The organism is Pseudoalteromonas sp. MSK9-3 (assembly GCF_003590335.1).
Lineage (GTDB): Bacteria > Pseudomonadota > Gammaproteobacteria > Enterobacterales > Alteromonadaceae > Pseudoalteromonas.
Genome location: NZ_MIET01000024.1, coordinates 1 through 57,671 on the forward strand (window position 1 = coordinate 1; position 57,671 = coordinate 57,671).

49 protein-coding genes and 8 tRNA genes (1 of these 57 running past the window's edge) are annotated in these 57,671 nt (G+C 42.1%); 42 read left to right on the top strand and 15 right to left on the bottom strand.

What is annotated here, in order from left to right:
- Nucleotides 1–457 precede the first annotated feature (457 nt).
- The gene (locus BGP78_RS08645) at nt 458–1,432 is read left to right on the top strand and encodes a hypothetical protein (protein WP_119861027.1); all 975 of its coding nucleotides are present in this window, start codon (nt 458–460) and stop codon (nt 1,430–1,432) included.
- Nucleotides 1,433–1,558: 126 nt separating this feature from the next.
- On the top strand, nt 1,559–1,963 hold the full coding sequence (locus tag BGP78_RS08650) for a hypothetical protein (RefSeq protein WP_119861028.1): 405 nt from the start codon (nt 1,559–1,561) through the stop codon (nt 1,961–1,963).
- Between the two features lie 96 nt (nt 1,964–2,059).
- Here the strand turns inward: BGP78_RS08650 and BGP78_RS08655 are convergent, their stop codons facing one another.
- The gene (locus BGP78_RS08655; protein ID WP_010362861.1) at nt 2,060–2,251 is read right to left on the bottom strand and encodes a DUF3545 family protein; all 192 of its coding nucleotides are present in this window, start codon (nt 2,249–2,251) and stop codon (nt 2,060–2,062) included.
- Between the two features lie 230 nt (nt 2,252–2,481).
- Nucleotides 2,482–3,432, bottom strand: coding sequence for a transaldolase (gene tal, locus BGP78_RS08660; protein WP_119861029.1), 951 nt, complete (start codon nt 3,430–3,432; stop codon nt 2,482–2,484).
- A gap of 255 nt (nt 3,433–3,687) precedes the next feature.
- On the opposite strand from tal, the gene yaaA reads away from it, so the two are divergent.
- From yaaA to BGP78_RS08675, 3 genes are all read left to right on the top strand, one after another.
- A complete protein-coding gene (gene yaaA, locus BGP78_RS08665; protein WP_119861030.1) occupies nt 3,688–4,467 on the top strand; it encodes a peroxide stress protein YaaA in 780 nt (259 codons plus the stop codon).
- Between the two features lie 133 nt (nt 4,468–4,600).
- Nucleotides 4,601–4,858, top strand: coding sequence for a hypothetical protein (locus BGP78_RS22550; protein WP_147386072.1), 258 nt, complete (start codon nt 4,601–4,603; stop codon nt 4,856–4,858).
- Nucleotides 4,859–4,898: 40 nt separating this feature from the next.
- Nucleotides 4,899–6,080 (top strand): MFS transporter, encoded by a 1,182-nt coding sequence (locus BGP78_RS08675; RefSeq protein WP_119861032.1) that lies wholly within the window; start codon nt 4,899–4,901, stop codon nt 6,078–6,080.
- Here BGP78_RS08675 and BGP78_RS08680 read toward each other — a convergent pair.
- A complete protein-coding gene (locus BGP78_RS08680) occupies nt 6,059–6,844 on the bottom strand; it encodes a hypothetical protein (RefSeq protein ID WP_119861033.1) in 786 nt (261 codons plus the stop codon). The genes BGP78_RS08675 and BGP78_RS08680 overlap by 22 nt on opposite strands.
- Nucleotides 6,845–7,056: 212 nt before the next feature.
- On the opposite strand from BGP78_RS08680, the gene BGP78_RS08685 reads away from it, so the two are divergent.
- Genes BGP78_RS08685 through BGP78_RS08695 form a run of 3 tightly spaced genes read left to right on the top strand, consistent with a single transcriptional unit; the run spans nt 7,057 to nt 9,970 of the window.
- Entirely contained in the window at nt 7,057–7,371 is a 315-nt protein-coding gene (locus tag BGP78_RS08685) for a 2Fe-2S iron-sulfur cluster-binding protein (RefSeq protein ID WP_119861034.1), read from the top strand.
- Nucleotides 7,368–8,756, top strand: coding sequence for an NAD(P)/FAD-dependent oxidoreductase (locus tag BGP78_RS08690; RefSeq protein ID WP_119861035.1), 1,389 nt, complete (start codon nt 7,368–7,370; stop codon nt 8,754–8,756). The genes BGP78_RS08685 and BGP78_RS08690 overlap by 4 nt, the downstream gene beginning before the upstream one ends.
- Nucleotides 8,756–9,970, top strand: coding sequence for an FAD-binding oxidoreductase (locus BGP78_RS08695; protein WP_119861036.1), 1,215 nt, complete (start codon nt 8,756–8,758; stop codon nt 9,968–9,970). The genes BGP78_RS08690 and BGP78_RS08695 overlap by 1 nt, the downstream gene beginning before the upstream one ends.
- A gap of 36 nt (nt 9,971–10,006) precedes the next feature.
- Here the strand turns inward: BGP78_RS08695 and srmB are convergent, their stop codons facing one another.
- Nucleotides 10,007–11,239 (bottom strand): ATP-dependent RNA helicase SrmB, encoded by a 1,233-nt coding sequence (srmB, locus tag BGP78_RS08700; RefSeq protein WP_119861037.1) that lies wholly within the window; start codon nt 11,237–11,239, stop codon nt 10,007–10,009.
- Between the two features lie 68 nt (nt 11,240–11,307).
- Here srmB and BGP78_RS08705 point away from each other — a divergent pair, with 68 nt between their 5' ends.
- Nucleotides 11,308–12,009 carry a tRNA1(Val) (adenine(37)-N6)-methyltransferase gene (locus tag BGP78_RS08705; protein ID WP_119861038.1) on the top strand — a complete coding sequence of 234 codons (702 nt, stop codon included), beginning with the start codon at nt 11,308–11,310 and terminating at the stop codon, nt 12,007–12,009.
- Nucleotides 12,010–12,158: 149 nt separating this feature from the next.
- Nucleotides 12,159–12,665, top strand: coding sequence for a hypothetical protein (locus tag BGP78_RS08710; protein ID WP_119861039.1), 507 nt, complete (start codon nt 12,159–12,161; stop codon nt 12,663–12,665).
- A gap of 69 nt (nt 12,666–12,734) precedes the next feature.
- Here BGP78_RS08710 and fldB read toward each other — a convergent pair whose 3' ends face one another.
- Nucleotides 12,735–13,256 carry a flavodoxin FldB gene (gene fldB, locus BGP78_RS08715; protein ID WP_119861040.1) on the bottom strand — a complete coding sequence of 174 codons (522 nt, stop codon included), beginning with the start codon at nt 13,254–13,256 and terminating at the stop codon, nt 12,735–12,737.
- Nucleotides 13,257–13,336: 80 nt separating this feature from the next.
- Between fldB and xerD the strand changes: the two genes are divergently transcribed.
- From xerD to BGP78_RS08755, 8 genes are all read left to right on the top strand, one after another.
- Nucleotides 13,337–14,263 (top strand): site-specific tyrosine recombinase XerD, encoded by a 927-nt coding sequence (gene xerD, locus BGP78_RS08720; protein WP_119861041.1) that lies wholly within the window; start codon nt 13,337–13,339, stop codon nt 14,261–14,263.
- 62 nt (nt 14,264–14,325) lie between these two features.
- Entirely contained in the window at nt 14,326–15,066 is a 741-nt protein-coding gene (gene dsbC, locus BGP78_RS08725; protein WP_119861042.1) for a bifunctional protein-disulfide isomerase/oxidoreductase DsbC, read from the top strand.
- A 74-nt stretch (nt 15,067–15,140) separates the two neighbouring features.
- The gene (recJ, locus tag BGP78_RS08730; protein ID WP_119861043.1) at nt 15,141–16,865 is read left to right on the top strand and encodes a single-stranded-DNA-specific exonuclease RecJ; all 1,725 of its coding nucleotides are present in this window, start codon (nt 15,141–15,143) and stop codon (nt 16,863–16,865) included.
- 120 nt (nt 16,866–16,985) lie between these two features.
- A protein-coding gene (gene prfB / locus BGP78_RS08735; RefSeq protein WP_119861044.1) for a peptide chain release factor 2 occupies nt 16,986–18,084 on the top strand; the annotation gives its coding sequence in 2 pieces (ribosomal slippage) (nt 16,986–17,060 and nt 17,062–18,084; 1,098 coding nt in all).
- A 27-nt stretch (nt 18,085–18,111) separates the two neighbouring features.
- Entirely contained in the window at nt 18,112–19,653 is a 1,542-nt protein-coding gene (lysS, locus tag BGP78_RS08740) for a lysine--tRNA ligase (RefSeq protein WP_010362878.1), read from the top strand.
- A 235-nt stretch (nt 19,654–19,888) separates the two neighbouring features.
- The gene (locus tag BGP78_RS08745) at nt 19,889–20,077 is read left to right on the top strand and encodes a hypothetical protein (RefSeq protein ID WP_119861045.1); all 189 of its coding nucleotides are present in this window, start codon (nt 19,889–19,891) and stop codon (nt 20,075–20,077) included.
- A 121-nt stretch (nt 20,078–20,198) separates the two neighbouring features.
- Nucleotides 20,199–20,291 (top strand) — tRNA-Ser (locus BGP78_RS08750).
- 300 nt (nt 20,292–20,591) lie between these two features.
- Entirely contained in the window at nt 20,592–21,743 is a 1,152-nt protein-coding gene (locus tag BGP78_RS08755; RefSeq protein ID WP_119861046.1) for an exo-beta-N-acetylmuramidase NamZ domain-containing protein, read from the top strand.
- Here the strand turns inward: BGP78_RS08755 and BGP78_RS08760 are convergent.
- The gene (locus BGP78_RS08760; protein ID WP_119861047.1) at nt 21,740–22,588 is read right to left on the bottom strand and encodes a MurR/RpiR family transcriptional regulator; all 849 of its coding nucleotides are present in this window, start codon (nt 22,586–22,588) and stop codon (nt 21,740–21,742) included. The two genes, BGP78_RS08755 and BGP78_RS08760, sit on opposite strands and share 4 nt — an antisense overlap.
- Before the next feature lie 244 nt (nt 22,589–22,832).
- Here BGP78_RS08760 and BGP78_RS08765 point away from each other — a divergent pair, with 244 nt between their 5' ends.
- Nucleotides 22,833–24,209, top strand: coding sequence for a Na+/H+ antiporter NhaC family protein (locus tag BGP78_RS08765; protein ID WP_119861048.1), 1,377 nt, complete (start codon nt 22,833–22,835; stop codon nt 24,207–24,209).
- A 77-nt stretch (nt 24,210–24,286) separates the two neighbouring features.
- Here BGP78_RS08765 and BGP78_RS08770 read toward each other — a convergent pair whose 3' ends face one another.
- The 3 genes from BGP78_RS08770 to BGP78_RS08780 are packed head-to-tail and all read right to left on the bottom strand — an operon-like array spanning nt 24,287 to nt 26,107.
- Nucleotides 24,287–24,892 (bottom strand): hypothetical protein, encoded by a 606-nt coding sequence (locus BGP78_RS08770; RefSeq protein ID WP_119861049.1) that lies wholly within the window; start codon nt 24,890–24,892, stop codon nt 24,287–24,289.
- On the bottom strand, nt 24,885–25,427 hold the full coding sequence (locus BGP78_RS08775; protein ID WP_119861050.1) for an RNA polymerase sigma factor: 543 nt from the start codon (nt 25,425–25,427) through the stop codon (nt 24,885–24,887). Before BGP78_RS08775 ends, BGP78_RS08770 begins: the two co-directional genes overlap by 8 nt.
- A gap of 53 nt (nt 25,428–25,480) precedes the next feature.
- Nucleotides 25,481–26,107 carry an energy transducer TonB gene (locus BGP78_RS08780; protein ID WP_119861051.1) on the bottom strand — a complete coding sequence of 209 codons (627 nt, stop codon included), beginning with the start codon at nt 26,105–26,107 and terminating at the stop codon, nt 25,481–25,483.
- A 126-nt stretch (nt 26,108–26,233) separates the two neighbouring features.
- Between BGP78_RS08780 and BGP78_RS08785 the strand changes: the two genes are divergently transcribed.
- Entirely contained in the window at nt 26,234–26,740 is a 507-nt protein-coding gene (locus BGP78_RS08785) for a DUF3087 domain-containing protein (protein ID WP_119861052.1), read from the top strand.
- Nucleotides 26,741–26,746: 6 nt separating this feature from the next.
- Here the strand turns inward: BGP78_RS08785 and BGP78_RS08790 are convergent, their stop codons facing one another.
- From BGP78_RS08790 to BGP78_RS08800, 3 genes are read right to left on the bottom strand one after another with little or no spacing between them, the layout of a single operon-like run.
- The gene (locus BGP78_RS08790) at nt 26,747–28,306 is read right to left on the bottom strand and encodes a GGDEF domain-containing protein (protein WP_119861053.1); all 1,560 of its coding nucleotides are present in this window, start codon (nt 28,304–28,306) and stop codon (nt 26,747–26,749) included.
- Entirely contained in the window at nt 28,296–28,718 is a 423-nt protein-coding gene (locus tag BGP78_RS08795) for a hypothetical protein (RefSeq protein WP_119861054.1), read from the bottom strand. The genes BGP78_RS08790 and BGP78_RS08795 overlap by 11 nt, the downstream gene beginning before the upstream one ends.
- The gene (locus tag BGP78_RS08800; RefSeq protein WP_119861055.1) at nt 28,718–29,929 is read right to left on the bottom strand and encodes a hypothetical protein; all 1,212 of its coding nucleotides are present in this window, start codon (nt 29,927–29,929) and stop codon (nt 28,718–28,720) included. The genes BGP78_RS08795 and BGP78_RS08800 overlap by 1 nt, the downstream gene beginning before the upstream one ends.
- Nucleotides 29,930–30,172: 243 nt before the next feature.
- On the opposite strand from BGP78_RS08800, the gene ribA reads away from it, so the two are divergent.
- The 6 genes from ribA (at nt 30,173) to csrA (ending at nt 36,313) form a co-directional block, all read left to right on the top strand.
- Nucleotides 30,173–30,790, top strand: coding sequence for a GTP cyclohydrolase II (gene ribA, locus BGP78_RS08805; RefSeq protein WP_119861056.1), 618 nt, complete (start codon nt 30,173–30,175; stop codon nt 30,788–30,790).
- 137 nt (nt 30,791–30,927) lie between these two features.
- Nucleotides 30,928–31,734 carry a BPSS1780 family membrane protein gene (locus BGP78_RS08810; RefSeq protein WP_119861057.1) on the top strand — a complete coding sequence of 269 codons (807 nt, stop codon included), beginning with the start codon at nt 30,928–30,930 and terminating at the stop codon, nt 31,732–31,734.
- Nucleotides 31,735–32,199 carry a regulatory protein RecX gene (locus BGP78_RS08815; protein WP_119861058.1) on the top strand — a complete coding sequence of 155 codons (465 nt, stop codon included), beginning with the start codon at nt 31,735–31,737 and terminating at the stop codon, nt 32,197–32,199. It abuts the gene before it with no gap.
- Nucleotides 32,200–32,203: 4 nt separating this feature from the next.
- Nucleotides 32,204–34,807, top strand: a complete 2,604-nt coding sequence (gene alaS / locus BGP78_RS08820) for an alanine--tRNA ligase (RefSeq protein WP_119861264.1) — start codon at nt 32,204–32,206, stop codon at nt 34,805–34,807.
- A 3-nt stretch (nt 34,808–34,810) separates the two neighbouring features.
- Nucleotides 34,811–36,031: an aspartate kinase gene (locus tag BGP78_RS08825; RefSeq protein ID WP_119861059.1), complete on the top strand. Its 1,221-nt coding sequence runs from the start codon at nt 34,811–34,813 to the stop codon at nt 36,029–36,031.
- A gap of 90 nt (nt 36,032–36,121) precedes the next feature.
- Complete coding sequence (gene csrA, locus BGP78_RS08830) at nt 36,122–36,313, top strand: carbon storage regulator CsrA (protein WP_010362895.1); 192 nt, start codon at nt 36,122–36,124, stop codon at nt 36,311–36,313.
- 38 nt (nt 36,314–36,351) lie between these two features.
- Here csrA and BGP78_RS08835 read toward each other — a convergent pair whose 3' ends face one another.
- Nucleotides 36,352–36,816 (bottom strand): YcxB family protein, encoded by a 465-nt coding sequence (locus BGP78_RS08835; protein ID WP_119861060.1) that lies wholly within the window; start codon nt 36,814–36,816, stop codon nt 36,352–36,354.
- A gap of 422 nt (nt 36,817–37,238) precedes the next feature.
- Here BGP78_RS08835 and BGP78_RS08840 point away from each other — a divergent pair, with 422 nt between their 5' ends.
- The 4 genes from BGP78_RS08840 (at nt 37,239) to BGP78_RS08855 (ending at nt 40,697) form a co-directional block, all read left to right on the top strand.
- A complete protein-coding gene (locus BGP78_RS08840) occupies nt 37,239–37,475 on the top strand; it encodes an OadG family transporter subunit (protein ID WP_119861061.1) in 237 nt (78 codons plus the stop codon).
- Nucleotides 37,476–37,487: 12 nt separating this feature from the next.
- Complete coding sequence (gene oadA / locus BGP78_RS08845; RefSeq protein ID WP_119861062.1) at nt 37,488–39,266, top strand: sodium-extruding oxaloacetate decarboxylase subunit alpha; 1,779 nt, start codon at nt 37,488–37,490, stop codon at nt 39,264–39,266.
- Between the two features lie 8 nt (nt 39,267–39,274).
- Nucleotides 39,275–40,405, top strand: coding sequence for a sodium ion-translocating decarboxylase subunit beta (locus tag BGP78_RS08850; RefSeq protein ID WP_010362899.1), 1,131 nt, complete (start codon nt 39,275–39,277; stop codon nt 40,403–40,405).
- A gap of 112 nt (nt 40,406–40,517) precedes the next feature.
- Nucleotides 40,518–40,697: a hypothetical protein gene (locus BGP78_RS08855; protein ID WP_119861063.1), complete on the top strand. Its 180-nt coding sequence runs from the start codon at nt 40,518–40,520 to the stop codon at nt 40,695–40,697.
- A 220-nt stretch (nt 40,698–40,917) separates the two neighbouring features.
- On the opposite strand, the gene BGP78_RS08860 is transcribed toward BGP78_RS08855, so the two are convergent.
- Nucleotides 40,918–43,758, bottom strand: a complete 2,841-nt coding sequence (locus BGP78_RS08860; protein ID WP_119861064.1) for an ATP-binding protein — start codon at nt 43,756–43,758, stop codon at nt 40,918–40,920.
- Between the two features lie 285 nt (nt 43,759–44,043).
- Between BGP78_RS08860 and BGP78_RS08865 the strand changes: the two genes are divergently transcribed.
- The 8 genes from BGP78_RS08865 (at nt 44,044) to BGP78_RS08900 (ending at nt 46,056) form a co-directional block, all read left to right on the top strand.
- Nucleotides 44,044–44,119, top strand: a tRNA-Phe gene (locus BGP78_RS08865).
- A gap of 11 nt (nt 44,120–44,130) precedes the next feature.
- Nucleotides 44,131–44,206: transfer RNA gene (locus BGP78_RS08870), tRNA-Thr, on the top strand.
- Between the two features lie 38 nt (nt 44,207–44,244).
- A tRNA-Phe gene (locus BGP78_RS08875) sits at nt 44,245–44,320 on the top strand.
- Nucleotides 44,321–44,330: 10 nt separating this feature from the next.
- Nucleotides 44,331–44,406: transfer RNA gene (locus tag BGP78_RS08880), tRNA-Thr, on the top strand.
- Nucleotides 44,407–44,445: 39 nt separating this feature from the next.
- Nucleotides 44,446–44,521 (top strand) — tRNA-Phe (locus BGP78_RS08885).
- Between the two features lie 11 nt (nt 44,522–44,532).
- Nucleotides 44,533–44,608, top strand: a tRNA-Thr gene (locus tag BGP78_RS08890).
- A gap of 27 nt (nt 44,609–44,635) precedes the next feature.
- Nucleotides 44,636–44,711 (top strand) — tRNA-Phe (locus BGP78_RS08895).
- 583 nt (nt 44,712–45,294) lie between these two features.
- Entirely contained in the window at nt 45,295–46,056 is a 762-nt protein-coding gene (locus BGP78_RS08900; RefSeq protein ID WP_259386249.1) for a hypothetical protein, read from the top strand.
- A gap of 173 nt (nt 46,057–46,229) precedes the next feature.
- On the opposite strand, the gene BGP78_RS08905 is transcribed toward BGP78_RS08900, so the two are convergent.
- Entirely contained in the window at nt 46,230–47,756 is a 1,527-nt protein-coding gene (locus tag BGP78_RS08905; protein ID WP_119861066.1) for a response regulator, read from the bottom strand.
- A 300-nt stretch (nt 47,757–48,056) separates the two neighbouring features.
- On the opposite strand from BGP78_RS08905, the gene BGP78_RS08910 reads away from it, so the two are divergent.
- The 4 genes from BGP78_RS08910 to pdxH form a co-directional block, all read left to right on the top strand.
- Nucleotides 48,057–53,639, top strand: coding sequence for a two-component regulator propeller domain-containing protein (locus BGP78_RS08910; RefSeq protein WP_119861067.1), 5,583 nt, complete (start codon nt 48,057–48,059; stop codon nt 53,637–53,639).
- 208 nt (nt 53,640–53,847) lie between these two features.
- On the top strand, nt 53,848–55,437 hold the full coding sequence (gene prfC, locus BGP78_RS08915; protein ID WP_119861068.1) for a peptide chain release factor 3: 1,590 nt from the start codon (nt 53,848–53,850) through the stop codon (nt 55,435–55,437).
- A gap of 123 nt (nt 55,438–55,560) precedes the next feature.
- The gene (gene argS, locus BGP78_RS08920) at nt 55,561–57,303 is read left to right on the top strand and encodes an arginine--tRNA ligase (protein WP_119861069.1); all 1,743 of its coding nucleotides are present in this window, start codon (nt 55,561–55,563) and stop codon (nt 57,301–57,303) included.
- Between the two features lie 92 nt (nt 57,304–57,395).
- A protein-coding gene (gene pdxH / locus BGP78_RS08925; protein WP_119861070.1) for a pyridoxamine 5'-phosphate oxidase crosses the window boundary here: on the top strand, nt 57,396–57,671 show its beginning. 363 nt of this gene lie beyond the right edge of the window; only the first 276 of its 639 coding nucleotides appear in the window; the start codon lies at nt 57,396–57,398; its stop codon lies off the right edge, out of view.

Consider the following 57,671-nt stretch of genomic DNA (forward strand, 5'->3'; position numbering starts at 1 on the left):
GTTTTTCGGTATTCTGCCACTTTGAGATGGCACTATCACTTAGCCAAATATTGATGTTACCGCGTTGAACCAAAGCACGGTTGTACTGTGACCAATTCCTAATTTTCTTCTTCATTTCGCATCATGGGTTAAGGCATTTAATGATCTGATCGCACCAAACCAAAGAAGTTCAACTATTTAGGAAACAACGCCCTTTGGTGGTAACAATGAATTGCGGCAACTTTTACTATTAATTCTTTTTTATGATTTATTTTATAATAAAACTCATGACCTTATGATTTTATTATAATTATAATGACTTTTCATTTATAAAATTATAGTATCACTTTTCGCAATTAAACTACTTGAGAAATGGACTTTAAAAGTAGTAAATAACGGTGCTTAAATAGGCACTCGTTGTTCTCATCTTTAAAGCCCACCTCTGTGTAATACTCATATAAAATAATAAGGATTATTAATGAGAAGAGCTCTTGGCTTAGCCCTACTTTGTTCGTTACCCACTTTATCTTTTGCCAATTCAGATGAGTCTGGCCTAATGGAAGAGGTTGCAGCGGCATGTTATAAAATGCGCGCAACAGATTGGTTTGATGAACCGTCAATGGGCTCCGATAACAAGCTGGCGCAGCAAACCGTCTTGTCTAATGAATATGAACAGCTGCGCTTACAACTCGAAGCGTTAAATCCGAACTATGCCCAAAATACACAAAAAGTTGATATTTCAGGACGCGCAGCCAAGCCGTTTAATGACGTTATCACTTATTGCTCTGATAAAATGGCAGCACTAAAGCGCTACACCCGAGAATTAGCGGAACTGAAAGTCACGAGAGCTGAAGCTGAACGTATACGGCTAGAAGAAGAAGCACAGGCGAAAGCAGATAAAGAATATGCTGCGCAGATGGCTGCCCAAGACTTGGATGTGAAACTAACGGATATTGCTGCTGAGCATGGTTATGATGCATATATTGGGAGTATTCGAGCGTTCTATCAAAAGCATTATGCTGGGGCAAGTATTGATGAGCTGGCAGAGTACGCCATGGTGCCAGCAGAAGATGCTGAGCGTTATACGATGCAACGTGTGATAGGTGATTATGCGATTTATCAAGGGACAGATGATGCCTCGCCACATACACGTTTAATTGCATTAGAAAAAACCTCTGACGGCTCGTATGGTCAATATGCCAGGCTGCCTTTAGAAGCCTATGTAGTATTAGAGAAAAAGACGTTCAAAACTTGGCGTGGTGGCGAAAAAGAGATCCTTGTTTTTGGTCGTGCTGAAGACCACCCGGCGGGAGGGTCGTTTCTAGTCTGGCTTTTCTTGCTTATTATCGCTGGTGGGGCTGGGTATCATTTCCGTGAGCAGTTATTACCGCATTTAGAGCCATTATTGAATAAAGCAAAGCAAGCTAAAGATGACTTAGAAACACGTAAATAGACCTATCCAATTGTAATGTTACATAAGGCCCTATAAGGGCCTTATTTTATTCTATTAATAAAAATATATACCAATCAAATAGGTAAGCTTATTTTTTAAATGGGCAGTCAAGAAGGAATAATCACCATGAGAGACTCATTAGAAGCTTCAACTATTGCCAAAGAGCATGGCTTTAATCAGCATGTCACCTGTCTCAGTGAGATCTATACAAAGCTTCGTGCAGGAGCAACAGTACAGAGTATGAAAAGCTATGCCATTTTTATGGAGGGGGAGGTTTTTTACGCGTTGAAGTGTGTGGTGGGTGAATATGCAATTTATGAAGGCAGTTCTGGCACTGAACGGAAAAAAAGGCTGATTGCGCAAAAGATGAATCCTGAACTTTTGTATGCCAAATATGCCGCTTTTCCCAAAGGTATGTATGTGATTAAAGACAAGCGCCGTTTTGCTATTAGAGTTGAATCAAGTAGTGATTTTGAGTTGCTCGATGCAGAGCAAGAGGTATTGGTGTTCAGTAAGCTTAGTGACTTATAGACAAAAAATTAATGCGTTTTTATTCAATGCTAAGTTGTATTAGCTAAGTACTATTTTTGGTTTTAAAAAGGCTCCTAAGGAGCCTTTTTTACTGACTTAAACAAGATCCAAATCATCTAAGTCTAGGTTGTCTGCGAAGTAGTCTAGTTCCTGTAGTTCTTTGCGAAGACGCTGTTTATCTTTGAGCGCTTCAATTTCACGCCATTTTCTCTTTTTACTTTTTTGAGAGGCTCGTTTTTTTGTTTCAGGACCTTCTAGTATTTCAATTATATCGTCTAGGCTATCCATGAATATCTCCTAATTGATTATTAACCTCAATAACGCTTTCGCGCCAGCTTTGTGTGCGTGCCCTAGCACTACAAGCAACTTTGGTATACCACAACTCGGCTAAAAATAAAACAATATTGTGTCAGATAGGTTAAAACAAAGTGACAGTTTGATGAAGGTCAAAAAGAACCTGGCATAAAAAAAACGCCGTATAAAACGGCGTTTTTAAATAAAGTAAGCTGGCTAGTGGGTTATAGCGCTTTAAAGCGTGCTTCCAGTGTTTCTTGCGCGTCTGCAAAAGACCGAATACCTTCAGCTAGCTTTTCTGTTGCCATAGCATCTTGATTATGTAACCAACGAAATTGTGCTTCTGTTAAAGGAGCTGGTTTTGCTTCCAGTGGGTAGTTGCTTTCAAGCAGGTACTCTTGTGCATCCGTTAATTTACCTAGCTCTTCAAGTAACCCTGGGCTAATAGTTAGTTTGTCACAGCCTGTTAGGGCAATGATCTCACCCGTGTTACGGAAACTTGCACCCATAACAACAGTATTATAGCCATGGCGTTTGTAAAATTCATAAATACTGCACACAGACTGTACACCAGGGTCATTAAGTGGGTCAGTTGGCTTTTCTAGGCCATTGGCCACATGCCAATCTAAGATACGACCAACAAACGGTGAGATGAGAAATACGTTAGCATCGGCACAAGCTCTGGCTTGTGCTTGGCTAAATAGTAAAGTCAAATTACACTTTACCCCTTCCTTTTCAAGTTGCTCAGCGGCTTTAATACCTTCCCACGTTGATGCAATCTTGATCAGGATTTTGTCTTTACTTACACCTTCTTGCTCATACAGTTTCAATAAGGTGTTGGCTTTATTGATCATGGCTTGTGCGTCAAAAGACAAACGAGCATCAACTTCGGTAGAAATGTAGCCAGGGACAATCTCCGCAATTTCTTTACCGATAAGTACTGCGAAGTAATCGCAAGCAAGCTCTAGCTGTTGTTGTGCATCTGATTCATTTGCTTTGGCAAAGTCCCATGCTTTTTGTAAATAAGCTTGGTATGCAGGCATTTCACTTGCTTTAAGCAATAGCGATGGGTTTGTTGTGGCATCTTCTGGTTGATGCTTACGAATGGCTTCAATATCGCCGGTGTCGGCAACAATCGATGAATGTTGTTTTAGCCTATCTAGTGCTGATGTCATTAGCTGTCCTCATTCCTATTTGCAGCAAATTTAAAGTGTAATTACGCTATGTTGCAGTACTGTGATTTGCTTTAATAGGTCAATTGTCCGTATCTAAAAAGACTCAAGGTAGGTAAGCACAACCAGAAGGAACATTTAGGTAATTACACGAATTAGGGCTATCCCATACTGATTCAAAGGTTATTCTAAGCTTGAAGTCAAACAGGGATAGTGTTGAAATTGACATTAAATAATTTTCAAGTCAATAGGCTAGCCATGATCACGGTAATATCTCCTGCAAAAAATTTGGATTACGACACTCCTGCACATATTTCACGCCATACACAAGGGCAATTGCTTGATCATAGCGAGGAGTTGATGACGGTTTGTCGTGAACTCTCTCCCCAGCAAATCGGCAGTTTGATGAAAATTAGTGATAAATTGTCAGGGTTAAATGCTGCACGATTTAGTGAGTGGTCTCAGCCGTTTACGCCAGGGAATGCCAAGCAAGCGGTACTTGCATTTAATGGTGACGTATACACCGGCTTAGATGCTGCAAGTTTAGATGACGCGACACTAGATTATGCGCAAAATAATCTCCGTATTTTATCTGGGCTTTATGGTGTGTTGAGGCCGCTCGATCTGATGCAAGCTTATCGCTTAGAGATGGGAACTAAATTAGAAAACAGCCGTGGTAAAAATTTGTATGAATTTTGGGGCTCGGTTATTGCTGAAAATTTAAATGAAACGTTGGCTGAACAACATGCAACGCACATAGTTAATTTGGCATCAAATGAATACTTTAAAGCGGTTAATAAAAAGGCATTAAGCGCCGACATTATTACACCGATATTTAAAGATTGTAAAAATGGGCAGTTTAAAGTGATCAGCTTTTACGCTAAAAAAGCGCGTGGCATGATGGCGCGTTTTATTATGGAGCATAAAATAACAAGTCTTGATACGCTTAAAACATTTGATGTTGCAGGCTATTATTTTAGTGAAGAAGCAACGATTAAAGCCAACGAACCAGTGTTTTTACGTGCTGAACAAGGTTAACTAAGCTACATATTCTTACAAAATACGATAAGTACTAAAGTGTTAAAAGCGTTTATGATGCCTATATGGGTACCTTTCCATAAACTTAGGTTTATAGATCTGAGTGATATCGTATTTATAAGGAGCAGTCGATATGGTAAAAAGCGCGATATTAATAACATCATTTGTGTGTTTAATAACTGGGTGTGGCAGCGTCAGTACATCGGTCACGAGCAAAGGGTTGAGTTGCGAGCAAGCAAATTCACAATGTCAATCCTCTTGTTATGACGACACGTCGTTGCCCGGTGCTCAGCAACAAACGTGTTTAGATAGATGTTATGAAACACTCAATAGTTGCCGAGTGTCGCCCGATGACCCATTTGTGATCCCCAAACCGACTGTGGGATGGTAACGTCCATGCGACCGAGCTTTTTGGAGTTAAGCTACCCGATATGAACAAAAACGTATTGATATTAGCAATGTGCCAAGGGTTAATTACGACGGGCAACATTTTACTTGTTACCATTGCGGCATTGGTGGGCCAAGCCTTGAGCCCTTCAGCCGCATTCACGACCTTACCTGTAGCGACTCAAATGTTTGGCTTACTTATCGCAACGATCCCAGCTTCATTGGTGATGGCAAAAATAGGGCGTCGGCGAGGGTTCAGTTTAGGTAATGTTGTGGGGTTAAGTGGGACACTTTTAGGTTACTTTGCGTTACATGAAAGTGCGTTCTTGTTGTTTTGTATTGCTACCCTTTTGATAGGTATTGGTATCGGCTTTGCGACTCTTTATCGCTTTGCAGCGATAGAAGCCAGTGATAACCCTGCCACAGCGATATCTATAATCATGGCAAGTGGAGTGGTTGCAGCCATACTGGGGCCAAATTTAGCGGTATGGGTAACAAGCTATTTCCCTAGTATTAATTATGCGAATGTTTTTATTTCACTGAGCGGTTTGTACTTACTGGCGCTATTTTTACTACAAGCAGTCAAGTTTAATGAAGTAAGTGAGACATCGAATTCACATAAGGCGAGAGGGTTACGAGAAATTGTGATGCAGCCGCAGTTTAAAGCGGCAGTCTTAATTGCGATGTTAAGCTACACAATAATGAATCTATTGATGACGGCAACCCCTCTGGCCATGCATCGTCATGGTTTTGACTTAGCTGACTCGGCACTGGTTATTGAATGGCATGTATTGGGTATGTTTGTCCCTTCCTTTTTCACCGGAAAGTTGATTCAGCGCTTTGGACAAACACCCATTATGGCGTCAGGTGCACTCCTTATTATCGGGTGCTGCGTCATCAATTTACTGGGGATGAGTCATTGGCATTTTTTATTTGCACTGTGCATTTTAGGCGTTGGTTGGAACTTTATGTTTATTTCAGCGACTCATATGGTGAGTGAAACGTATCACCCAAGTGAGAGAGCAAAAGCACAAGCCAGTAACGAATTTTCTGTATTTAGCATGGTTGCGATATCCTCTTTAGGTGCTGGTTGGTTAGAGGCCATTGCTGGCTGGCGTTTTTTGAATATGATGAGTATTCCTATCATGCTGATAGCGCTTGGTGTGATCTACTGGTTTGCGTCACAAAAAGAGGCGTCATTAACTCAGATACCTTTAGGTAGATGAGAGTAGGCGATCACGATTTCATCTCTAAACGCACTGTCTAAATGTCGCTGTTCGATACGATATTGTTGGCAAAATGCCTGTGCGGATCCCGTTTGTGTGAGTAGGCTAATTTGAGCATGTTTGTCTAATACTGTTTGCCATTTATGTATTATATGTGCCGGTGGGCTAGGCAAGGTATCAATAATTTCTAGCGGACTTTTAAACTCACTGTGCATGGCAACTTTTAACATTTCGTCATTGGCGGCAGCTAGCCAACTGGTTTGGTTTTTACCGACGCATATAATAGGTAAAAAGGGCGCCAGTGCAGGGCATACTGTATTTCTATATAACTCTACTTGCCAATAAGGGCGTGCGATATGAGCAAATTGCTTGAAGCTCGTAATTTGACTAAACCCAGACTGTGCAAAAGGCATGATTTCTACCCGGGGTTTATTTGCATCAACGGTGTCATTGGCTACATCAATGTACCATTGATCAATTACCATGGCATTTTGGAAAAATTCATCCCTTAATGAGCCCCATACTTTTCGTAATTCAGGCTGTTGTTGTGTGGTTTTCAGTATATTCAATATCGGAAACTCAGTGTCGCTCTGAGGCTGCATTAATAGACGATATACTTCATCCCTGATCTCTTTGCAGCGCCCTAGAGGGTATGGCTTACCTGCAAAGTGTGGATATTTCGGCGCTAATATTAAGTCTGCTTTTAGGCGTAGTTGAGCCAACGCACTGCATAATGCTCCTTGTTGTTCCTTGGAAATATTCATTATTTGCTCCTTTAATATTACCTCGTTATTTGCTCAATATACCGCGAGTAACGGTTCTGTGGGTAGCAAATCAAGATCTAGATCAAAAAAAACACAAAAAGTTAACCTTATGTAACGTTGTTGTTTGTTTTTTATCCCTGTTGAATTTAACCTGCGCAAAGCAGGGTAAGTTTAAATTTCTTCAAGTGAGATATAAAAAATAGAGGCAAGTTATGAAGTGTTTAAGGCGAACAAAGGACATTGTGCCCATTGCATCACCGTCATTTGAAATAACCGTCAATCAGCGGCAGGTTACAGCGAGTGAAGGGGAGACTATTTTATCCGTACTCTTGGCAACAGAGCATAAGGCGTTGATGGTGAATGACCATCAAGGTATATCTGGTGCATATTGTGGTATGGGCGTCTGTCATTGCTGTCATGTCAAGGTGAATAAGCGCTATAAAAAACGCGCATGTCAAACGGTTGTAAAGCCGCAAATGGTTGTTGAAACGTTAACGAATCGTTTTTTAGAAGAGGGCATAAAATGACACATTCATGTCCTGTGGTGATTGTAGGGGGAGGCCCTGCTGGCACAGCCGCGGCGGCCCAATTAGGAAAGTTGGGTATTACGAGCAAAATCATCGAAGAGGCGTCAAAAATTGGTGGGGTGATTTACCGTGGTCCTTTGCGTAACACCCACAGCTTGCCCCATTTAGATGATAATTTAAAACGTGCAATGGCAGCACTGCAAACGCGCTATCATGCTAACCGACGTCACATTGAGTTATTAGAGAATACTAGGGTATTGGGACCTGAAGGCGCGCATTCTTTGCTCTTAAATAAAGATGAAACGCTAAGCAACATTGAATACCAAGAGCTTATTTTAGCAACGGGTTGCCACGAGAGAAGTATACCTTTTGAAGGTTGGCAATTACCTGGTGTGATGCTTATGGGCGGGGTTCAATTGCAAATTAAAAGTGGATTAGTACAGCCTGGACGTAAAATGGCTTTAGTGGGTACAGGTCCGTTACTCCCCTTAGTTGCTTGTCAGCTGCACAAATCAGGTATTGATGTTGTTGGGGTATATGAAGCAAGTCAGTTTAGTAAATTAGCGAAAGAAGCCGTCGCATTATTGAATAAGCCAAAGCTAACTTTGTCAGGCTTGAGCATGATGGGGTATTTAAAAAAGCACAATATCCCTTTTCATTATGGTTGGGGGATTGTCAGTGCTCAAGGTGAGAATGCGTTAAAGTCTATTACTGTGGCGCCTTATAACGAGCATTGGCAAGCCGATACTCATAATGCGCAAACACTGGAAGTTGATGCGCTTGGTGTCGGGTATGGTTTTGTCGCACGTAGTCAGCTGGCTATGCTAATGGGTTTAGACCATCAATATAGCACTGTGAGTGGCAGTATTCCGACGTTAGATCAGTGGCAACATAGTAGCGTAAATAATGTATATGTCGCTGGGGACAGCAGTGGTTTATTAGGCGCTGATGCGGCAATGTGTGAGGGGCAAATTGCCGCCATTAGGATTGCGCAAAGTCGAGGCGTTTTGACTGGCAAAGAAGCCGCGCAGCATGCTGGAAAAGTGATGAGAAAACTAGATCGACTTAAACGTTTTAGATTTGGTTTTGATCGATTTTCAGCAAGACAGGTTGGTTTAATGGAGTTAGCAAAACCAGAAACGGTGGTCTGTCGATGCGAAAAAACCACACGGGCGCAAGTTGATATCGCATTAGCGCAAGGTGTAAAAGATATTACGAGCTTAAAGATGCGAACTCGATTAGGTATGGGCGACTGCCAAGGAAAGACATGTGCAAGTTATGCGATTGACAGGCTTCATCAATCGGGTTGTACAGACAATATAGGCGCCATAAAACCTCGCTTTCCGTTAGATCCTATCCCTTTTACTTTTTTGGAAGAGCAGTAATGAAAAAATTTGACGTTGTTATTGCCGGCGGCGGTGTTATTGGTGCCGCCTGTGCTTATTTCTTGAGTCGAGATACACAGCTCAAAGTGGCTTTAATTGATATAAAAAAGCCGGGTAATGCCTCACGTGCTTCTGCTGGTGGATTATGGGCGATTGGCGAATCTGTTGGCTTAGGGTGTGGCGTTATCTTCTTTAAAACACTTTCTAAATTACAAAGTGAATCTAAAGGAAAAGATATTCCTGTTATGCGGCCACATCAACTACCAGATTGTTTTTTTGAATTTGCGTTAGCTTCTAATGCGATGTATCCAGCGTTACATAAAGAACTACTTGAACAACATGGTGTTGATTTTAAATTTGAACGGACCGGTCTTAAGTTCATTATGTATAACCAAGACGATCGTATTTATGCCGATCAGATCACCAGTGGTATTCCACACTTGGCAGATCAAGTACGTTGGTTAGATGCGCAGCAGCTCAAAGAAGAGGAACCTTACATTACAGATGATGCCATTGGTGCCATAGATTTTATCTGTGATCATCAAGTTAACCCTTATCGATTAGTTGATGCTTACTTAGAAGGTGCACGGCAAAATGGTGTGGAGCTGGTGCTCAATAGTGAAGTGAGTAAAGTATTACGAGAAGGCAATAGGGTTACGGGGGTTGCAACTCAAGAAGACACATACTACTGTGATACGCTGATAAATGCGGCAGGGGCATGGGCTGATACTTTATTTAATAAAGCAACGGGTTTGAATATGCCTGTTTATCCGGTGAAAGGCCAAATTGTGCTATCTGAACGTTTACCCAAAGTGCTTAATGGGTGTGTCAGTACCAGTGATTGTTATATCGCTCAAAAAGACAATGGTGAAATTTTAATTGGGTCTTCTACCGAAGAAAAAGGGTTCGATACAACGAATAGCTTAGATAAAATTACCGAGCTTTCTCAGGGGGCATTAAAGTGTCTACCTATTTTAAAAGACAGTAATATCAAACGTTGTTGGGCAGGGCTCAGACCAGGTACACCTGATGAATTGCCTATCTTAGGCCATGTGCCCGGTATTAAAGGCTACATTAATGCGTGTGGGCACTTTCGTACCGGAATAGTTACATCGGCGATTACAGGGAAATTGATCACGGAGTTAGTTACAGGGCAAGAAACGAGCTTAGATTTAACCCCGTTCAGTGTAACGCGCTTTTTTACACAAGAGTAAAAATAAAATGGCCTCATTGAGGCCATTTTATTTAGATTATTTCTTTTTCTTCACTTTCGCTTTGGCTTTTTTCTTCGCTTTCATTTTAACGGGGTCTTTTTTCTTCTTAGGTGGTCGCGCTTCTTTATTTTGCGGCTCTAGCCCCTTAATAACACGTCGTTTTAAACCTAAGTCAATGTACCGTTCAATTTTTGCCAAAATAGCGACGTCATGTGCTTCGACAAATGAAATAGCGGTGCCTTTTTTACCTGCTCTGGCAGTACGACCAATACGGTGTACATAGACATCAGCTGTGCGCGGCAAGTCAAAGTTTATCACATGCGTGATGTCAGCAACGTCAATACCACGGGCCGCAACATCGGTGGCAATTAAAATGCGCGTACGGCCACTTTGGAAATTAGCCATGGCAGTCATACGCTTGTCTTGTGGCATTTCACCGCGTAGCCAAGTCGTTTTTACACCATGCGTATAAAGCTCACCGACTAATTGCTCTAGACGTTCGCGTGTTTTGACGAACACAATAGCTTTTTGTACTTCTTCTTCGCTTTGTAATAAATGCAGCAGTAATTCTAACTTGTGCGTGTAGTTGTCAGCCAAATGAACCCATTGGTGAATTTTGGCTTTTTCTTTACGTGATGACTCAGCTTCAAGCAGTGCAGGGTCATTTAAAATGCGCTCAGCGAACAATTCAACGCTGTCACCTTCTAGTGTGGCTGAAAACAAGAAACATTGACGACGATTTTTGGCTTCTTCGCATATGCGAAGCATTTCTTTTTTAAAACCTAAATCGAGCATGCGGTCTGCTTCATCAAGAATGAGCAGTTCTACGTTTTCTGCGTGAAAGTTTTCAGTTTCAAGGTATTCCATCAACCGACCAGGGGTTGAAATTAAAATATCGTTATTTTTTTCAAAGATCTCTTTGTGAGTACCATAGTTAATGCCCCCAGTAACCACACCAATTTTCAAGTGTGTATTTGCAGCAAGTAATTGGCACTGCTCGTGAATTTGGTACGCAAGCTCACGGGTTGGTGTCATAATTAATACCCGAGCAAAGCCCGGTTCTTTGCGCGGAAAGTCTAGCAAATGCTGAATCGCAGGGATCAAAAACGCAGCAGTTTTACCGGTACCCGTTGGGGCTGACGCTAGAATATCGCGTCCAATCAACGCTTCAGGAATTGCCAACTGTTGAATACTGGTGGCGGTTTGGTAACCCATTTTGTCAATAGCGGTCAACACTTTGGCATCAAGATCAAATTCAGAAAATTGCATAGCACATCATAAATAAAGGACAATGGTGACAATTATACGCGTGATGGCGATTTTCGAAAAGGTGAATAATGGCTGGCTTTGCATTTAAACAGTTTAAGGTACAACAAAATAATACCGCAATGAAGGTATCAACCGATGGGATCTTGTTAGGTGCTTGGGCAAATATTGGTGATGCGAGCAGCTTATTAGACATAGGAACTGGTACGGGGTTATTGGCGTTAATGTGTAAACAGCGTAATCAAAGCTTGGCGATCGATGCGGTAGAAATTGACGAACAGGCAGTGAAAGATGCGCGTACTAATATCAAAAATAGTCCTTGGTCTGATATTACTGTTCATCAATGTGCAATTCAGGATTTTTCTAGTGAAACAAAGTTTGATACTGTGATTAGTAACCCGCCATATTTTAATCACAGTTTACATAGCCCTGATAGTGCGCGAACTAAAGCACGTCACACTGCAGGGTTAAGCTTTAGTGAATTACTTAGTGCCTTTATTAGAGTCAGTCATTCCCACAGTACACTGACGGTCATTTTACCTTGTGTTGAAGCTGAAATGTTTACCGAGCATGCCAATGTGATGGGCTTGCACTTGCACAGAGTGTGTCATGTGCAGATGACACCAACAAAGCCGGTAAGTCGCCGGCTTATGGCGTTTTCATTGATACCAAATAAATCAATGTGTGCAAGCGCATTATGTGTTCGTAATAGTGATAATACGTATACGCCAGAGTATATTACCTTATGTCAGGATTTTTACTTAAAGATGTAATGGCGTTGTAGCGAGGTATAGATGAGTCATTTATGTAAAAAATTACACTGCATTACAGCGACTTTATTTATGCAATAAAACGATTCAAAATAGCATAGAGCACCCGCTTTGGGGGCGCTTTTAGCGTGATAACTTGCAGGGAAGTATATATGGATCCAACAGTACGTAAGATTTTGGCATTTTTAAAGCAGATTGAAGTACCCTTTCAGCTAAGCCATTTCACGCATGACACATTTTTGCCCGGCTTGAGACTGCAACAAGGTGTATTACATATTGATGTGGATAAGTTACTCTATGCAGGTGATATATTACACGAGGCAGGGCATATAGCTGTGTGTGAGCCGACTGAACGGCATTTATTAAGTGATGATGTCTATAAATGCCGCAGCAATAAAAGTTGGATGAAAGGAGAGGAAATTGCCGCAATAGCATGGTCTGTGGCAGCTATTCAGCATATTGGTTTACCAACCAGTGTGGTATTACACCCTGATGGATACAAGGGTTCCAGCGAGAATCTGATCATGGTGTTTGAAAATAATGAATTGTATGGTCAACCCTTGCTAGCTGCATGGGATATGATTGATTCAATTGAAGATTTTCCGAACGTCAGAACTTGGATCCGCCAGGTATCATGGGCAGAGCCCGTTGTGGTTTAATCGGGTAAGTGCCAATTAAACCACCTTGTTTTAGTGCTTTTACAATGTGAGAAAGCGGTATTTTTTGCTTTATAGCGAGTCACTATACTGGGTCATAATAAGTTCTATCCAGCCAGCGATACGCTCATCGCTTTTTTCATATTGGCTATCCTCATCAAGTGCAAGACCGACAAAGTGAGTACCCTCTTCGGTGAGTGCTTTGGATGCTTCAAATTCGTAGTCCGCAGTATTTGGCCAATAACCGAGGAAATTAACGCCTTGTGGCTTGATTTTGTCGTGTAACATACCAAGTGCATCTTGAAACCACTGACCATAACCTTGCTGATCGCCCATACCAAATAAGGCAATGGTTTTACCCGCTAGGTTTACATGCTCTATGTCATCCCAGCACGATTCCCAGTCTTCTTGTAATTCACCAAAGTCCCATGTTGAGATCCCAAGGATCAAAAAGTCATATTGCTCTGCATTTTTTAATGGTTCATCTTTGATATTGTGTAATGAAACCGTTTCTTCACCTATAATTTCTCTGATTTTCTCAGCTGCCATTTCGGTGTAGCAGGTTGTTGAACCATAAAATAACGCTATCTGCATTGTGTTTATCACTTTCTAATTGACTGTTATGATAGGCGCGAAGTCTACCCTATGACGTTAAAAATTGATACAGGAAGCCTGTGAGCGAATACCTCAATGACAGTGACAGCATCAAGAGTAATGCTGACTATATAGAAGCATTTTTAGACTCTTTATTTTTAGAGCAAGGATTGAGCGATAATACCTTATCGGCTTATCGTTCAGACTTGGATAAATTCTGCCAATACTTAATAAAATCGAGCCGGGATATTTCATTGATGGAGGTTGAAAGTCACGATATTGAAGCTTATTTGGCTTATCGGGTTGATTCGGGCCTTAAATCTCGTAGTACAGCACGTTCAATTAGTGCGTTAAAAAGGTTTTTTTTATATTGGGTTAAAGAAAAGGCAATTGCTGTGACGCCATTGCTGAGTATTGCACAACCTAAAATAGTACAGTCTTTGCCTAAAACACTGACTGAGCAGGAAGTCGAAGCCTTGCTTGATGCCCCTGACACCGATGATGCGCTGGGCTTACGTGACAAAGCCATGCTCGAGCTCTTATATGCAACAGGTTTGCGGGTAACAGAGCTGGTTGGTATGCGTATTGAGCAAATTAACTTGCGTCAAGCGGTTGTGTTAGTCAAAGGCAAAGGTGGCAAAGAGCGTTTGGTTCCGATGGGTGAAGAAGCATTGCATTGGATCGAACAATTTTTAAAGGTTGGTCGCTCACAATTGATTAAGCATGCCACTGATTTTGTGTTTCCGTCAAAGCGTGGAGTCGGTATGACGCGGCAAACTTTTTGGCATCGAATTAAACACTATGCTATTTTGGCTAATGTAACGTCGCCTTTATCACCACATACGTTGCGTCATGCTTTTGCAACACATTTGCTTAATCATGGTGCTGACTTACGAGTCGTCCAAATGATGTTGGGTCACAGTGATTTGTCGACGACACAGATTTATACGCATGTTGCAAGTGAACGATTAAAATCGCTACACCAACAGCATCATCCACGAGCATAAGGGAATTTTTTTGAGATTTTCCGGTCTTAGTGGGTAACCGAAGAATAATTAACGAGCAGAATATGAAAAAACTATTTTTAGCTGCTGCCTTGGCATGTAGCTTTTCAACACTGGCAACCAGTGAACCAGACTTGGTAGTACCTAGCCCGATGGTGGCAGATCCGATCACAGAACAGTTCTCTAATTTAGGGGTGATTGTTAAGAGTATTTCAGATAGCCCAATCGCGAATCTGAAAACCGTGATCACCGATAAAGGCGTATTGTATGCCAGTGCAGACGGTAAGTATCTTGTACAGGGTACGGTGATTGACCTTGAGAATCGTGAAAATATTACGGAAGGCGCGTTAAGTGGTCTGCGTAAAGAAGGTGTTGCCGATTACCAAGAATCCACGATTGTTTATAAAGCAGAAAATGAAAAGCACCAGATCACGGTCTTTACAGATATCACATGTGGTTATTGCCGCAAGCTTCATCGCGAGTTAGATGATTACTTAGCCGCTGGGATCACGGTAAAATATATGGCATTTCCACGTGGTGGATTGCGTGGCTCAGGGTATGAAGATTTAAGAAACGTGTGGTGTGCAAAAGATGCAGCGCAAGCCATGACCGATGCGAAAGCTGGCCAAGCGGTAGCTAAGGTAGAAAATTGTAATGCGCCCGTTGCTGAACATTATGAGTTGGGCCAGAGCTTTGGTATCACAGGTACGCCAGCCATTATTTTGGAAGATGGCACATTGATCCCGGGTTACCAACCAGCTGCGTCGTTATCTAAAGCATTGGATGAAAACAGCAAAAAATCGTAATTTTGATATACTAATATCATGACTAAAAAAGGCCTTAAGGCCTTTTTTATTGCCTAAAATACGTGAGATGTTGAATGAACACAGAGATACGCACGCGTGGGTTTGTTGATGACAGTCACTTACCCGCCCATTTACACCCTGTCATCAAACAGATTTATGCAACCCGAGGCGTACTAGATGCCAGTGAATTAGATAATAGTGCTAAAACGCTGTTGGATTTCAAGTTATTTAAAGATATAGATAAAGCCAGTGATATCTTAATCGATATGCTCGGTAAAAAAGCAAATGTATTAATCGTCGGAGACTTTGATGCGGATGGGGCAACTAGTACGGCTGTCCTTATGGAAGGGCTTCCGCAGTTTGGCTTTACACAGGTCGACTATTTAGTCCCTGATCGTTTTAGTCTGGGCTATGGGTTAAGCCCCGCGTTGGCTGAGCAAATAGTGCAACTTAAACCAGATTTAGTTATTACGGTTGATAATGGCATCTCCTGTGTGGCTGGAATAGATATTGTGAAACAAGCTGGTATTACGGTGATTGTGACAGATCACCACTTGCAAGGCTCACAGCTTCCGAATGCCGATGCGATTGTTAATCCAAATCGTCATGATTGTACTTTTCCGTCAAAATCTATTGCAGGGGTAGGGGTTGCGTTCTACTTATTAATTGCATTACGTAATGCGTTAAGAGAAAAAGGGCACTTTACGACACATCCACAACCCAATTTAGCGGCGTTATTAGATATTGTTGCATTGGGTACTGTGGCCGACGTGGTTGCGCTTGATGCAAACAACCGCACCTTAGTGCATCAAGGGTTAGCACGGATCAGAAGTGGTAATACACGCCCTGGTATACAGGCATTGATAGAGGTAGCAAATCGTAATGCTGCACGTTTGAGTGCCAGTGATTTTGGGTTTTCATTGGCTCCGCGCTTGAATGCTGCTGGGCGACTAGATGATATGAGTTTGGGTATAGCCTGTTTATTGGCAAAAGATACGAATCAAGCTCGGCGGATTGCTGGTGAATTGGATGGCTTGAATCATGAACGACGAGAAATAGAGCAAGGTATGCAGCAAGAAGCTCAAGCAGTGCTTGAGCGATTGGTATTAAATAGTAAAAGCGTGCCTGATGCGGTGTGTTTGTATCAAGATGATTGGCACCAAGGGGTGATAGGTATTTTAGCGGGCAGGTTAAAAGAAAAATATCATCGACCTGCGGTGATTTTTGCACAAGGTGATAATGGTGAGATAAAAGGGTCATGCCGCTCAATAGAAGGTCTACATATGCGAGACTTATTAGAGCAGCTTAATACCCAGCAACCAGATCTTATTTTAAAGTTTGGTGGTCATGCGATGGCTGCTGGTTTAACCATTCTCGAAGCCAACTTTGCGCAATTCAAACAGGCGTTTGAATATGGCGTCAGTGAACTGTTATCAGAGGAACATAAACAGAGTGTTTTATTAACTGATGGCGCGTTACCGGCAGAGTGTTTTTCGATGGACTTCGCTCAACTTTTGCAACAAGCTGGCCCATGGGGGCAACACTTTGCTGAACCTATATTTTGTGGTGAGTTTGAGTTGGTTCAGCAGCGCATCGTGGGCGAAAAGCATCTAAAATTGGTATTAAAACACCCTAGTGGCAAGTTAGTCGATGCGATTGCATTCAATGTTGATGTTAGGGCATGGCCGAATAATCAAGCACAGTTAGCGCAAGTTGCCTATCAACTCGATATTAACGAGTTTCGAGGGAAATTTTCATTGCAGTTAATAGTGCGAGAAATCAGCGCAATTACTGCATAAAGAGATTTATAGCAGGGACAAATTTTGTTAATATGGCGCGTTTAACAATTGGGTTATTGCAGATCGTCGTTGCGTTAATGTGGTAGCCCATTACTGTAGTAAAATTTTGGAGTAATGTGCATGTTTGAAGTGAATCCTGTGATTAATCAAATCAAGGACATTCGCGAACGTACTGAGCTGCTTCGGGGGTACCTTTGACTACGCTCTTAAACAAGAGCGCTTAGAAGAAGTTAACGCTGAACTTGAAGACTCGGCAGTATGGAATGAACCAGAAAGAGCGCAAGCACTAGGCCGTGAAAAATCCGCATTAGAAATTGTTGTTGAAACGATAGATAACCTTGTTGCTGGTGCAGATGATGTTGAAGGGCTGGTGGAGCTTGCTGTTGAAGCTGAAGATCAAGACACGTTTGATGAAGCTGAGCAAGAGTTAGCAGGGCTCGTTGCGAGCCTTGAAAAGCTCGAATTCCGTAGAATGTTCTCAGGCCCACATGATGACAATGACGCATACTTAGATTTACAATCAGGCTCTGGCGGCACAGAAGCGCAAGACTGGTGTAACATGTTGCTGCGTATGTATTTACGCTGGGGCGAAGCAAAAGGCTTTAAAGTTGAGCTGGTTGAAGCTACTGATGGTGATGTGGCCGGTATTAAAGGCGCTACGGTACGTTTCAGTGGTGAATATGCCTACGGTTGGCTACGCACAGAAACAGGCGTACACCGTTTGGTGCGTAAAAGCCCATTTGACTCAAGCGGCCGCCGCCACACTTCATTTGCGTCAGCGTTTGTTTATCCAGAAGTTGATGACAACATTGAAATAGACATTAACCCAGCTGAGTTACGCATTGATGTATATCGTGCCTCTGGCGCGGGTGGTCAGCACGTAAACACCACAGAGTCAGCAGTACGTATTACCCACTTACCCACCAATACCGTGGTACAGTGTCAGAACGAACGTTCACAGCATAAAAACAAAGCACAAGCGATGAAGCAATTAAAGGCCAAGTTGTTTGAGCTTGAAATGCAAGCACAGAACGCTGAAAAACAGTCACAAGAAGATGCCAAATCAGACATTGGTTGGGGTAGTCAAATACGTTCTTACGTATTAGATGACTCGCGAATCAAAGATTTGCGTACAGGTGTCGAAAATCGAAATACACAGGTTGTACTCGATGGTGACCTAGACAAATTTATCGAAGCTAGCCTGAAATCAGGCCTTTAATCAACAAGCTAAACTAAGAGCTAAAAAATGACAGATCAAATCCAAGACGAAAATAAACTCATTGCTGAGCGTCGTACTAAGTTGGATGCGATTCGCGAGAATTGCAGTGCCAACGGCCACCCTAACAGCTTCCGCCGCGAAGATTACACGGCAGATCTACAAGCTAAGTTTGGTGATAAATCGAAAGAAGAGCTTGTTGAATTAAACCAGCAGGCGTCAGTAGCTGGACGTGTCTTAGCAAAACGCGGTCCTTTTTTAGTACTGCAAGACATGAAAGGCCGCATTCAGGCTTACGCATCTAAAGATGTACAAAAAGATTTAAAAGCAAAATATGGCCAGCTTGATATTGGCGATATTATTGGTGTAACTGGACCTGTACACAAGTCAGGCAAAGGTGATTTATACGTTGATATGGTTCAATATGAATTGTTGACTAAATCATTGCGTCCGCTACCTGAGAAGTTTCATGGTTTAACAGACCAAGAAGCCAAATACCGTCAGCGCTATGTTGATTTGATCACCAACACAGATACGCGTGAAACATTCCGTATCCGCTCTAAAGTGATTGAAGGTATTCGTCGTTTCCTTGCTGAACGTGAGTTCATGGAAGTTGAAACACCTATGCTACAGGTTATTCCTGGTGGTGCGACTGCTCGCCCGTTTGCGACACACCATAATGCCCTAGACATTGATATGTACCTGCGTATTGCACCTGAACTTTACTTAAAGCGTTTAGTGGTAGGTGGCTTTGACCGTGTATTTGAAATAAACCGAAACTTCCGTAACGAAGGTTTATCGACACGTCATAACCCTGAGTTCACTATGATTGAATTCTATCAAGCGTATGCAGATTACAATGACTTGATGAACTTAACTGAAGATATGTTACGCACTGTGGCACAAGACGTGTTGGGTACGACGACCATTGTTAATACGACTAAAAATGCGGAAGGTGAAGTTACTGACAGCGTTGAGTATGACTTTGGCCAGCCGTTTGTACGTTTAACCATGGCTGATGCAATCATTGAGCACAGCGAAGAGGCGGCTAAGCAAGCTGAGATTTTCCAAGATCCTGAAAATCATTTTGAGGCGCTTAAAGCGTTTGCTAAACAAGTTCACGTTAAAATTCCTGAAAAGTGTGTGTGGGGACCTGGTAAGTTCTTATGTGAAATCTTTGAAGAAGTGGCTGAACATAAGCTTATTCAACCAACTTTCATTACTGCATATCCATGGGAAGTGTCTCCGCTTGCACGTCGTAACGACGACAATGCATTTATCACAGACCGCTTTGAATTCTTTGTTGGTGGACGTGAATTGGCGAACGGTTTCTCTGAATTAAATGATGCTGAAGATCAAGCCGCACGCTTTGCACGTCAGGTTGAAGAGAAAGATGCGGGTGATGATGAAGCAATGCATTATGATGAAGACTACATTCGCGCATTAGAATATGGATTACCGCCTACGGCTGGTGAAGGTATTGGTATTGACCGTTTAGTGATGCTATTTACTGATTCATCAACGATTAAAGATGTGATCTTGTTTCCTCATATGAGACCTCAAGCAGACTAACGCTGAGACTTTATGTGGGTTCAATGAGAAAAGCGCCTTATGGCGCTTTTCTGCTATTTATGTGCGAAATATCGTAGTTTACGACTTTAGTCTAATGACTTTTTAGAGGGATTACTCAAATAAAACAGTAAGCTAGTTAACTTTCTAAAATGAATTTAAGTGTACTTAGCTAAGTTCACCGCTGGTAACTGTGTGGTTGTTTTCTATACTGCCTAGGCATTATTGAGGGATAATCATGAAAGAACAACAAAAATACCAGGATTTAGAACAGGACAATGATCAGCAAAGGATGGAATATTGCCGGATGTGCATTTGTGAATTTCAACGATTGGGCTATCAAGATGCCTATTTAGCGGAGCTAAAAAGTTCGAAACAGGCGTTGATTGAAAAGTATACGCCTCCTCAATCCTTAGACTCAGATTAATTTGCGACATGAAAAAGTTATAATTTCTACTTAGCTGGTTAATCTATCACCATACGACCTGATTTTACAAGAAAAGTGTTTGACATATTTTTTCTAGCCTATATTATACGCCCCACAAGACGGAGAGGTGGCCGAGTGGCTGAAGGCGCTCCCCTGCTAAGGGAGTATAGGGTTTGTAGCCCTATCGAGGGTTCGAATCCCTCCTTCTCCGCCATTATTTAGCTATAATGGTATTTCTTGTAAATTGGACGCGTAGCTAAACTGGATAGTTTATTTAGTTATGATGGTTACGAACAACCGATATGATTATTTATAATCAATCGGTTTTTTTGTGTTTAAATTTCACGAATGACCTATCAAGTTCTTCCATGTTATTTTTTGCATACCAAAGCGGCTTTGCGACATGTGAGTTTGATATCACTTTTATGATTTCTATTTAAAATCATGTGTCTTGATCTTACTATTGCATCACTTTATCTTCTCAGTCATCATGGCAAAAATTTCTATTCTCATAATGATTATGCGCCTCTTCTTGATAATTCTACTTACTTTATGTTCTCTCAATTCATTCGCATTGCAGGTTGGAGCTGAGCGCTATGAGCAATATCTGCCGTTATTAAAACAGCAGCGTGTGGCGCTAGTGGTTAATCAAAGTGCACAAACCAAAACTGGACATTTGTTGGATAGTTTATTAGCTAAGGGCGTGACAGTAAGTAAGGTATTTGCACCTGAACATGGCTTTCGTGGTGACCATGATGCAGGGGCGCATGTTGCCTCTAATACAGATGTAAAAACAGGCATACCCATCTTATCTCTTTATGGTAAAAATAAGCGCCCTAAAGCTGAGCAGTTACATGATGTTGATGTAATAATTTTTGACATACAAGATGTTGGTGTTCGTTTTTACACTTATATTAGTACTATGCATTACATGATGGAGGCGGCAGCAAAATATCAAAAAAACTTTATTGTACTGGATAGGCCTAACCCCAATATTGCCTATGTTGATGGGCCAATTTTAGAACCCGCGTTTACATCGTTCGTTGGTTTACATCCTATTCCGGTATTACATGGTTTAACCGTAGGTGAGTTAGCCAAGATGATAGTGGGCGAAGGTTGGCTTGAGGAAAGTAAGTCGCTGGATTTAAAAGTGATCCCAGTGGATGGATATAGTGCAAGTATGCGTTATGATTTGCCGATAAAGCCAAGCCCAAATTTACCAAACGCACAAGCGATTGCGTTGTATCCGTCATTGTGTTTTTTTGAGGCAACGTCGATTAGTGTAGGGCGTGGTACGGAGCTACCTTTTCAAGTTTATGGCCACGCAGAGTTACAACTTGGAAAGTTTAGTTTTACACCGCGGTCTATTGTTGGCGCTGCTGCAAACCCTAAATTTAAAGATCAGCGTGTATTGGGAGTTGATTTAACAAAGTATGAGAGTAAAGGATTAGATTTAAAATGGTTGATCAGTGCATATCAGCAACTGTCTTCACAAAAGATCCCATTTTTTACCCATGAAAAATTTATGGATAAGCTGGCAGGTACCGATAAGTTAAGGTTAGCAATTGAAGCCGGCGATTCTCAGCAGGTCATTGAACAGCGGTGGCAGCGGCCGTTGCAACATTATTTGCAGCGCCGCCAACCATATTTGCTGTATCAACGTTAAATATGACGTAGTTCACTCATATGTTCATTGGCGCGTTCTGCACGTTTTTGCCAATGTAAGTTTGATTGAGTTAAGCCAATAAACAGCACATCGATTAAGTAACTTTGCGATGTGCGCGTTAATATTGATGCGTGTTTAATTGGCTCATGATCAATGACGGTAAATAGCTTGATATTCGCTAAATCACTTAATGGATTGTTACCATAGCGAGACATGGTCAAAATTGTACACTCGTTGACAGCAGCTTGTTTGGCAACTTTTAATACGCCTTTACTTTGCCCTGAATCGCTAATGGCAATCAGTAAGTCATCTTTACCCATGGTGGCAACATAACTTGATGCTGATAGTTCATCAACCTGTGCTATTGCCGGCAAACCCAGTTTTTGCAGCTTAAGCGCAAAATCTTGGGCCATAGTATAACTTCCACCAACCGCACATATCATGATTTTTTTGGCTGACTTTATGGTTTGGATCGCACTCTCAAATTGATTTGGGGTATTGAGTTTATGCGTTTCAGACAAAATCGCGTGCTGGTTAGACAGTAATTTATCAGCAATTTGCTCTAGTGGGTCGTTGCTGTTTATGATCCCTGTGGCAGGTCGTGGTTGTTGAACTTGTAAGTTAAGATCATCGACTACCGCCAGTTTAAAAGCTGGAAAGCCTTTATACCCGAGTTTTTGTGCAAACTTTACAACACTAGATTGACTAACACCGGCTGCTCTTGCAAGTTCCACAGATGAGAGCGCTCTAATTTTAGCACTTGAATTTAATGTAAAATCAGCAAGCTTAGCCTCGCTGTTCGACAGACTAGGCCGTAAAGCCTTTATTTTTACGAATGTAGACATGTTTGATACTTCACCTGTAACTAACTTGTAATTGTACTTATTATAGGTGCAATTGGAACGTTGCGATAGTGTTTACAGTTAGGATTATTGCTATTTTTTCACACATTGTACCAGTATGGGTACTAATGTTGCATTTATGACTTTGATTGAACTGAAAAACTTGGTTTTTAGTGCTGAACTGATTAAGCTGTTTGGCTGAATTTATTATTTTCAATTGTTGCTATTGCGACCTGTAAGGGAACTTATGACTTGGTATTCTATATTACCGCCATTGATAGCCATTTTAGTGGTTTTTTGGCGCAAGGAAGTGATTTTAGCGCTGGTATTAGCTCTGTTAAGCTCGGAGTTACTGTTGGCCTTGCAGGGCGATGCAAGTAATATATTTATGACGGTTGTAAATAGCGTTGAGCGTGTTGTTTCAGTTGCAACGTCTGCAGGCAATAGCAGAATACTGATTTTTAGTATCGTGATTGGCGCATTACTGGCTTATATCCGAGAGTCTGGTGGTGTGGCTGCCACTGTGAATGTGTTGATGAATCGAGGGGTTGCCAAGAGCAAACGGCAAGTTGGTTTGTTAACCATGTTTACCGGAACTGCGGTCTTTATTGAATCTAATATGAGTGTACTAACCTCAGGTATCGTGTCACGCGGGCTGTTTGATAAATTTAAAATGAGCCGCGCCAGATTGGCCTATATTATTGACAGTACCAGTGCTCCGGTATGCATTTTGATTTTGCTCAATGGCTGGGGGGCATATGTGCTGGGGCTGTTAAGTAATTATGAGTTAGAGCAATCGGCGGTCAGTATTTTGTGGGGCAGTGTGGCATTTAATTTTTATGCCATTATTGCACTGCTTATTGTGTTATACACCATTGTGTTCGACAAAGTACATGGTCCCATGAAACAAGCAGAGCAGCAGCTGTCTAAGCACTCAGTTGAAATGGATGCGGGGCCAGCAGCTAGTAAAGCACGCTTTATGCTTATTCCATTATTGACCTTGATTGTCAGTATGGTGGGTTTTATGTTTTGGACTGGGGGTGGTGAGCTTGCGCAGGGCAGTGGTTCAAAGTCTGTGTTATACGCAACCGTATTAGCGTGTGCCGTCGCTTATCTATTACTGTTAACCCATAAACGTTTCACACATCATCAGCTTGTTGATGTGGGGTTTAAAGGAATGGGTGAGTTATTACCGCTTGTTTCTATTGTATTGCTTTCATTAACACTCGGTGCGAGTCTCAAAGAGTTAGGAACCGGGGTTTTCGTTGCCTCTTTAGTGGGTGATTATTTACCTATTTACTTTATTGTTCCTGCTCTATTTTTAACGGGCGCGGTGATGTCATTTACCACCGGGACTTCATGGGGCACATTTGCGATTTTGATCCCTATTGGTGTGCCGCTCATTCAAGCTTTGGGGCTGCCCCCTTCGTTGGTTGTTGGGGCAATTTTAAGCGGGGGGATTTTTGGTGATCATTGTTCACCTATCTCTGATACAAGTGCGGTTTCCGCATTGGCATCGGGTTGTGATCTATTAACGCATGTTAAAACCCAATTGCCTTATGCATTGGTGGGGGGCGCTCTTGCACTTGTTGGCTTTTTTGTCGCTAGCATCGTTTTAATTTAAGCGAAACACTTTTTAAAGTACGTACAAACAGAGTCCAAGGCGAAGCTAAGAGTATGCGGCTATAAGCACTGGGTTTACTATGGGCAACTATATATTTGTTGCCCATTTTTAACATCACTTGGCCCCGCAATTTGTAGTCCCGTAATTTGCCCTACATTGTTGTGATTGAGAGCTAAATACCGACCAATATAAGAAGGCTTGCTTTTCCAATCAGGCACTAGCTGCGCTAGCAAGCTTTGCTCAAGGCTTATTAATGTATGCCTTTGACAGTCTGCGATGAGCCAACCGCTCATATTTTGCTCTATCACTTCACCATGGTAAATGGCTGCTTTTCGTATTGCCTGACTGTTGGCTAACTGTGCATCAAGGTTTTGCTTTAATGCCACCATTTCACGTTGGTATTGCCCGTGTGTAACCCGATGTATTTCGACGTTTTGATACTTAACAGCAGCTTGGGTATCTATGGCCTGCTGTTGATGAACAGGTGTTGTAATGAATAACTGTAGGCCTAAGAAAGCGAGTCCTGTGCAGGCCAATAACCACTGTGCTGTTTGCCATGAGAAGTATTTTTTACTTTTCGCACAGGCGTGTTTGTATGTGTGAAGCTGATGCGCACTTAACGGTGTTTTATTTTTTTTGTATGCCTGTTTGAGTGCTTGTTCGAATTGCTTTTCTTTATCCATCAATGGTCTCCATATTCGCCTTTAAGTATTGTTTGGCATATCGCAAACGGGTTTTAATGGTTTCTTGGTTATGATGTGTGATCTGTGAAATCTCTTGCAGTGAGAACCCTTCAAGTTGAAGCATGAGTGCTTCACGCTGCAAAAATGGTAATGTGATCATGGCTTGGCGCAGAGCATCTACGTCTGTGTTATCTGACTGCGCTGCGATTAACGTTGTTTCATCGAGTTGCACAATTCTTTTTGTTTTGCGTAACTCGTCAATTAATGCGTTGCGAGCAATACAAAATAGCCATGCTTTTGGGGTGCTTTGCTGATGATAAGTATGGCGTTTTTCTACGACATTCAGCCACGTTTTTTGGCAAATATCATCAGCCAATACACGGTTACTTTGGCTGCTGATAAAGTGAAATATATCATGGCTATATTCATCAATAGCTTGTTCAAGAAAGTGATCTTGGCCTGTTCTTTTGTATTCATGCAGTGGATCATCAGCTGGCGTATTTAACTTTAACCATGATCTTAAGGCTATTAGCATAGGCTTTCCTCAAAGTTAACGGGTAAACACCGCGTTGTATTTACCCAATAAAGTTACTGACTCAATTTGAACTCTAGCACAACATTTTGATTAGGTTGAGCGATGGCTTGTCCATCGACTATTTTTGGCCTGTATTTCCAGCGTTTGATAGCACGCAAGGCTTCTTTGTTAAAAATACGCTTTGGTTGTGCATTCACGACGGTGGCATGGGTGACCTGACCATTGGGAGCAATGGTAAAATGAAGTTGTACCCATCCTTCTATCCCCTCACGTGCAGCTGTAATTGGGTATTTGGGTTCAGAGCGCACAATGGCGGTTGCCTCAGTATCTTGTGGACTCAATATAGGGGGAGCATGTTTTATGTCACCAATATTAAGGGTCGGTGTAAATGTGAAGGCGGTATCCACGGGGGCCGCAGAAGTACTCTCTATTGGCCTTGGTGGCTGTACTTTTGGCGCTGGCGGCGGTGGTAATACATTTTTGATTTTTACTTCTGAGTCTTCCTTATTTACGAAAAGAGCGAGGTCTATCACCTCTGGTACTGCTGGCGCTTTTATTTGGTCTTGACTGATCAATTGATCCATAAATACAAAAGCCGCAAATGTTACCAGTAAGGCACCTGCCGCAGAGACGACTACTTTAGCAATAGAGGGGATCGGACTATAGACGATTGCTGACATAGCATATTCCTTTTATAGGTTAGTTATTTCATAGAACGAAGTAAGATCAAAAAAGGGGTGAACTTTTATTTTTTTTTCTAAAATTGCGAGTACAATCCGCAGCAGTTGTATTTTAGAGATCCCCCTATGAAGTTAGAGACAATTAATAAAGCCAGATACCGTAAGCACCTCAACTATGTTATTGGTGCGTGTGTTGTTGCATTAACAGCAGGTAGTTTAGGTATCGCACAGTGTTTGATCGCTCTGTTCCCTGACTCGGATGGGAGTCACTTTCATTGGAATCTAACCGGTGTCATTCTTACGAGTGTGGCAATTGGTGTCGTACTGTTGAAAGTGAAACATCATGCATTTATGTATGAAGTGGCCTATGTATGGGATTTAAAGCAAGCGCTTAATAAAATCACTCGAAAAATGGCGAAATTAAAGAAAGCTGCAGAGCAAGGCAATGCCGATGCAATGCTGGCTATTCAGTTTAGCTATACGGGTTCTAAACAGTTGTGGGAGCTTGATGATAATACCATCACGATGGAAGACTTAGCGATGTGGCAAGCGCAATTGGATGCACTCACTACGCGTTATAATATTGAGTTAGATATCACTCATTATCAGTCAAACCTATTAAAGCAATTTTAAGTGCACTTATATTTGATAAAAAGCGAAGTTATTTTTGCTGGTTCTTTTTATCGTATACATTGCTACGTCAGCACATTCGACAAGTGCTTTAAGTGAAGTAGCATGCTCTGGGTAGCAGGCAATACCCAAACTCGCGCTGACGACCAAAGTATGCTCTTGATCTGCTTTGGTGTAGTTAAACGGGGTTGCAATAACCTTGGTCAGGTTGGTTGCAATGTCTTTGGTTTCTTGGTCAGAAATATTGGCCAAAGCAATTAAAAATTCATCTCCACCCCAGCGGCATATTAAATCGTCTGCTCGTACGTTCAGTTTTAATTGTTCTGCAATATGTTGCAGCATAGCATCACCAGCATTGTGACCGTGAATATCATTAATGGGTTTAAATTCATCTAAATCAAGTAATATGAGACTAAATGGGCGTTGTTGATCGAGCCATTCGAGCAAAACTAACTCTGCGCCATACCGGTTATTCAAGCCTGTTAAACGATCATACTGTGCCTTTTGTTTAAGTTGTGAAATCATCACTTTCTTCATGGTAATGTCGCTGATAAATACTTGTAAGTACCATTGGTCATCACTTTCTGTATTGATAATAATAATGTTAAGCCACACTGTTTCCTGCGTTAATTGGTTACTGAACTCAAATTCAGATTGCATGACTTGTTTTTGGTTAACGCTATTACTGGTAAAGGTATAGAGAATATCAGGTGTTTTACATGCTTTACCGAGTGCATCAGGAAAGCGTTCTTCTAAATCTAAGCCTAGCCCGATAAGTAAATCTTGAGCCGCTTCGTTTATAAGCAGGATATCGCCTCGCTCTTTCACCAACAATGTAGGCGAAGAAGACTTTTCAAACATCAGTCTAAATCGCTTTTCAAACAATTCGATGTCTTTTCTGAGGCTACGTTCTTGCTTAAAAAGTGCTTCAGTGCGGTAAAGTAGTTTGTTTATATTATTAGATATTGTACCAATTTCACTGTGCTTGTGCGTTTTTGGAATCGCAATACGCTGGCCTTTACCTGGGGTTATCGCTGCGAGCTGACCACTTAAATAGTTTAGCGGCTGTGTGATGAGAAAGTACACTAGTACGGCAAAAATGAGTAACATAGGCACAATCACAATCATCAGGGTTCGCACACTTGATAGCGCAATGGCTTGTGCATTTTGTTCTATGAAAATGGTGTTAGGCTCAATATAAATCGCCCCGATTTGCTCCCCAATAATAAATGGGTTACTCAAGGAAAATGTCACTGGTAAGTCCGTTTTATAGAGAATGCTTTTTGCCAGCACGCTTTTTAATCCATTGAGCTGGGCACCTAAGATCACGTCATTGCTGACTAAACCATTTAACACTTCATTGGCTAAATCTTTATCTTCTAAATACGCGGCAATTGATGCGGTTGCTGACACTGTTTGGCCTATTTGCATGATGGTGTTATTTGAGCGCTGCATTTCTTTGTCAAAGACATTGCTGTAATGCAACTTGGCATAAATAAGCGCAAACACAATCGCAGCACTGGTAACAATGATCAGTAATCGAGTAATTAAACTATGTTTATTGAGCAATTGTATATACCACCTTCACTTGAGCAGTCACAGTGTGGGCTGGCACATAAGCCACAGCATTGGCAGTGTGTGCTACTTTGTCCAAGACAGTCATGACATCCGGAAATATTTGTGGCGGTGATACCTTGCCACTAAAGCGTACTCGTGACCAATAAGCATTAATTTGATTTATTGAGCGCCCTGTAATTGCACTGAGAAATGTGGAGCGGATCTGGCTGTCTTTTTGGTAATCGTAGGTCTGCGCCATAGAACCATCCGGAAAGGCGAGGTATTTTCCCATAAACATATCGACGACGGCTTTGTGTGAAAGTGCATTGGTTGGGTTTGTTTTGTTGACGATCACCACAATATCTTGTTGTGCTTGCGCCCATGCGGAGAATAACAATAGTAAAAATAGGGAAGCTCTTAACATCAGAACACCCAATTAAGGCTAATGCCTAAGGTATTAAAACGATTGTCGGGGTTGGTACTAGGTTTGTGTAAATAAAAGGCCGATGGTAGCTGCTGGACATTCGTATGGTCAATTTGTACTTTTAATGCTGAGGTATTATTTAATTCCATTCGCCAAGTGAGTGATAGGGTGTTTTGGTCAATTAGGTAAAAATTGGTATGTCGAATAATACTCTGGTACAGGTAGTCGAGCTCAGGGTTTGATACGAGCGGGGGCTCAGGCACTTGATTATTTGATTTGGCAATTGATGCAGTTGCCATTAATGTATGTTGGTTAAAACGTTTGCCAATACTGAAATAGCCACTTCTGAGGTGGTTCAGCACTTCTGAATTGGAATTGATATAAGAAAGCTCTGATTGAATCAGCCAAGTAGCGTTGTCATATCTTACTCCAATTGCACCATAGTTAAATTGTTTACCCACAATATTTAAAGAGTCTTGAAGGTGTGGTTGGCTAGGCCAAATTTGTACTGGCACATGCGCTATGGCGTCTTTAAGTTGCTTCTGTTGCGCATTTTCATTCCCTGATTTAGATTGGGTATAGTTGATTCTATATAACCAGTTATGTCGTTCTAAATCTATGGTTAGTCCCTGAATGTTGGCAAGCTCTGCATTCCAATAAAAGTTGTCATCACTGACAATAGGTGCTGTTGAGCGACCAACAAAGGCATGCAAACCTAATAAACCTAAAGAGGTTGGCGTTTTATAACGCGCGTCTATACCATCGATGTTTTGATGAGGAATAATCGCGTAAAACTCTGTTGGCAAATGTTCATGGGTAAAGGAGTAGCCTATATCGCGGTATTCGGTCATCATGAACAGATCAAGTCCGGTTCTTCCTGCACGTAGTGTCCAATTCGCGGTGGGCATAAAGCGAATAAACGCCAATTGAGTAAGTGTATCTAAATTATGTTTTTCTTGGTCTTTTAAAGCGGCTTGAATAACGGTTTGCCAGCGGGCTGAGTATTGCCACTCTAGTTGCATGCCGATAGATGAATTGTATAGACCCATTTCATTATCGCGTACCCCATGAGGCTGAGAGATCAAGTGCCGTATTTTTGCTGTGTCAGATGAGCTGGTTGTCAGTGATAGATTTGCAAACCCATCAAAATTAAAAGTCGAACACTCAGCTGTTAAATGTGTGAAGAATAATAAGGCAGCCAATAGTCTCATTGTTTAGGTCCGACGGTACAGTGCACGTTGAAGGTGTGATCTTAAGTTAAGATTAGCTGGTGTTATTTGTAATTCAATAATAGAGGGGGGTTAAGGCAGATTATTTGTTGTTAAGTATTGAACTCATGATGATGTGGTTACGTATAACGAACTTGTTTTTTTCTATTTCAACACCATATCTATATTATTGCAGAGAATGACTGTGATAATATCACATTAATTAATTTTATAGGTTCTGAAGTCGTGGCAGAAGTAAGAGCGAGAGTTCAGCTGAATGTGGGGCAGCATAGTCATATCCCCGCGGAAATCGTGTCATTTAGTGGCTTACAAGATGGGCAAGAGCATGTGGCATTGATTTTTAATCAAGCAGAGTCAGAGCAAGAGATCCCGCTGATCCGTATGCACTCAGAGTGCTTAACGGGTGATGTATTTCACTCGTCGCGTTGTGATTGCGGTGAGCAATTAAACGAGTGTATTGAAACAATGCACCAACAAGGTGGCATATTATTGTACCTTCGTCAGGAGGGCAGAGGTATTGGTCTATACAATAAGATAGATGCCTATGTGCTGCAATCTCAAGGTATGAATACCTATGAAGCCAATAACCACCTGGGCTTTGACGACGACTTACGAGACTTTTCAGATGCTGTATTAATGCTAAAGGCGATGGGCTTATCTCATGTCAAACTGATGACCAATAACCCAAAAAAACTCAACGCGCTGCGTAATGCAGGGATAACAGTTGATGAAGTTGTAGGCACGGAAGCACATGTTAAAGCTGGTAACCGAAGCTACCTTGAGACAAAAGTAAAACATGGCGACCACATGTTGAATATTAAGAAAATATCAAAATCAGAATAAGTTGTAATTTGCTTTACTTTTGAATGCGGCTCTTTGTGCCGCATTTTTACTTTCTACGCTAGTCAAATCGAGCGATAAACTCGCAATTTTGTTCCTCTTGGGTATAATCTGCATGTTTTTATAAGCTTTGAGCCGTTATGTCACCAGAATTTAAAGTATTTAAAGCCGCCATGGGTATACAGTGGTTAAAGGCCGGTTGGGTTATTTTTAAAACTCAGCCCATGACGTTTGTTTTCATGTATTTATTTATCGTTATATCAGCGCTTATTCCGCTGATAGCGCCACCACTGCAGATATTAGCTGCTTTTGCATCGCCATTTTTAACCGCGGGGATGTATATGGCGGTGATCAGCAAACAACAGGGAAAAAGTATCAGTCTTGCGGATATCTTGGCACCCTTTAGTGCAAAAGGCCGGCGCTTAAACTTATTTCGCCTAGGTTTGTACCAGATGGGGGTGATTATTTTATTGACCCTGCTGGCTGATCTGCTTTTTTCTGACGCGTTCGCGATTATGCAAGAGGCAACGCCAAACCAGCAGCCAGATGAGCTGTTAAATGCGGTACTGGCCAGTTTATCGATGTCAGATATTATGCTGTTTGCAATCGCACATTGTGTGAACTTAATGGCGTTTGCTTATGCGTTACCACTGGTGTTTTTTAAAGGTGAAACACGTATTTTCAAAGCGATTATGCAATCTCTCACTGTATTTCAAAAAAATATGGCGCCATTGGGTCTTTATGGCCTTATGATTGCTTTATTAATCGTAGCTTCAATACCGCTTAGTATGATCCCATTATTGGTTATTATTCCCTTGTCTTATATTAGCTTTTTCGTCTCATTCCAGGCTATTTTTATGGCAGATGAAACGCCTTCTAAGCCTCAAGACTCAGTGACACAAGACAGTACAAGCGAAGATAATAATACAGGGCGATTTGACGCTTAGATGGATGATAAAAGTAAGCAAAAACTAAAAAATTATGTATTGTGGTTACTGGCTCGCCAAGAATACTCAAAGAAAGAGTTAACCACAAAGCTCAAGGCGAAAGAAGCGTCTGAGAGTTATATTGAAGCGCTTTTAAGTTGGTGTGAAAGGCTAGGATATATCGATGAAGATCGATATTGTGAGAGCTTTTTACGACGACAAATAAATAAGGGCCTTGGCCAAAGAAGAGTGTTGGCTGAGGCAATGAATAAAGGGGTTGATCGAGCCCAGTTGGTGCAACTAATAGAAACCCTTGAAGTTGATTGGTTTCAGTTGGCACAGGCCGCGTATGAAAAAAAATATGCAATAACGCCCCCTAACCTCGATTACAAAGAAAAGGCAAAGCGGGTGCGATACATGATGTATCGTGGCTTTGGCTATGAAGAAATAGATTTTGCAATGCAAGCAGCAACAATGGGTGAATAATCACATGCAGCACATGACTACCGCACAGATCAGGCAAGCGTTTTTAGACTACTTTGCCACTCAACAACACCAAATTGTCCCTTCAAGCTCGCTGATCCCGGGTAATGATGCGACTTTGTTATTTAACAATGCGGGCATGGTGCAGTTTAAAGATGTATTTTTAGGCGCGGAATCTCGCCCTTATACCCGCGCTACAAGCTCTCAACGTTGTGTACGAGCTGGCGGAAAGCATAATGATTTAGAAAATGTCGGTTATACCGCGCGTCACCATACCTTTTTCGAAATGTTGGGTAACTTTAGTTTTGGTGATTACTTCAAGCAAGAAGCCATTACATTTGCGTGGCAATTCTTAACAGATGTGGTGAAGTTACCAAAAGAGAAGCTGTTGGTAACGGTTTACCATACTGATGAAGAAGCGTATGACTTTTGGTCAAAAGAGATAGGCTTAAGTGACGATAAAATTATTCGTATAGATACTGCGGATAATTTTTGGTCAATGGGTGATACTGGCCCGTGTGGTCCGTGCTCTGAAATATTTTATGACCATGGTGAGCATATTTGGGGTGGCCCTCCAGGATCTCCAGAAGAAGACGGCGATCGCTTTATTGAGATCTGGAACTTGGTATTTATGCAATATAACCGTCACGCTGACGGGTCTATGGAGCCTCTGCCGAAGCAATCGGTTGATACGGGAATGGGCCTAGAGCGTATCGCTGCAATTTTGCAAGGCGTGCACTCAAATTATGAAATTGATTTATTCCAAGGGTTAATAAAAGCGGCTGCTGTGGTAACCAATGCCAAAGATTTAGAAGATAAATCTTTACGCGTTGTTGCTGATCATATTCGTTCGTGTGCGTTTTTGGTATCGGATGGCGTTATGCCATCAAACGAAGGTCGTGGCTATGTATTACGTCGGATCATTCGTCGTGCTGTGCGTCATGGTAATAAGTTAGGCGCATCAGGTGCATTCTTTTATAAGTTGGTAGCGGCATTAATTGAACAAATGGGTGACGCTTACCCAGAGCTTGCAAAACAACAAGCAATCATTGAAAAAGTGCTACGCATAGAAGAAGAGCAATTCGGTAAAACGCTAGAGCGTGGTTTGGCTATTTTAGAAGAAAGCTTAGCCAGTATCGAAGGCGATGTTATTCCGGGTGAACTGGTCTTTAAGCTTTATGATACTTATGGTTTCCCAGCCGATTTAACTGCTGATGTGGCGCGTGAACGCTTCATGACGATTGATGAGCGTGGCTTCCAAGAATGTATGGAAGTTCAGCGTAAAAAAGCACAACAAGCTGGTAAGTTTGGTGCAGATTATAATGAACAATTAAAGTCTGAAAAATCAACAGATTTTAAAGGTTATGATGCTGAACACTACACAGGCACCGTCATTGAGCTCTTTTTTGAAGGGCAAGCAGTTAATGTACTAGAAGATGGGCAAGAAGGGATTGTGGTGCTCGACAGAACCCCTTTCTATGCTGAATCTGGTGGTCAGGTTGGTGACTCAGGTACACTGACGGTGACAGGTGGTGAATTTGCGGTTGTTGATACGCGTAAGCTAGGTAATGCATTTGCCCACCATGGCACAGTACAAGGGCGAATTGGTATTAATGACAAAGCCGATGCGCAAATTGACAGCGAGCGTCGTGAACGTATCAAGAAAAACCACACTGGCACACATATACTGCATGAAGCGCTTCGCCAATTGTTAGGCGATCATGTTGCACAAAAAGGCTCACTTGTGATGCCTGATAAGTTACGTTTTGACTTTTCTCACTTTGAAGGTGTAACGAAGGCGCAACTACGTGAACTCGAAGATGCCGTTAATGCCGAGATCCGCAGTAACTTTGCGCTTGATACACAGTTAATGGACATTGATGACGCCAAAGCAAAAGGGGCGATGGCCTTGTTTGGTGAAAAGTATGATGACGAAGTGCGAGTGGTGTCTATTGGTGGTTATTCAATAGAATTATGTGGTGGAACACACGTTCAACGTACGGGTGATATTGGTCTATTTAAGATAGTGTCTGAAGGCGGTATTGCAGCGGGTGTGCGTCGTATTGAAGCCGTTACAGGTGAAGATGCGATTGCTTATGTTGCACAGCAAGAGCAACAGTTAGCTGAGATTGCCGCCCTTGTGAAAGGTGATAGTCATAACGCACTAGAAAAAGTGAGTGCGCTACTTGAAAAAGCCAAAGGCTTAGAAAAGCAGGTTTCTCAGTTAAACGATAAGTTAGCAAGTGCAGCAGGTGCGTCATTATTAGATTCTGCAGTTGACGTTAACGGCATCAAGCTATTGGTTGCTAATGTCGCTGGTACTGAATCAAAAGCACTGCGTGGCATGGTCGATGACCTTAAAAATAAGATGGGCTCGGGGGTGATTGCACTGGGTGTTGCTAACGGCGATAAAGTGAGCTTGATCACCGGTGTGACAAAAGATCTTATCGGCAAACTTAAAGCCGGTGAGTTAGTGAATCACATGGCTGCACAAGTTGGCGGAAAAGGCGGTGGTCGTCCAGATATGGCGCAAGCGGGTGGCTCAGAGCCGCAAAACCTAGATGCGGCACTGGCGAGTGTTAATGCTTGGGTTGCTGAGAAAACTCAGTAACAGGTGGCATTATTTGTACAAAAGTTTGGTGGCACTTCGGTAGGCTCCTTAGAGCGTATCGAAGCGGTTGCTGAATTAGTCGTAAAGACAAGACAGCAAGGTCATCAAGTTGTTGTGGTTCTGTCAGCGATGTCGGGTGAAACGAATCGTTTAATTGATATGGCACGACAACTTGATACACGCCCTAACAGTCGTGAACTCGACGTGCTACTTACGACCGGCGAGCAAGTCAGTGTTGCATTGTTGGCGATGGCAATTATCAAACGCGGCCACTCTGCAATAAGCCTACTGGCTGATCAAGTCGGGATCCAAACTTCCAATCATTTTGGCAAAGCGCAAATTGAGCGCATTCATACTGAACGACTAAAACAAGAGTTAGAGCATAATCGCATTGCAATTATTGCCGGTTTTCAGGGCCGAGATAATGAAGGTAATATCACAACTTTAGGCCGCGGTGGTACAGATACAACTGCGGTTGAATTAGCCGCAGCATTAAAAGCTGATGAATGTCAGATCTTTACGGATGTGGATGGCGTATATACTACTGATCCGCGGATTGACTCTAATGCTCGGCGCTTAGCTTATGTTACTTGTGCTGAAATGCTCGCATTAGCCAGCTTAGGCGCGAAAGTGTTACACCTTCGCTCTGTTGAAGCGGCAGGCAGGCATAAAGTGCCATTAAGAGTACTCTCTAGTTTTTCGCCAGATGCGGGAACATTGATAACCTATGAAGAGAACTCAAGGTTGCAAAGTACGGTGTCAGGGATCGCAGCATCACGGGATGAAGTGCAAGTTAGTGTATTGAGTAGTACGGAGAATACACCTAAGTTAAGGTTAATAGAGGCGCTGTGTACTGAACATAATATTGAAATAGATATGATCACGCAAACTCAGCAACATAGCGAAAAAATAGGCTATGCTTTTACAGTGCATAGTAATGATCACTTACAGGTGATTGAGATATTGCAGTCAAACTTAGGGTACATACGAGCACACCATGTTGAAAGTAACATGGGGGTTGCTAAGGTCTCTGCTGTTGGCTTGGGCATAAAATCAAATTGTGGTGTTACCGAACAATTTTTTAGTGCTTTAGCTCAAGAAGGTATAAAAACACTAATGGACGCTAGTTCTGAGATAAAAGTCTCAGTATTAGTGGAAGAAAAATATCTAGAATTAGCCGTAAGGACATTACACGCTACATTTTTCTCGGAAAGTACTGAGTAAGGACGTTTTTTGCTTACTTTTACTGTAACTTTTCATTAAAATGAAAAAGACGCGGAATCTTTTAATTTTTGGAATAACAGGAGCAAGAGAATGCTAATACTAACTCGTCGAGTAGGTGAAACCCTGATGATTGGTGATGAAGTTACTGTAACTGTACTTGGTGTTAAAGGAAACCAGGTACGTATTGGTGTAAATGCACCTAAAGATGTTTCAGTTCACCGTGAAGAGATCTACATGCGTATTCAGGCTGAAAAGTCTAATCCAACGACCGGCAATATCTGATCAGCACAAGAATTTGTGAAAATAGCCACATAATGTGGCTATTTTTTTGTCTGCGATAAAATAAATGTCCGTGTGTCATCACTGATCGACTGATTGGAAAGGTATTGCATCCTTTTATTACTTTTTAAAATTAACCCTTTCTCTGTTTCAATAATACTGTCAATCTCCTGCCACGTTAACTGATAGTGCTTGTAAGGGTTTTTTGCTTCAATATGTGTTTCATCAATATGCAGCTCAACGGTACTGCCACTCGCGCGGCTTAACATTTGACGTGCTATCCACCATGGCCGACGATAGTAAAAAGCTAAACACTCAACCACCGCAAGTAGGATCAGGAAGTTTCCTAAATAATGCTCTGTCAGCCCATAAATACTAAATAGACCTAGGGCGATGAGTAATACGAGTAAAAAATATTTGGGTTTATTGTGATCGCCAAGTTTAATCGATTCATCAAAGCATTCTTGAAAATACGGCTTATCTAATACAAATTTTTCTGTGTACATATACGCTCCTAACGTTTGGCACATTGTACCGTATTGCTTTGCAGGGCGCATTAGCCGTACTCTAGATCTCTGGTTTAACAGGTATTAATACCATTTATTAATGCAGCAAAATAAATAAAATTTTTGGTATTACCAATTTTTTTGTGGTGTTTTAGTGACAGTTTTATGAGGTTATAAATAAATAACCTTAGATATTCTCACCTTTTATTTTGAATATTTTTCATGTTTATGCTGTTTTAAGTCTTTGCTTCTTGTCCTTTAGTTATTAACCGTATGATTTTTATATGCAATCTGTTTTTGGTATTACCAATTTACAATGTTATTTACATGTGATGATGTTTTGGTATGATGGGTGAATAAATATTTATAAAAAATGATTATTAACGCAGGTTGTATTTGTCGAGAGACTAAAGGGGAGAGTTATGGATATAGGCGCATTGTTAATTCAGGCAGCTAGCCTAATGCTAACGGGCATGATTGGAGTCTTTGTGTTTTTATCTATTTTAATTTTGGCCGTGACGAATTTGTCTAAGCTCGCCAAACCAGACACAGAAGCTCCTACCGTTCCAACCACGCGTCGCCAGCCGTCAGGCGGGGTGCCGAATGCTCATATTGCAGCGATTAGTGCTGCAATTACGCAATACCGAACAAAACAATAATAGGGGTCTTTCATGTCACAATTAAAACTTACAGAGCTAGTTTTACGAGATGCTCACCAGTCTTTGCTTGCAACCCGTATGCGCTTAGAAGATATGTTACCAATCGCAGAAAAGTTAGATAAAGCAGGTTACTGGTCAGTTGAGTCTTGGGGTGGAGCGACCTTTGATTCGTGTATTCGTTATCTAGGTGAAGATCCTTGGGAGCGCATTCGCGCTTTAAAAGAAGCGATGCCAAATACCAAGCAGCAAATGTTATTACGAGGCCAAAACTTATTGGGCTATCGTCATTATGCCGATGATGTTGTTGAAAAGTTTGTAGAGCGTGCGCACAAAAATGGTGTGGATGTATTTCGTATTTTTGATGCGATGAATGATGTAAGAAATTTAGAAACAGCTGTGAAAGCCGCGATTAAAGTGGGTGCTCATGCACAAGGCACTATCTCTTATACGGTGAGCCCAGTACACACTCTTGATATGTGGTTAGCGCAAGCAAAACAGCTTGAAGATATGGGGTGTCACTCAATTTGTATAAAAGATATGGCGGGTTTACTTAAGCCATATGATGCCGAGCAGTTGATATTGGGTCTAAAAAGTACCGTATCAGTGCCTATTGCAATGCAATGTCATGCAACGACAGGGTTAAGCACAGCGACGTATCAAAAAGCGATTGATGCGGGTATTGATATGCTTGATACCGCAATTTCGTCAATGAGTATGACTTATGGGCATAGCGCGACGGAAACCATTGCGGCTATTACTGAAGGGACAGCCAGAGATACTGGGCTAAACTTAGCTGAACTTGAAGAAATTGCGAGTTACTTCCGTGAAGTACGTAAAAAGTATGCCGCGTTTGAAGGCAGCTTAAAAGGGGTTGATGGTCGAATCCTCCTGGCACAAGTACCAGGTGGTATGTTGACGAACATGGAAAATCAGCTTAAAGAGCAAGGCGCAGCTGACAAACTTGATGATGTACTAAAAGAAATTCCAAAAGTTAGACAGGATCTAGGCTTTTTACCCTTAGTTACGCCCACATCGCAAATCGTAGGCACCCAAGCTGTATTGAATGTACTTACTGGCGAGCGCTATAAAACCATCACCAAAGAAACCGCGGGTGTATTAAAAGGTGAATATGGTTCAACACCTGCGCCGGTAGATAAAGCGTTACAACTTAAAGTGCTGGATGGTGCTGAAGAAATACAATGTCGCCCAGCGGATCTGATCAAGCCTGAGCTAGAAAGCTTACATACTGAATTGCTAGAGAAAGTAAAAGAAGAGTCAATTGAACTTGCTTCAGAGCAAATTGATGATGTTTTAACTTATGCGTTATTTCCACAGGTTGGCTTAAAGTTCTTGAAAAACAGACACAATCCAGACGTGTTTGAACCAAAGCCAACGTTAGTCGAGTCCAGTCAATCAAAAGTACAAAACAAGCCAACGCCAAGTAAAGCGAGCCCTGAGCGGTATAGCGTACAAGTTGATGGCAAAGTCTATGACGTTGTGGTTGCGGCTGGCGGAGAGCTAAAAGAAGTTAAAGTAAAAGACAGCGAGCTTATTCCACAATCAGCATCGGTGAGCTCGTCAGATACCCTCAATGCGCCGTTGGCCGGTAATATTTTCAAAATGAAAGTACGCGCTGGCGATGAGGTTGCTCAAGGTGATGTGGTACTGATCATGGAAGCCATGAAGATGGAAACTGAAGTACGAGCTACCTCAACAGGTACTGTATCAGAAGTCTTTGTTGCTGAAGGTGACTCAGTTGCAACTGGCGACGCCATGATAGCATTGGCTTAGGAGCTGATATGGACGGATTATTGAATTTATGGCAAGCCACTGGCATTGCCAACTTCACGCTGCCCGCGTTAATTATGATGGCGGTTGGCTGTGGTTTATTGTATTTGGCCATAGCAAAAGGGTTTGAGCCCCTGTTGTTAGTACCCATTGGTTTTGGGGCAATTTTGACAAATATTCCTGTGGCTGGTTTAGCTGATCCCGGCGGGTTGTTGTATTACGTTTATTACATAGGTATAGACAGTGGTGTATTCCCGCTCTTAATTTTCATGGGGGTGGGCGCAATGACCGACTTTAGTGCGTTAATTGCGAACCCTCGAATGTTATTTTTAGGTGCTGCTGCGCAGTTTGGTATTTTTGCCACCTTGTTTGGTGCCATCGCGTTAAACTATGTACCTGGTTTCGAGTTTACCCTTAAAGATGCATCGGCTATAGCGATCATCGGAGGCGCGGATGGCCCAACGGCAATTTTCTTGGCCTCAAAATTGGCGCCTGAGCTGCTTGGAGCGATAGCTGTTGCTGCGTACTCTTATATGGCATTGGTTCCTATTATTCAGCCTCCTATTATGCGTTTGCTAACGACTCCAGAAGAGCGCTCTATTGCGATGCCGCAATTACGTGTGGTCTCTAAAAAGGAAAAGATTTTGTTTCCGTTGATGGTACTTAGCTTAACCATCTTATTTTTGCCCTCAGCAACCCCCTTAGTTGGCATGTTTTGTTTAGGTAACTTAATGCGAGAGTGTGGCGTAGTTGACAGGCTTAGCAATACCGCGCAAAACGAGTTGATTAATATCACAACCATATTCTTGGGGTTAGCCGTTGGCTCTAAATTAGCGGCTGAGCATTTCTTAACAGTTGAAACATTAGGTATTTTATTGCTTGGCGCATTGGCATTTTCAATCGGAACTGCATCGGGTGTATATATGGCTAAATTGATGAATCGGTTATCAAGTAACCCTATCAATCCGTTGGTGGGTGCTGCAGGGGTATCTGCGGTACCAATGGCTGCACGAGTGGTTAATAAAGTTGGTCTCGAAAGTAACCCGCATAACTTTTTATTAATGCATGCGATGGGCCCTAATGTTGCAGGTGTATTAGGTAGTGCAGTAGCAGCGGGGATACTCCTTGCATTAGTAGGCTAAGCCGACAGAATTTTAACGTCTCCAACCGACTGCGCAGTTTAGGCTGCGCTTTTTTTGTTCCTCATTTTTATGATATAACAGGAACAGTTAAGAGATAGAGGGGAGTAGCACAATGAATGTATTGATCATATTAGGGGTATTATTTGCTACTTTACTGATCTTGATACCATTATTGGAGCGTTATCAGCATAAATTGGGGCTGGATAAAATGCAGCGTTACAGCAAGTATATATTTCCGCTTGTTATGGCGTCACTCGTGGTTAAGTTGATTTATGTTCTGTGGAATGAGTAGAGGAGCGCCACAGTTTATAGCTAAGGGCTACTCATAGCAGTAAACTATGTGCGTATGTAAGGTGGTAAAAGTACGGCATATAAGCCACTGCCCATCAAAGTTTGACTGTTTTACATGGGCCGTGTATTACTCTATTTATTGAGTACCCAAGGTATATGTTTTTGTGTAATTAATATAAAAAAGGCGCTACAGCGCCTTTTTTTATTGCCGCTGGTAAGTGTTATTCGCTCATTTCGGCTTGCTGTAAATGCGCTTGAATAAACTGTGTGGCATCGGCATAGTCGTGATCGAGCCTATCACGCAATGCAATAAGCTCATCAGCGGTTAAATCACCCGCTTTACACTGGCTTTCAAACTCGATGGCAGTTTCGGCTACTTTTTCTGCCCCAATCGTATTCGAAATCGATTTAAGTTGGTGGCATGCTTCAATGATCGCAGCTTGGTCCATGGAGATCACAGCACCGTTTACTTCTCTGGTTAACATGCTGCTTTGCTCTAAGTACATACGGAAGAAGCGTAATTGCTTTGCTTCATCATGATTAACATATTTGTTAAGAGTCTCTAGATTAACTGCTGGCGTCACCAATACTTCAGGTTCACTCGGTAGTTCCTGAATAAGTGGATTGTTGGACTCTTGAGTCTCTGGTGTATTGGTATGGTTGGTACTCACGTCACTGGCTGTAGAGTCTGGCGCTGGTAAGTCGTTAGCGTGTTTTTCTTGCCACTTCATCAATGTCGCTTCAAGTACGTTCAGCTCAACTGGTTTTGTGATGTAATCATTCATACCTGTGGCAATACAGCGTTCTTTTTCACCTTTGAGTGCGTTCGCGGTGACAGCAATAATATAGGGCTGAGCGTTAATATCGTCGCTTTGCTCTGCAAGATCACGAATTCGCGTAACCATATCGTAGCCAGACATTTTAGGCATATGTAAGTCTGTCAGAATGATAGGGAAGTTACCTTTTTGCCATACTTCAAGGCCTTCTTCACCATTTTCAGCAACTTCTACGCCATAGCCAAGCAAATGTAATTGATCGGTAAGTACTTGCTGGTTCAGTACGTTGTCTTCAACCAACAGCACGAGTTTATTTTCAGCACGTGCCTGATCCACGTTAAGATAGGTATTCATACTACGTGACGGTTTAAGTGCTTTCGGTTTGTGTAGTCCTGCAGCGACCATGACAGAAGTCATGAATGAGCTTTTACACAGTGGCGCCGCATTGAGGTAGAAAATATTCTCATGGTTTACAGCGGCTTCATCCATCGTGCTTAGCACGATGACTTGTTGCTTGTTGTTTTCTAATGAATACAGTAATGAACGTAATTGGTCATTGACTGGCGCCATACCTTCTAAGCCATCTAAAACCCAAATAACGCCTTCTTGATACTGGAATTCGTCAAATTCATCCATTGATCCTAGGGCCACAGTACTTGCCCCCATGAATGATAAATAACGGCATAAAATATTACGCCTGTCATTATTACCTGTCAGCACAACAACTCTTCGTTGCCCGAGTTTACTCTTATGTGCGTATTCAACTTTACCTTGCGTGCTAAACGGTAATTCGACAACAAATTCGCTGCCCATACCAATGTCACTATTGACTTGTATCGACCCTAACATTAACTCAATAAGACTCTTACAAATCGATAAACCTAGGCCTGTACCACCAAACTCTCGGGTAATAGAGCCTTCCGCTTGAATAAACGGGTTAAAGATTTCACGTAACTGAGTTTGTGTCATCCCTTTGCCGTTATCGGTCACTCTAAAGCGCAAGGTATAATGTTCAGAGGTATTTTGTGCAACTTCAACGGTAATTTTGACAAACCCTTGTCGATCACCTTCTGTGCTAGTGAATTTTATCGCGTTGCTACATAGGTTATACAATACTTGGCGAACACGAACGGTATCTCCCACGAGGTTGTTTGGAATATCTGGTGCAATCGCGAGCTGTAAGTCAAGTTTGCGTTTCTTAGCAACTGACGAGAGTACGCGTGCGACTTCTTCAATGGTTTCTGACACTGAAAACACACTGTTGTCGATTTGCAGTTTACCCGCTTCTATTTTAGAGAAGTCTAAAATATCATCCAAAATGCCCAGTAGTGAGAAGGCAGAATCACGGATAATGGTGGTTAAACGGTGTTGCGCACCATCAAGTTCTGTTTGACGTAGTAGATCAATGGTACCAATGACGCCATTCATTGGGGTTCTGATCTCATGGCTCATGGTTGCTAAAAAGGTGGTTTTTGCGTCATTGGCGCGTTCAGCATTGAGCGTGGCTTTTTCTAATGCGAGTGTACGTGCCTGTACTTCAGTTTCAAGGCTGGTTTGTAGTTGCTTAAGCTCTTTTTGTGACTCTTGGTTATTATCAATCACAGACTGCACTTGATGCAGTACATTGTTAATGGCAAAGGCGATGCTTTCAAGGCCAAAACCCAAATCACTATTTAGATGTACACGGTAATCTTGTTTATCGACTACCAGCTTTAGCTCAGCCTCTAACTTTTGGGTGTCATTATTAAGCTGCAATACAATGCGTTTTTTTGCGACAGCGGCTAATAAAAAGGCACAAACTAACGCTAAAGCAAAGAGTGCGTACCCCATCATTGGGCTTTGTGCCGAGTCAGGTGATTGATAACGTAACACCAGTTCACCAATGGCTTGTTCGTCTAATTTTAAAGGCTGATAGACCGTAACTGTGTTCCCTTCAATAATTTTCTTTTGCTGTGAAATTGCCGCCACTGGGACGCTGCTTGTTTGAAAGATAAGTGACGGTTCAGCCATACCCGTTGAACTATACAAATAGATATCAACATGGGGAGCGCCTTCTTTTATACCTTGAAGAATTTGTTTCGCCTGCGAAAACCCTGTTTTCATCATTATATTGGCAAGGGGCGATGCGAGTTCATCGGCTTGTTTTTGAATATTAGGTACTTGATCTACCTGACTGGCTTTAGGCAGCATATAGGCCGCAGCAGCACAAATGGCCCCAGTAACCAGAGCTATTATCAGTATGAGAGGCAGTAGCCCAGCAATTTTTATTGGAGATGAATTTTGCATTGAAATGTTCCGATATTTCGCGACACAATGTTAAAGCTAACTTAAAGCTTAATATACGGACAATCGTATCATTGTCTGATGGCTTTTTCTCTACGTTTTTACGGTAAGCGACCTGTTTTAATCAGATAAAAGGCTAACTTAGGTTAGCTGAACGTAAATTAAGTTGTGTGAAACTTAGCCATTTTAAGCAATAAATTAATTCCGTTGTTTGAAAAATATTCAAACGAGCAGAAGTTTGAAAAAAAAGTTGACTTGAAAGGGCAAAACCCGTTTAATACGCCGCACGCCCAGATAGCTCAGTCGGTAGAGCAGAGGATTGAAAATCCTCGTGTCGGTGGTTCGATTCCGCCTCTGGGCACCATTTTAAGGTGCGCCGACTTAGCTCAGTTGGTAGAGCAACTGACTTGTAATCAGTAGGTCATCCGTTCGACTCGGATAGTCGGCACCATTTCCTCGCTAGGAATAAAAACATAAGCAACAAATTTTGCCCAGATAGCTCAGTCGGTAGAGCAGAGGATTGAAAATCCTCGTGTCGGTGGTTCGATTCCGCCTCTGGGCACCATTTTCGGTGCGCCGACTTAGCTCAGTTGGTAGAGCAACTGACTTGTAATCAGTAGGTCATCCGTTCGACTCGGATAGTCGGCACCATTTTCTTGCTAGGAATAAAAACATAAGCAACAAATTTTTGCCCAGATAGCTCAGTCGGTAGAGCAGAGGATTGAAAATCCTCGTGTCGGTGGTTCGATTCCGCCTCTGGGCACCATTATTAAGTGTGCCGACTTAGCTCAGTTGGTAGAGCAACTGACTTGTAATCAGTAGGTCATCCGTTCGACTCGGATAGTCGGCACCATTTAATTCGGCGTAAGCCACAAAATTTGCCCAGATAGCTCAGTCGGTAGAGCAGAGGATTGAAAATCCTCGTGTCGGTGGTTCGATTCCGCCTCTGGGCACCACTTTTCCTTAGCCTTTATCTAGATTTTAAATTACCCTTTACCTACAAAAACACTATTTCCCTATAAAACTCTATTTCCGTCGCTAATGACGGAGACGATTTTGCGAACGCCAGAAAGCAAAAAACCGCGATAAAGAAACATACCTGCTTTGAACGAGAAAACAGCAGCTTGATTTTATGACTCGTTACTAATTAAAAATACAACGCCTTGACCCAGTTCTCTTTCTCATTTTCCTTTTTTGTCTCAAAGGGAGAGTTGCGTTGTTTTTTATGACATAGTAAGCGCAGTTCGGCTAAAGTATGAATATAGTAATTTACACTCTTAAGTTAGATTCAAATGGCAATGAAAGTCTGCTAAATATTTTATCTTTAATACCGATATAACGAAGAGTTACTCCAATTAGGTTAATGGAGTGGTCTAATATGTGTCATACAGACTTTAAGCTAACTTGACGGAGGTTTTTCTATTTAGTTATGCTAATGAGGAATATCTAATAAGGTTGGAGTTAAGTTGGGCCTTTAAAATTGACGAAGGATTAAGACAGCTTGGTATTAAGCGTGAAACGTGTGATAAGGATAATGACATGAAGATTGACGCAAGTGCAGGGCTACTCCTGCACGCAAAAAACAATCAGGTTACTGATAGAATAAAAAATGTCGGCTCAAGCAGTAAGGAAGCTCTTGCAGTAGATCCAGCCACACAATTTATCAGCTCAGAACCGACACTTCCTACTGAACAAATGCGAGCCAAGTCTGACAACGGCAAATTGACAGTAATTAACTATAAGAGTAACGGTAAACTCGATCTACCCGCTAGATTTGAAGCGCATCGAGAGTTAATTGAGCGTGTAGCAAGCTCCACCAGCACGTTGTATTTGCATGATACGCCAGCTGCCGCAAATAAAGTTGCAGAAGAGTATGACAAAACGTCTACTGATTTGTACGTTCAAAACCCAGAGCTACAAAATAAAAACTGGGGCTTTTCAATTGACGGTTCGGGTAAATTGATTGCAACAGGCCACCTGAACCAGGCTGATAAGCAGCTTGTTGAAGAGGCATTGAATGGTAATGACAAGTTAGTCAGTGCAGCTAAAGACTTTAAAAACAAATTTTTAGAAGGGCTGGAAATAGAGCGTGGCAGTTCAGGCACGAGTCAGTACTGGGGTAAATATGATGTCAACGAAGGGAACTTTGCTGAGATTATCGATTTTAAAGAAATGATCACACAAAGCCGAAACAACGATAAACAAAGAGAGGCCACAGGCTATTTGCTCAATAAGCGGGAGTGGACAATTAATATAGCTGACCAGCTTAAAACAAGCGCTGAGCCGTCTTTTACTAAATAAACAGTGTAATCGGTAGACAGTCGCCCTCCGGTGCATCTAAATTGCGGGTGCGCACTTGATAACAGATCTAAATTAGAAATGTGGCCCAGCTTAGCTATAGAATATTGACTCCAGCAATACCTATGGAAGCTTTAAGGCCACTTGAGATGCCGCTCATTAGTGTACTCATCATCTTATTGTGACAACGGTAAACTAACAAATACTTCGGTCCCTAAATTGTCATCTGTTCTATATTCGATAAAGCCACGCTGAACTTCGGTCAGTAATTTTGCGGCATAGGTACCAACGCCCGCATGTTCGGGCTTCCCATAAGTAACAAATTTATCAAAAAACTGTGCCCTAATAGGTTCTGGTACCGGATCCGGATTATGGATTTTTAACACTAAGAATTGGTCATTTTGCGTTGAACTGAGTTTGATGGAAGGGTCGCTCTTTGTGCCTTCTAGTGCGTTTTTTAGCAGATGAGTAAGCAATGCATGTGTGATGCTTTGTTCACCAAAAAAACAACCTTCAGTATCGATAGTATTGTGAACGGTAATTTGCTTTTGATTGATCATAGTGGCGAGCGGGCCTAACGTGTCTTTTATAAGTGCACTGAGCTTATGCTGTTTTGGGGTAAGTTTGTATTCTTGCTGTTCTATTTTATTGAGCGCTGAAATACTGTCGATATGAAGCTGTAGATTTGAACAACTTTGCTGAATAAAGTCGATATATTGCTGGGCTTTTTCTGCATCATGTAGGTGATTGACCAATTGTTCGGTTGAGTTTTTGATATTCGCAACGGGCTGTATGAGTTCGTTTTGATTGAGATTATCAAATTCATCGCGTAAACGGGCATTCTCTAGCATGGTGTCGATTTGAGTACGCATGATACGATTAGACTCGATACTGCGACAATGTGCTTGCACCCTTGATTTGACGATAGCTGGATTTGCAGGCTTGGTAATATAGTCAACAGCGCCGAGTTCCAACCCTTTAATAATATGCTCGGTTTGTTCAAGGGCAGATAAAAAAATCACCGTAATGTGCTGTGTACTCGGATCACTTTTTAAACGTTTACATACTTCTAAGCCGTCCATTTCAGGCATCATAATATCCAGTAAAACAATATCGGGCTGTGGATCTTTAGTACATATCTGTAATGCTTTTTTCCCGTTGAGTGCTGCTTTTACCTTATAATCTTTGCGTAAAATATCACTGATAATTTTTATATTGTCAGCCACGTCATCGACAATAAGGACATGGATATCATCGCTGGGTGTCACTGCTGGCTCTGGTTGTTGGGAGCTTTCTTTACAGGGTCTGACTGGTTTGGTTAATGCGCGCTGTAATCGAGATGCCAATATTTTACTTGAAAAGGGTTTAACCACATATTCAGACACACCGCATTGAATGGCTTTGACAACATGGGCTTGTTCTATGGTTGCAGAGGTCATTACGAAGGGGATTTTTGCAGTGCGAGCGGTTGTTCGTACTTTCTTAAGAAAATCAATGCCTGAAAATTTGGGTAAGTCCCACTCTGCAATGATCAAGTTGATGTCATTGTATTCAAGCTTTTCTAACGCATCTGTAGCATTTGAGCTTTGGATAATATCGACATGGCTGAGCTGATTAAGCACATTGGCAATCATCGTTCGAATGGTTTCAAATGGCTCAACAACAAGGACGGTCAGTGGCTGAGAGGGTGAGATAGTGACCATAAAATGCTCCGTATAGGTCTGTTTTTGACACGCGCTACAGCGTGTTAATGTACGATATTAGAACTACTCGACCACGTAACTGAGCAATTGATAAACAATTTCACTTGGTTTTATTTTGCACATGTTATTATTATGTGTCTATAGGATGCTGCATGATAATACTAAATTCTTATTGCTATTATGCGGCGTAAACCTAAGGTTAATCACAACATTATTTTGGTGATAGCGAGCCTGACATTGATATGTGATGGCGAGCAAAAAAGCAGTTCACCAAGCCCCAAAATACAAGGAGTATAGTGGATGCTGCTGCTTTTGCGCTTAAAAATGGTGCTTGTATGTGCATTATTGTGTATTGCAATGTGTGTATTAAAGGTTGAAATAGCACAAGCAAACTCGGTAAATCAGTTAAAAATAGAAAGTATCTCGACTTATAACGGGTTATCAAACCCACAAATTTATGCTGTTACAAAAGATCATCAAGGCTTTATGTGGTTTGGTAGCGCTGATGGTATATTACGTTATGACGGATACCAGTTTACGACGTTTAAGCATGACTCAGAGCATGCCAACTCTTTATCTGCAAACAGTGTTGGGGTACTGCTTTTTGATAGTAAAAACCAATTATGGGCAGGTACTTGGGGTGGTGGGTTAAACTTATATCAAGGTAATAAGACCTTTGAGCACTTTAAACATGATCCGCAAAACCCACGATCGTTAGGTGCCAATAAAGTGCAAGCGTTGTTTGAAAGTCGCGATGGCACATTATGGGTAGGTACAAATGGCGGGGGACTCAATAAGCTAGACTCAGATCAAAGTGGCTTTCAGCGCTTTACTCATGATAAACACGACCCATCAAGTTTGGGAAATAATCGGGTTTGGAGTATTGCAGAGGGCCTAGACGGCGGGATTTGGGTAGGTACGTCTAACGGGTTATTTAAACTTGATAGAAGCACGAATACCTTTACGGGCTTTGGTGTAGGACTTGGTTCTTTAGATCATTCAGAGATAAGGCAAGTGTCTGTTGATACATCAGGCAGGATTTGGGTTGCGACACGCAGCAGTTTTGGCTTGTTTGACCCTCAAACTAAGGCATATCAAACCTATAACCTTGCAGACCAAAGTTTGCCCAGTGTCACGAGCTTGCTGCATTATCAAGATGATATTTTATTGTCGACATTTGCAGGTATTTATCGCTTTTCTCCTGCGCAGCGTAACTTTGTAACCGATCGCCATACAAGCGCTAACGCATTGCTGCAAAACCGTGATGTGCGCCAAGTGCTTATAGATGATACCGGACTGTTGTGGGCGGCCACTCGATATTCAGGTGTGATCAAAGTGTTTCCTCATCCACCCGCTTTTACCTCACACAAAAATTATCTGCAAGATTACTTACTTTCAGGGCTATTTAATCAAGTGTTGTCGATGGCATCCGCTTCAAAAGGAGGGGTGTGGTTGGGCACGGGCAGAGGGTTGGTGCATTTTGATGGTCAGTCTGACTTTAAACCTTTTGCAGCGCGCGAAGCGCTGACAGGGAGTTATCGATTAAGGGTGCATAGTTTAGCTCGAAGTAAAAACGGCCATTTATATGCCGGGACTAATTATGGTCTCTATCGTGTCGATGAGGCGCAAAATAAATTAATTCAACTGCCACTTTTTTGGCTCAAGAATCAACGCCAATCGGTTGAACAAATTAGCTTCGATAACGAAGGCTATGCATGGTTGGTTATTTCGGGCAGCGATCAAGTAATACAGTGGGATCTCGAAACGATGGATTACTCTGTGCATATGGCTAACATAGATCCGAGTCTGGTGTTGAGTGATAGCCAAAATAATATTTGGGTGGGCACCGAAGGTGATGGGGTTTATCAGCTCAATCTCGAGGATAAAACGCAGCAACAGCACGTTATGCAGCAAAGTGATAGCAGTTTAAGTGATAACTATATTAACTTTGCTATGCAGCATAAAAACAAAGTGTGGTTTGGCACTAACAACGGGGTGAGTAGTTTTGATTTAATGTCTAAACAGTTCCAACGCTTTTCAAATACGACTTCAGAGTCGAGTTTTTCCGTACAATCCATCGTGGCAGATAGTCGCGATTTCTTATGGTTAGCCACCTCTAGTGGCGTATTGAAGCTGGATACCCAAAATGGGGTGTTTCACCAATTTACAACCAATGATGGGTTAGCGAACAATCACTTTTTAACCAATTCTAAATTGTTACATAAGGGGCAAATCTTATTTGGCAGTATTGATGGGATCACGCGCTTTAAGCCTGAAAATGTGGTGGTTAACACCACGGCACCCCAATTGGTATTTACGCATATATTGGTTGATAACACACCCATTGACCACGGTACAGATACCGTGCGATTAGAACCAGAACATAGCTCAATCAGTATTGGTTTTGCTGGGCTTGATTATCAAGCAAGCGAAGATAACCGCTATAGAGTGTGGCTGGAAGGGCATAATGTAGCATGGAGTGATATTACTGCTAATCACAGTGTGAGTTATCGAGATTTACCCCCAGGCGAGTATCGGCTAAAAGTGCAAGGAAGTAATAACCATGGTGTTTGGAACTTAACTGGCATTGCACTCAATATTATTAAGGTCCCTGCGTGGTATCAAACCTTATGGTTTCAAATATCTCTGCCTGTTGTTATTGGTTTACTGCTGATTGGCGCTTTAATATGGCGTCTGCAGCGATTACGAGTGGCCAGTCAAAAGCTTGAACACAAAGTCGCACAGCGTACAAAAGACATTGTTGTACTGGGAGAAGTGGGTAAAGAAGTTGCAGCGACCTATGACATGCAGACAATTTGCCAAACGATATACAACCATTTAATAAACACCTTACCGTGTGATTTTTGCGCCATCGGTATTTATCATAAAGAACAGCAATATATTGATTATATTTTTGCAGTTCAAAAGGGGGAGCCATTTGATGCATTGATCTCTCAGACTCAATTAAGGGGCAGCGCTGATGTGTATTGTGTGACGCAAGCACAAGAGTTGTACGCCGACAATGATGCGCTGTGGCAGCGTTATGATTTTGACGCATCAACCAGCTTAAATGGCGAACAGACCAAAACTGTATTGTGTGTACCGTTAGTTGTTGATGGTCGAGTTTTAGGGGTTTTTACGGTGCAATCAGACGCTGAATACGCTTACAAAGAAACTCAGCTAAGTATTTTGCGAGTGATCGGTAATCATCTTGCAGTGGCATTGGCCAACTCTTTATCTTATAGCGAATTGAAAGAAGCTGAACAGCGATTAGAACTGGCGATGCAAGGCGCGAATGCGGGTACCTGGGAATGGGATTGTCACAGTGGTTTATTGATGACAAACGCAATTTGGTCGACCATGCTAGGGTACATGGAGGGGGAGCTCGAAGTGCGATTTGGTACTGGAATTTCACGATGGCGACAGCTAACGCACCCTGATGATATAGAACAGGCAGAACTGGCATTAAATGATCATATAAAGGGCAAAACCGACACCTACCGTTGTGAATTTAGAATGCGTACAGCATCTGGTGAATGGAAATGGATATTAGGTATTGGTCGCTGCGTGCAATTGAAAGATGGACTCGGGCGTCAAGAAGTCTTTGGTATCAATATGGATATATCGGATGCAAAACAATTAGAAGTGGCGTTAAAAACGGCAAAAGAAACGGCAGAAAATGCAACGCAAGCTAAGTCTGATTTTTTATCTAATATGTCTCATGAAATTCGCACACCGATGAATGCGATTATTGGTATGAGTTATTTAGCCCTTGAAACTGAACTTGACCGTAAACAACGTAATTATATTGAAAAGATTCACCGCAGTGGTGAATCTTTACTAGGGATCATCAATGATATTCTCGACTTTTCTAAGATAGAAGCCGGTAAATTAGACATTGAGTCTGTGCCTTTTTGTTTTGAGCAAACCGTGGCTGATTGTGTGGGGCTACTTAGTATCAAGGCGCGAGAAAAAGACCTGACCTTTAATGTCTTTATTGACCCTCAATTACCGGTACAGATGCGCGGCGATCCGCTCAGGATCACGCAAGTACTGCTGAACTTGGGCAGTAATGCTATTAAGTTCACAGATAAAGGCGGGGAAATAACCCTCGATATACATCTTAAGACTACGCAGGAACACGTGCTTGAGGTTGCAGTTGCGGTTATTGATTCTGGCATAGGGGTGACAGAAGAGCAGCAGCAACGTTTGTTTCAGTCGTTTAGCCAAGCCGATACATCGACAACGAGAAAGTATGGTGGAACCGGGCTTGGTTTGGCTATTTGTAAAAACTTAGTTGAATTAATGGCTGGGGAGATCGGCTGTCAAAGTACAGTAGGCGTGGGGAGTACATTCTCGTTTACGATGCAATTACTGGATGATCGCAGTGTGCAAGCGCCTGTTGAAAAGCTGCCAATTAACTCGGCGATTATTATTGACGATAATCAGTTTTCAAGCCGAGCGAGTGCGGTATATTTGCAAAAATACAATATTAAGAGTCACTGTATTACCTCAACAGAGCAGTCTAAATTAATGCAGTTAATCGATGACGTGGCACTGGTATGTGTGGATGAGTATGTACAAAGCAAGCATCAAATATTAGAGCAGGTTAGGGCACACAACCCAACACTGCCAGTGATTGTTATGAGTGACTATGACTGTGATGTTGCGGAGCAACGTTATGCAAATTATACGAAGTTAGCATGTATTGCAAAGCCGATTTTTCCTGCGTCTTTGCAAGAGTGCTTATATCGATTATGTATGATTGAGAGTAAGCAGTCTTCATTTGATGAAACGGAACTTGTGCCCCCTTCTTTGGCTGGTGCTAAATTATTGTTAGTTGAAGACAATGACTTGAATCAGGAACTGGCCGTGGCTTTGTTATCGAAGCAAGGAATTGATGTTTGTGTTGCAGAGCATGGTAAACAAGCATTAGATATGCTTGAACAGCAAGACTTTGATGGGGTGCTTATGGACTGTCAAATGCCTGTTATGGATGGGTATGAAGCGACTCGTGCCATTCGTAAGCAGCCTAAATACGCAACCTTACCCGTCATTGCGATGACTGCGAACGTGATGACACAAAGTCAGCAAGAGATTGTTGAGTGTGGTATGGACGATATTATCGTTAAACCAATCAATGTGAGTAAAATGCTGGCAACCCTCATGCAATGGATAAAAGTTGCGCCCCAGTCTGTTGTATTGCCGGTTGCGTCAGAGAGTAGCGACAATTCAGCCGCTTTATTGATGCAGATCCCACAGCTAGATTATCAAGCTGGATTGGCGATTTCCTCAGGAGATAGTGCGCTCTATAAAAAGTTATTACAGCGCTTTTATAATAAGCAGCAGCACTTTTCTGCAGAGTTTGACACGGCATTGAGGGAAGTGAGTTCTGGCCGTGATATTCAAGCTGCTACGCGGTGTGCACATACATTAAAAGGCACCGCGGGTAATGTTGGCGCAACCCAAGTTCAGCAAGCTGCGGCTAAGTTGGAGTCTGCGTGCGAGCAGAGTGTTCCACAGTTAGCACATCAAATCGCTGAGGTTGAGGTTGCGCTTATGCCAATCATTACCGCATTAGCTGATATTTTTTCTATGCTCAGTGAAAAAGAGTCGTCTGCAGTTCCGCCTTTGGTGGGTAATAGCGAAGTGGATGATACGCAGGTATATGCACTGTTTGCGCAGTTAGAAGAGCTACTCGCAGAGTCGGATATTGAAGCGTCAGATAAAATTGAGGAGTTACTGCATTTACTGCAGCAGACGCCTTTTAAATCGCAGCTAATTAAATTGGGGGAAGTCGTTGATGATTACGATTTTGACGATGCCACTGCGTTATTTTATACCCTGAAAAATACCTACAAAGAACCACAAACAGCTGTTTAGCAATTAAACAAAACAGGTTTTTATACAAAAGTTGCCTATCACCTCAAAAAATAGGCAACTTAATCCATCACATTGATTGTTTATCAGTGTCAGATCAGCGAAAATAGTCTTCAATCATGATTAACAATTATAGGTTGCCCGACACAGAGCAGAAACTCGCTCTTGGAAAGGTAAGACGCAACCTGTGTAAAATTAGAAGAACCTATTAATGTCACACACTGTAATTACGCAAGAGGTCTCTAAAAGACGTACCTTTGCTATTATCTCGCACCCAGATGCGGGTAAAACCACCATCACTGAAAAAGTATTATTGTTCGGAAAGGCGTTGCAAAAAGCGGGTACTGTTAAAGGTCGCGGCTCAAACCAGCATGCAAAATCGGACTGGATGGAAATGGAAAAAGAACGTGGTATCTCAGTGACCACTTCCGTAATGCAGTTTCCTTATAATGATGCTTTAGTTAACTTACTGGATACACCGGGACACGAAGACTTCTCTGAAGATACGTACCGTACGCTTACGGCGGTAGATTCATGTTTAATGGTGATAGATGCCGCTAAGGGTGTAGAAGATCGTACCCGTAAGTTAATGGAAGTAACCCGTTTACGTGATACGCCAATTGTTACCTTCATGAACAAACTTGACCGTGATATTCGCGACCCGATGGAAGTGTTAGACGAAGTTGAAACTGAGTTAAACATTGCCTGTGCGCCAGTAAGCTGGCCAATTGGTTGTGGTAAAGAGTTTAAAGGGGTTTACCATATTCACCGTGATGAAACGATTTTGTATCAAACTGGTCAAGGCCACACGATCCAAGAAAAGCGTATCATTAAAGGGCTAGACAACCCTGAACTAGATGCTGAAATTGGCTCAGAGCTGGTGGAGCAACTACGAGAAGAACTAGAGCTGGTTATTGGTGCATCACATGAGTTTGATCATGAGCTCTTTTTAAAAGGTGAATTAACTCCAGTCTTTTTTGGCACTGCACTAGGTAACTTTGGTGTTGACCATATGCTTGATGGTTTGACTGAGTGGGCACCGACGCCCATGCCTCGCCAGACAGATGATCGTGAAGTAAAAGCGGATGAAGAGAACTTCTCTGGTTTTGTATTTAAAATTCAAGCCAATATGGATCCGAAACACCGTGACCGTATTGCATTTATGCGAATTGTATCTGGGAAATATAACCAAGGTATGAAAATGAATCACGTCCGCTTAGGTAAGCAAATCAGTATTTCTGATGCGGTGACGTTTATGGCCGGTGACCGTGAGCGTGCGCAAGATGCTTATGCGGGCGACATTATTGGTTTACACAACCATGGTACGATTCAAATCGGTGATACTTTCACACAAGGTGAAAAGCTGAAGTTTAGCGGTATTCCTAACTTTGCCCCTGAGTTATTTAGACGTATCCGTCTTAAAGATCCTCTTAAGCAAAAGCAGTTATTAAAAGGCTTAGTACAGCTATCTGAAGAAGGCGCTGTACAGGTATTTAGACCGCTAGCGAATAATGACCTGATTGTTGGTGCTGTTGGTGTGCTGCAGTTTGATGTGGTTGTGGCCCGTTTAAAAGCGGAATATAACGTAGATGCGATATATGAAAGCGTTAACGTACAAACCGCGCGCTGGGTAAATTGTAGCGATGAGAAAAAGCTGGCTGAATTTAGACGCAAGTGTGAAACCAACTTAGCGCTAGATGGCGGTGATAACCTAACATACGTTGCGCCAAGTCGAGTGAATCTAAACTTGTCTATGGAACGTTACCCTGAGGTTGAGTTTCACCATACACGCGAACATTAATATGTATTGAGCCAAATGATGTGAAGTATTATCAACTGGCTTTAACCGTGTAAATTAAGTGATAGATTTATAGTGTGCTGTGCAGTTGAGCAAGCTCCTAAGCAGCACATAATAGGACGAAGAATGAATATTAAAACGATATTAATTGAAAAAGCCAATGCGGCGATGGGTGCAGCTGGTATTCCTGAAGGTTCAAACCCAGCAGTAACGCAAAGTACACGCCCACAATTTGGTGATTACCAAATTAATGGCGCAATGGGTGCGGCAAAAGCACTGAAAACCAACCCGCGCGAACTGGCACAAAAAATTATTGATAATTTAGACGTATCAGACATTGCTGAAAAAACAGAAATTGCAGGTCCTGGGTTTATTAATATTCACCTAAAGCCTGAGTTTTTATCAAATAGTCTTGTGGCAGCAAACCAAGACCAGAAATTAGCGGTTGCTGAACATAGCCAGCCACAGAAAGTCGTGGTTGATTTCTCTTCGCCTAACTTGGCGAAAGAAATGCATGTAGGGCACTTACGTTCGACGATTATTGGCGACTCTGTCGTGCGAGCTTTAGAGTTTCGTGGTGATACGGTAGTGCGTCAAAACCACATGGGTGATTGGGGTACGCAGTTTGGTATGTTGATCGCACATTTAGAAGACTTATTAAATCAAGGTGTTGATTTAGAGTCTGTGGCACTCGCTGACTTAGAAACATTTTATCGTGATGCGAAGAAGCGCTTTGATGACGAAGAAGGCTTTGCCGATAAAGCCCGCAATTACGTTGTAAAGCTACAAAGTGGTGATGCACATTGTCAGAAATTATGGACTTTGTTCATTGACACCTCTGTAAAGCATTCTGAAGAAGTGTATCAACGTTTAAACGTAACGCTTACGCGCAATGACATCATGGCTGAAAGTGCTTATAACGGTGAACTGAATGCGATTATTTCATTGTTAAAAGACAAGAACATTGCGGTCGAAGACCAAGGTGCGCAAGTTGTATTTTTAGACGAGTTAGCGAATAAAGATGGTGAGCCATCGGTATTTATTGTGCAAAAATCTGGCGGTGGCTTTTTATATGCCACCACTGATTTAGCTGCATGTGACTATCGCTCAAATAAACTGGGTGCAGACCGCATCTTAATTTTTGTTGATGCCCGTCAAAGTTTGCACTTCAACCAAGTTGAGTTAACTGCGCGTAAAGCCGGTTTACTGCGTGATGAAACCAGTTATGAGTTCAGCCCATTTGGCACCATGATGGGCAGTGATGGTAAACCATTTAAAACACGTACTGGTGGTACCGTTAAACTTGCGGACTTACTCGAAGAAGCCATTAGCCGTGCGACTGATAAGTTAGCTGATCGCGAGTCAGGGTTGTCGGACGCCGAACGTGCTGAAATTGCCCGAAAGGTGGGGATTGGTGCGGTTAAGTATGCTGATTTATCTAAGCACCGTACCAGCGACTATATTTTTAACTGGGACAGCATGTTGAGCTTTGAAGGCGCGACGGCACCATATCTGCAATATGCTTATACACGCGTACGCAGTATCTTCCGTAAAGCTGACATAGATAGCAGTGCCTTAACTGCGACCATCAATATTGAGCAGCCACAAGAAAAAGCGCTGGCAATTAAGTTGTTACAACTAGAAGAAGTGTTGGATCTGATGATCAGTGAAGCCACACCACACGTATTATGTGGTTACTTGTACGAGTTAGCTAGTTTGTATATGACGTTCTACGAAGCTTGTCCAATCTTAAAAGACGATGTGGCAAGTGATGTACGAGATAGCCGTTTAGTGCTGTGTAACTTAGTTGCCAATACATTACGTACCGGCTTAGATTTATTGGGTATTGAAGTAATGGAGCAAATGTAATCTACATTTGTATGCATTAGGACAACCCCTGATTCGATAAATTAAAGCCGCATTGCAACCTTGTTGATGCGGTTTTTTTGTAAGGAAATACCATGAAGCTTGAAGATATTCGCCGCGAGTATAGTAAAGGTGGGCTGCGCCGTGAGATGTTAGCTGATGAACCCACTGCGCAATTCGAAGCGTGGTTACAACAAGCCGTCGACGCAAAATTCAGCGACCCTACCGCCATGGTTGTGGCAACCGTTGATGAAACGGGCCAACCCTCACAGCGTATTGTGCTGTTAAAGCATTTAGATGAGAAAGGGTTTGTATTTTTTACTAATACGGGATCGCGTAAAGCACAAGAGCTTAAAGGTAACAATAAGGTG

What these genes read in the sequence shown, in the direction of transcription:
- tal (WP_119861029.1), bottom strand. Translation starts at nt 3,432, where the DNA reads ATGACATCAGCACTAGATAGGCTAAAACAACATTCATCGATTGTTGCC.
- BGP78_RS08780 (WP_119861051.1), bottom strand. Translation starts at nt 26,107, where the DNA reads ATGTCAGCAATCGTCTATAGTCCGATCCCCTCTATTGCTAAAGTAGTC.
- BGP78_RS08745 (WP_119861045.1), top strand. Translation starts at nt 19,889, where the DNA reads ATGAAAGAACAACAAAAATACCAGGATTTAGAACAGGACAATGATCAG.
- dsbC (WP_119861042.1), top strand. Translation starts at nt 14,326, where the DNA reads ATGAAAAAACTATTTTTAGCTGCTGCCTTGGCATGTAGCTTTTCAACA.
- BGP78_RS08770 (WP_119861049.1), bottom strand. Translation starts at nt 24,892, where the DNA reads ATGGATAAAGAAAAGCAATTCGAACAAGCACTCAAACAGGCATACAAA.
- BGP78_RS08800 (WP_119861055.1), bottom strand. Translation starts at nt 29,929, where the DNA reads ATGAGACTATTGGCTGCCTTATTATTCTTCACACATTTAACAGCTGAG.
- BGP78_RS08860 (WP_119861064.1), bottom strand. Translation starts at nt 43,758, where the DNA reads ATGCAAAATTCATCTCCAATAAAAATTGCTGGGCTACTGCCTCTCATA.
- prfC (WP_119861068.1), top strand. Translation starts at nt 53,848, where the DNA reads ATGTCACACACTGTAATTACGCAAGAGGTCTCTAAAAGACGTACCTTT.
- BGP78_RS22550 (WP_147386072.1), top strand. Translation starts at nt 4,601, where the DNA reads ATGGTAAAAAGCGCGATATTAATAACATCATTTGTGTGTTTAATAACT.
- BGP78_RS08840 (WP_119861061.1), top strand. Translation starts at nt 37,239, where the DNA reads ATGGATATAGGCGCATTGTTAATTCAGGCAGCTAGCCTAATGCTAACG.
- yaaA (WP_119861030.1), top strand. Translation starts at nt 3,688, where the DNA reads ATGATCACGGTAATATCTCCTGCAAAAAATTTGGATTACGACACTCCT.
- BGP78_RS08680 (WP_119861033.1), bottom strand. Translation starts at nt 6,844, where the DNA reads ATGAATATTTCCAAGGAACAACAAGGAGCATTATGCAGTGCGTTGGCT.
- lysS (WP_010362878.1), top strand. Translation starts at nt 18,112, where the DNA reads ATGACAGATCAAATCCAAGACGAAAATAAACTCATTGCTGAGCGTCGT.
- BGP78_RS08655 (WP_010362861.1), bottom strand. Translation starts at nt 2,251, where the DNA reads ATGGATAGCCTAGACGATATAATTGAAATACTAGAAGGTCCTGAAACA.
- BGP78_RS08835 (WP_119861060.1), bottom strand. Translation starts at nt 36,816, where the DNA reads ATGTACACAGAAAAATTTGTATTAGATAAGCCGTATTTTCAAGAATGC.
- BGP78_RS08850 (WP_010362899.1), top strand. Translation starts at nt 39,275, where the DNA reads ATGGACGGATTATTGAATTTATGGCAAGCCACTGGCATTGCCAACTTC.
- BGP78_RS08690 (WP_119861035.1), top strand. Translation starts at nt 7,368, where the DNA reads ATGACACATTCATGTCCTGTGGTGATTGTAGGGGGAGGCCCTGCTGGC.
- BGP78_RS08710 (WP_119861039.1), top strand. Translation starts at nt 12,159, where the DNA reads ATGGATCCAACAGTACGTAAGATTTTGGCATTTTTAAAGCAGATTGAA.
- BGP78_RS08785 (WP_119861052.1), top strand. Translation starts at nt 26,234, where the DNA reads ATGAAGTTAGAGACAATTAATAAAGCCAGATACCGTAAGCACCTCAAC.
- BGP78_RS08650 (WP_119861028.1), top strand. Translation starts at nt 1,559, where the DNA reads ATGAGAGACTCATTAGAAGCTTCAACTATTGCCAAAGAGCATGGCTTT.
- BGP78_RS08760 (WP_119861047.1), bottom strand. Translation starts at nt 22,588, where the DNA reads ATGTCTACATTCGTAAAAATAAAGGCTTTACGGCCTAGTCTGTCGAAC.
- fldB (WP_119861040.1), bottom strand. Translation starts at nt 13,256, where the DNA reads ATGCAGATAGCGTTATTTTATGGTTCAACAACCTGCTACACCGAAATG.
- BGP78_RS08855 (WP_119861063.1), top strand. Translation starts at nt 40,518, where the DNA reads ATGAATGTATTGATCATATTAGGGGTATTATTTGCTACTTTACTGATC.
- BGP78_RS08695 (WP_119861036.1), top strand. Translation starts at nt 8,756, where the DNA reads ATGAAAAAATTTGACGTTGTTATTGCCGGCGGCGGTGTTATTGGTGCC.
- alaS (WP_119861264.1), top strand. Translation starts at nt 32,204, where the DNA reads ATGCAGCACATGACTACCGCACAGATCAGGCAAGCGTTTTTAGACTAC.
- BGP78_RS08775 (WP_119861050.1), bottom strand. Translation starts at nt 25,427, where the DNA reads ATGCTAATAGCCTTAAGATCATGGTTAAAGTTAAATACGCCAGCTGAT.
- BGP78_RS08685 (WP_119861034.1), top strand. Translation starts at nt 7,057, where the DNA reads ATGAAGTGTTTAAGGCGAACAAAGGACATTGTGCCCATTGCATCACCG.
- srmB (WP_119861037.1), bottom strand. Translation starts at nt 11,239, where the DNA reads ATGCAATTTTCTGAATTTGATCTTGATGCCAAAGTGTTGACCGCTATT.
- recJ (WP_119861043.1), top strand. Translation starts at nt 15,141, where the DNA reads ATGAACACAGAGATACGCACGCGTGGGTTTGTTGATGACAGTCACTTA.
- BGP78_RS08900 (WP_259386249.1), top strand. Translation starts at nt 45,295, where the DNA reads ATGAAGATTGACGCAAGTGCAGGGCTACTCCTGCACGCAAAAAACAAT.
- BGP78_RS08705 (WP_119861038.1), top strand. Translation starts at nt 11,308, where the DNA reads ATGGCTGGCTTTGCATTTAAACAGTTTAAGGTACAACAAAATAATACC.
- BGP78_RS08755 (WP_119861046.1), top strand. Translation starts at nt 20,592, where the DNA reads ATGATTATGCGCCTCTTCTTGATAATTCTACTTACTTTATGTTCTCTC.
- BGP78_RS08810 (WP_119861057.1), top strand. Translation starts at nt 30,928, where the DNA reads ATGTCACCAGAATTTAAAGTATTTAAAGCCGCCATGGGTATACAGTGG.
- oadA (WP_119861062.1), top strand. Translation starts at nt 37,488, where the DNA reads ATGTCACAATTAAAACTTACAGAGCTAGTTTTACGAGATGCTCACCAG.
- BGP78_RS08675 (WP_119861032.1), top strand. Translation starts at nt 4,899, where the DNA reads ATGAACAAAAACGTATTGATATTAGCAATGTGCCAAGGGTTAATTACG.
- BGP78_RS08905 (WP_119861066.1), bottom strand. Translation starts at nt 47,756, where the DNA reads ATGGTCACTATCTCACCCTCTCAGCCACTGACCGTCCTTGTTGTTGAG.
- argS (WP_119861069.1), top strand. Translation starts at nt 55,561, where the DNA reads ATGAATATTAAAACGATATTAATTGAAAAAGCCAATGCGGCGATGGGT.
- BGP78_RS08795 (WP_119861054.1), bottom strand. Translation starts at nt 28,718, where the DNA reads ATGTTAAGAGCTTCCCTATTTTTACTATTGTTATTCTCCGCATGGGCG.
- BGP78_RS08910 (WP_119861067.1), top strand. Translation starts at nt 48,057, where the DNA reads ATGCTGCTGCTTTTGCGCTTAAAAATGGTGCTTGTATGTGCATTATTG.
- csrA (WP_010362895.1), top strand. Translation starts at nt 36,122, where the DNA reads ATGCTAATACTAACTCGTCGAGTAGGTGAAACCCTGATGATTGGTGAT.
- BGP78_RS08815 (WP_119861058.1), top strand. Translation starts at nt 31,735, where the DNA reads ATGGATGATAAAAGTAAGCAAAAACTAAAAAATTATGTATTGTGGTTA.
- BGP78_RS08645 (WP_119861027.1), top strand. Translation starts at nt 458, where the DNA reads ATGAGAAGAGCTCTTGGCTTAGCCCTACTTTGTTCGTTACCCACTTTA.
- BGP78_RS08765 (WP_119861048.1), top strand. Translation starts at nt 22,833, where the DNA reads ATGACTTGGTATTCTATATTACCGCCATTGATAGCCATTTTAGTGGTT.